A 57,111-nucleotide genomic window follows, 5' to 3' on the forward strand; every position below is an offset into this window, starting at 1 on the left:
GTGCCAGACGAAACGACACTCAAGTGGCAGTCGGTCCTGGAGATCCTGTCGGACTCCACCGAGCTGAGCACCGGCAAGCTCTCCATTATCCGGATGACGCGCGTCATCGACGTCGACGGCACCCTCGTGCTCGTCGCCGGCTCGCCCTTCACCAAGAGCAAGGTCGAGGAGGCGCGCGCCACCATCAGCCGGGCACTCACACAGGTCTGGGGCCGGAAGGTTCCCTTCGAGGTGACCGTCGACACCTCGCTGGACGCCGGGGCGCCCGCACCGACCATGACCGTCACGCGCCCGCAGGCACGGCCCGTCCAGCCCCGCCTGGACCTGTCCTCGACCCTGGCCGAGTCCGACGCGCCCGAGCCCGTCGTGCGCGCCCGTCCGCCCGCCGTCGAGCCCCCCATGGCTCCCGGAGCCGCCGGGACCGCCGGCCGGCACGCCCTGCAGTCCTCGCACTCGACGCGCTCGGGAGCACCGTCCTACGTCACCAACCCCGCCGCCGCCTTCGCCCGGCCCGAGACCCCTCAGGCCTTCGATAAGAGCTCCCACCTCAATCCCCGCTACACCTTCGACAACTACGTCATGGGCGACTCCAACCGTTTCGCCTTCGCGGCCGCGCTCAAGGTGGCCGAGCAGCCCGGAAACCCAGACCCCGACCGCTCCGCCGGCGCCTATAACCCGTTATTCATATACGGCGGCTCGGGCCTGGGTAAAACTCACCTGCTGCACGCCATCGGCAATCACGCCCGCTCCCTGTACCAGGACATGGTCATTAAGTACGTCTCCTCCGAGGAGTTCGTCTCCGACTTCATCTCCTCTGTGGCCGAGGGCACGATGAACGACTTCAAGCGCCGCTACCGAGACGTCGATATCCTCTTGGTCGACGACGTCCAGTTCCTGGGCGGCAAGGAGCAGACCCTGGAGGAGTTCTTCCACACCTTCAACACCCTCTACATGGCCAACAAGCAGGTCGTGCTCACCTCCGACCTGCCCCCCAAGGACCTCAAGGGCTTCGAGAAGCGCCTGCTGTCGCGCTTCGAGTCCGGGCTGACCGTCGACGTCCAGCCCCCGACCCTGGAGACCCGCACCGCGATCCTGCGCAACAAGGCCGGCGCCGAGGGCGTGGACCTGCCCCTGCCCGTCCTGGAGTACATCGCCAGCCGGGTCACCACCAACATCCGCGAGCTCGAGGGGGCGCTCATCCGCGTCACCGCCTTCGCCTCCCTGACCGACCAGCCCATCGACCAGACCCTGGCGGAGATGGTGCTCAAGGACATTATCGCCAGCTCCGGCGGCGGCGAGATCACCGCCGCCTTGGTCATGACGCAGACGGCCGACTACTTCGGCCTGACCATCGAGGACCTGCGCTCCAAGGACCGCGCCCAGACCATGGTGCACGCCCGCCACATCGCCATGTACCTGTGCCGCGAGCTCATCGAGATGTCCACGACCAAGATCGGCAAGGAGTTCGGCGGCAAGGACCACACGACCGTCATGAGCGCGAGCCGCAAGATCAGCACGCAGATGGCCGAGCGGCGCGACACCTACAACCAGGTCCAGGAGATCACCGCCCGCATCAAGCAGGCCGCCCAGGCCCCCCGCTGAGCGCCGAGGGCGACCCGCGTGGCCCGGCCGGCCCGGAGCCACAGGGCCCCGCCGGGCGCCGGGAGAGACCCCGCGCGCCGGCGCCCAGGCGGGACGGAGGGGGCCAGAGGGGGCCGGCCGCCCAGGCGGCCGGGCCACGCCGAGCGCCGTCGTCGAGGGCCTCTGCCCAGTCCAGGCCCGCGCCGCCGTCCCTCCCCGCACCCCGGTGGAGCGGGGCGTCCGTGTCCCACACCCCGCTCCACCAGCCTGGGGACGAACCTGCGCGCTCCGGTGGACAACCGGCCTCCTGATGTGGACGGCGGCCGCCCGGGATGTGGGCTCCCAGACAGGCGCCGGGGGGAAACCACCGCCGACCGGCCGGCTCCACCGAACCACTCTCTTGTGGTTCCACACCCCGCACCCGCGCCGTTCCGGGCCAGATCGGACTTATCCCCAGAATCCACACCTCCTAATACCCCTACTGAACCTCATCTACACGATCCATCCCCCACAGCCCGTACGAGGGGACCGACCGACCCCGAGCACACCGGTATCCGGCATGTGGACGCGCCCGGCCCTCATACGTCTAAACTCCACCTGGATAGCTCTGCCCCTGACCGGGAGACCGAACCGCATGCTCACACAAGGAGGCGCCCTATGAAGCTGAGGGTCGACCGCGACGTCCTGGCGGAGGCCGTCACCTGGACCGCCCGCTCGGTGCCCGTTCGCCCGCCCGTTCCCGTCCTGGCCGGTGTGCGCCTGGAGGCCACGCCCGCCTCCCTCATCCTGGCCTCCTTCGACTACGAGGTCTCAGCGCGGTGCGAGGTCGCCGCCGACGTCGAGGAGGAGGGTGTCGTCCTGGTCTCGGGCCGTCTGCTGGCCGACATCGCTAAGGCCCTGCCCTCCAAGCCCGTGGACATGGAGGTCGAGGGAACCAAGGTGACCGTCTCCTGCGGCGCCGCGCACTTCTCCCTGGCCGCCATGGCCGCCGACGACTACCCCGCCCTGCCGGCCATGCCCGGGGTGGCCGGCACGGTCGAGGCCCATGACCTGGCCCAGGCGGTCGCCCAGGTCTCCATCGCCGCCTCGCGCGACGAGACCCTCCCCCTGCTCACCAGCGTGCAGATGGACGTCGACGGCGAGTCCCTGACCCTCATGGCCACCGACCGCTACCGCCTGGCGGTGCGCGAGATGACCTGGTCCCCGCAGGACACCGGCCTGACGACGCACGCGCTGCTCAAGGCCCGCACCCTGTCCGACGTCGCCAAGTCGCTGACCTCCACCGGCAAGGTGACGGTGGCGCTGACCGACCCCGACTCGGCGACCTCCAGCCTCATCGGCTTCGAGGCCGGCGGGCGCCGCACCACCAGCCTGCTCACCGACGGCGACTACCCGCCGGTGCTGCGGCTGTTCCCGGAGTCCACAACCATCCACGCCACCGTGGGGCGCGAGGAGCTCATAGGCGCAGTGCGCCGGGTCAGCCTGGTCGCCGACCGCTCCACACCCATCCACATGGCCTTCACCGACGGCAACCTGGCGCTGGACGCCGGTCAGGGCGACGACGCCCAGGCCTCCGAGCAGCTCATGGCCCACCTGGAGGGCGAGGACATCACCACCGCCTTCAACCCCAGCTACCTGGTTGACGGCCTCGGCGCGATCACGCAGCCCTACGTCAAGATCGACTTCACCCACCCGTCCAAGCCCGCGGTCCTGACCGGCATGAGCGCCATCGACGGCGAGGAGGACGCGTCCTTCCGCTACCTGCTCATGCCGATCCGGTTCGGCGCCTGAGCGGGACGGGCGCGACCGTGGACGCCTGTGTACGTCTCAGACCTTGCACTCAGTGACTTCCGCTCCTACGACGAGCTCGTCCTCGCCCTGGAGCCCGGCCCCACGGCCTTCATCGGGCCCAACGGGCAGGGCAAGACCAACCTCGTCGAGGCGGTCGCCTACCTGTCGACCCTCTCCAGCCACCGGGCCGGCGCTGACACCGCCCTGGTGCGCCGTGCCCCGCCGGGCGAGCCGCAGCCCGGCGGAGCGGTCGTGCGGGCCAGGGTCGTCCACGGCGGGCGACCCAGCGTCCTGGAGATAGAGATCATCGCCGGCAGGGCCAACCGCGCCCGGCTCAACCGCGGCGCCGCGCGGCCCCGCGACCTGCTGGGCATCCTGCGCGCCGTCGTCTTCGCCCCAGAGGACCTCGCCCTGGTGCGCGAGGAGCCGGGGGTGCGCCGTCGTTTCCTGGACGACCTGGCCGTGACCCTGCGCCCCGCGCTGGCCGGGGTGCGCGCCGAGCACGACAAGATCCTCTCCCAGCGCGCCAGCCTGCTGAAGGCGGCCCGCGCCGCCCGCCGGTCCGGGGGCGTGCCGGCCTCCATGATCTCCAGCCTGGAGGTGTGGGACGCCCAGCTGGCCGCCGCCGCCGCCCGGCTCATGGCCGCGCGCACCGACGTCGTCGCCCGGCTGCGCCCGTGGGCGGCCGCCTCCTACGAGCGGGTCAGCCAGGGCCAGTCGGCCGCGCGCCTGTCCTACCGCTCCAGCCTGCTGCTCCACGAGGGCCGCCCGGAGCCCGGTCCGCGCGACGAGGCGGCCACGGCTGCAGAGGCCGAGCTGGCCGACGTCGCCACCACCGCCGCGCGCCTGGAGACGGCCATGGCCGGGATGCGCGGCCGCGAGATCGACCGGGGGGCCAACCTGGTCGGCGCGCACCGCGACGACCTGATCCTCCACCTGGGCGACCTGCCCGCCAAGGGCTTCGCCTCCCACGGCGAGCAGTGGTCCCTGGCGCTGGCGCTGCGGCTGGCCTCCTACGAGATGCTGCGCCACGACGTCGATGCCTACGGCGGCGACGGGGAGCCGGTACTCATTCTCGACGACGTCTTCGCCTCCCTGGACGCCGGGCGGCGCGCGGCGCTGGCCGACGTCGTCGCCGGGGCGCAGCAGGCGCTGCTGACCGCGGCCGTGGACGACGACGTGCCCGCCGCGCTGGCCGGCACGCGCTACCGGGTCTCCGCCTCGGGGGTCAGCCGTGGCTGAGGCGGGCGACGCCCTGGCCATGCGGGCGCTGGCCCGGGAGCGGGGCCATGCGTGGAACGCGGGCGAGATCCGCAAGGCCCTGTCGCGCCAGGCGTCGGGTGAGGACGGCGTCGCCGCCTGGGACGCCCGGCGCGCGGCGCGCGGCTCCGGCGAGGGCGACCCGAGCGACCGGGGCCCCGGCCTGCCGCCCGGGCGCGACCGGCCCGGGCCGACGCGCTTCGACCCGCGCACCGGCAAGAGCGACCTGCGGCGCTACGCCGAGAGACACGGCTGGGCCGGGCACCTGGCCGTGGCCTCGGTGTCGGTGCGGTGGCAGGAGATCGTCGGGGCACGGATCGCCGAGCACGCCGTCGTCGAGAGCTTCGAGCCGGGACGACTGACGCTGCGCGCCTCCTCCAGCGCCTGGGCGCAGCAGCTGCGCCTGCTCCTGCCCACCATTGAGCGGCGGGTGGCCGAGGCCCTGGGGCGCGGCGGCGGCGCGGTCGACATCCGGATCATGGGCCCGGGCGGACCGACCTGGCGCAGCGGCCGCTTCGGCGCCGCCCGGGGCGGCCGCGGGCCCCGGGACACCTACGGGTAGACGGCGCGGGGCGGCTCAGGCGGGGGCGAGTGGGCGCATCTGAACGACGCTGTCGGCGCAGGCGTCCAGCAGCTCCTCGTCGTGGGTGACGACGACGACCACCTTGCCGGACCCGGCGAGGTCGCGGATGGTGCGGGCCGTGGAGCGCAGGTGGCGGTAGTCCAGGCCCGAGGAGGGCTCGTCGAAGACGTAGACCTCCTTGTCGACCATCTGCGCGGCGGCGATCACCAGGCGCTGCTTCTGACCGCCCGACAGCGACATGGGGTGGCGCCCGGCCACCTCGGCCAGGCCGTGGTCGGCCAGGATACGCTCAATGCGGTCCTCGTCGAGCTTGTCGGCGGGCACGCCCAGGGCGAGCTCCTCGCGCACCTCGGCGGCGAAGAGCTGGCGGTGGACGTCCTGCATGACGACGTAGCCGAGCCTTGTGCGCTCCTTGGCGCGCAGCACCCGGCCGTCCAGGCGGATCGCCCCTTTGGCCCGCTCCAGGCCGACCAGCACGCGCGTGAGGGTCGACTTGCCGGCCCCGTTGGGGCCGACCAGCGCGGTCACCCGGCCGCGCGGCAGCCTGAGGCGCGGGATGTCGAGAACCCGGTGGGAGCCGTAGGAGAAGCGCAGGTTCTCCAGCTCGAGCCCGCCCTGGGACGACAGCGCGCTGGCGGGCTCGTCCGACGTGCTCGTCCCCGGCCCCTCCTCGCCCCCGCCGGTGCCGGCGTCGTGCAGGACGACGGAGGGGCGCATGGGCGTCACCGGGCGGAGCGAGCGCAGCCCCAGGCCGGTGCGCTCCTGCTCGCTCATCGCCCACAGGCGCTCGGCGGGCATCTCGCGCACGATCCCGCCGCCGTCGAGCAGGATCACGCGGTCCACGATGCCGCGCAGGTAGGACAGGCGGTGCTCAGCGATGACCATGGTCGCGCCTGAGGCGTGCAGGTCGGAGAGCACGCTGCGCAGAAGGTCCACCGACTCCGTGGACAGGTTCGAGGTGGGCTCGTCGAACAGGTGCACCCGAGGCTCGACGACCATGGCGCAGGCGCAGGCCACAAGCTGCTTCTGGCCGCCCGAGAGGCGGAAGAGGCCGGCGTCCAGGAGGTCGTCGATTCCCGTGCGCCTGGCCGAGACGGCCAGGCGGGCACGGATCGTGTCCGGGGCCATTCCGAAGTTCTCCGGGCCGAAGGCGAGCTCGCTGCGCACCTCGGAGGTGAAGAACTGGGTGCGGGGGTTCTGGAAGACCGTGGCGACCCGCCGGCCGGTCACGTCCAGCGGCGAGGCGGGGGCGTTGATCCCCGCGACCATCACGTCACCGGTGAGGGCGCCGGGGTGGAAGTTGGGCACCAGGCCGTTGATGAGGCGCAGCAGCGTCGACTTTCCGCAGCCGCTCGGGCCGCACAGCAGAACGCACTCGCCCGGTGAGACGCGCAGGCTCACGTCCTCCAGCCCGAGCACCATGCTCCTGAGACTCTCGGCGGCGTCCTCAGAGCCGTAGGAGAAGGACACGTGGTCAATGCCGATCATGTCTGTCGGGGCATCGGTCGTATCAGGCGCGTCGGTCATGACATCATCCCCCTGACGAAGACGAGCATAATGAGGAAGGACATGGCCAGGCCCACGACGTCGGATGTGCGGAAGCGCAGGTCGGTGATGGTGGTGCGCGAGCGCGTCCCGCCCAGGCCCCGGGTGAGCGCTGAGGCGGCCAGCTCGTCGCCGATCCGGGTCGCCGAGACGAGGAAGGGCACCATAATGTGCTCCACCGTCGTCAGCGGCTCGCGCAGGAACCCCCACTGGCTCGTGTGAAGACGGCGCAGGCTGACCGCCTGGACGACGGCGGTGAGCTCCTCGGCCAGGGTCGGGAAGAACCTCAGCATGACGGCCAGGGGGATGACGACGGCGTCGGGCGCTCGCAGCCGGCGCAGACCCTCGATGAGCTCGGACGGGGTCGTGGACCGCACCAGGTAGACGCCCATGGTCAGGACCGTGACGAAGTTGCCCATGAAGAAGCCGACCGCCCCCACGGTGTGCCACACCGGCCCGCCCAGGACCTGCGTTCCCAGGAGCTGGGTGCCGCGGCAGACCATGAAGATCAGGGCCTGGATTCCCAGGGCGCGCCATGACCCGATGGTGGCCAGCAGGAGGGCCGCGCAGACGAAGGCCACCAGGGAGGCCGTCTGATCGACCCGCGTCAGGGCCGCGATGTTGACCACCATGACGAGCAGGAGCTTGGTGCGGGGGTCGAGGCGGAGCCGCCCCCTGTGCGCGGAGGCCGCGAGGATCTGCATGTCAGGCGATGCCGGCGCGCACGAAGTGCTTGCGCAGCATCTTCTGACCCAGCAGCCCGCCCAGGCAGGAGGCCAGGAAGACGAGGACGAGCAGCCCGGCCATGAAGGTCGGGGAGAACAGGGTGTCCCAGGCCCGGGCGTAGTCCTCGCCCATCTGCTTGCTGATGTTGGCGATGTAGGCGTTGTGCTGGAAGTACAGGGGCAGCATCGGGCCGGCGACCCACAGGGAGAACACGCCGTAGGCGATCACCGAGGCGCGGGCGGAGCGGTAGCGTCCGCCGGCCAGGACGAGCTCGGCCAGCGCGGAGAAGAGGGCCGCCGTGATCAGCGTGGTCCAGGCGTGGCCGGTCAGCACCATGAGCAGGGAGGACACGATGGCGGTGAGGAAGACCATTCCGGGCTTGCGGATGCGGGTGACGTAGAGGGCGAAGACGATGCCGTTGGCGAGGCTGCCGAGCACAATGCCGACGGCGTGAACGGCGGGCCCGAAAAAGCCGAGCATGCCGAAGCCGAAGAAGACGACGAAGTACAGGGCGGTGAAGATGCCGACGGTAATGAGGTCCTTCGGCTTGAGCGAGCGGCCGGCCGAGGACCCCGACGGCCCAGATGGCCCAGTACCCGTGGCTGCGGGCGTCGATGTCACGGAGGCAGTGGGAGTCGCGGGAGTCTTGGGATCTGCGGACATGGGAGATGGCCACCCTTCTTCTAGATCGAGATTAGGCGAACCTAATGGTATGAGAATCACTATCCCGTCTCCGAGTGCCTGTCAAGGCGCGGGTTGCGGGGCGAGCGCACGGGATGGGGCGCTGGTGACTGCGCTGGTGACGTTGCACACGCCCGACAGGCGTCGCCTGACGAGGGTTTCCACGCCGATTCACGCTAGAATCGACCCAGAAACGCCCATGGTGCGCCCTGGGCCATTCGCAGGTACCCACCTACACGCCGCGGGACCGAGCCCGCCAGCTGGCGTCCAGAGGGATCGGGGCCGCCCGGCGCACAGAAAGAGGAGCAGCTGACACGTGTCTGACCAGGACCAGCCTGTGACCGCCGCCGAGTCCCACATCGGTCAAGGATCGGCCGAATACGGTGCCTCCGACATCACCGTCCTTGAGGGGCTCGAGGCTGTGCGCAAGCGGCCCGGCATGTACATCGGCTCCACCGGCGAGCGCGGGCTGCACCACCTGGTGTACGAGGTCGTGGACAACGCCGTCGACGAGGCCCTGGCTGGCTACTGCGACCACATCGAGGTCACCATCCAGGCCGACGGCGGCCTCAGGGTCGTCGACAACGGCCGCGGCATCCCCGTGGACGAGCACCCCACCGAGCACCGGCCCACCGTCGAGGTCGTCATGACCATCCTCCACGCCGGCGGCAAGTTCGGCGGCGGCGGCTACGCCGTCTCCGGCGGCCTGCACGGCGTCGGCGTGTCCGTCGTCAACGCCCTGTCCACCCGCGTCGACACCGAGGTGCGCCGCCAGGGGCACGTGTGGCGCATGAGCTTTGGCGATGGCGGGAAGCCGACCACTCCCCTGGTCAAGGGCGAGGAGACCACCGCCACCGGCACCACCCAGACCTTCTACCCCGATCCCGCCATCTTCGAGACCGTCGTCTTCGACTACGAGACGCTGCGACGCCGCTTCCAGCAGATGGCCTTCCTCAACAAGGGGCTGCGCATCACCCTGACCGACGAGCGCGCCGGCGTGACCGACGTCGGCGACGAGATCACCGGCGACGAGACCGGGTCGGCCGACGAGCCGGTGGTGGGGCACCGCTCGGACACCTACCTGTACGTCCGCGGCCTGCGCGACTACGTCGCCTTCCTCAACAAGTCGAAGAAGGTCGAGCTCGTCCACCCCGAGATCATCGACTTCGAGGCCGAGCAGACCCTGGGCGACGCCCACGGCATCAGCCTGGAGATCGCCATGCAGTGGACGTCCGCCTACTCCGAGTCGGTCCACACCTACGCCAACACCATCAACACCACCGAGGGCGGCACCCACGAGGAGGGCTTCCGCACGGCGCTGACCACCCTGGTCAACAAGTACGCCCGGGAGAGGGGTCTGCTCAAGGACAAGGACGACAACCTCACCGGCGACGACATCCGCGAGGGGCTGACCGCCGTCATCTCCGTCAAGCTCACCGAGCCGCAGTTCGAGGGCCAGACCAAGACCAAGCTCGGCAACACTGAGGCCCGCACCTTCGTCCAGCAGACCGTCTACTCCCGGCTCGGCGACTGGTTCGACTCCCACCCCGTCGAAGCCCGGGCCGTCATCGCCAAGGCGACCCAGGCGGCCGCCGCCCGCCTGGCGGCCCGCAAGGCCCGCGAGGCCACGCGCCGCAAGGGCGTCCTGGAGTCCGCCTCCATGCCCGGCAAGCTGCGCGACTGCTCCTCCCGCAACGCCGCCGAGTGCGAGATCTTCATTGTCGAGGGCGACTCGGCCGGCGGCTCCGCCGTCGGCGGGCGCGACCCCGAGCACCAGGCCATCATGCCCATCCGCGGCAAGATCCTGAACGTGGAGAAGGCGCGCCTGGACCGGGCCCTGTCCTCCGACACCATCCGCAGCCTCATCACCGCCTTCGGCACCGGCATCGGCGAGGAGTTCGACATCTCCAAGCTGCGCTACGGCAAGATCGTCATCATGGCCGACGCCGACGTTGACGGCCAGCACATCGCCACCCTGCTGCTGACCCTCCTGTTCCGCTACATGCGCCCGCTCATTGAGAACGGCCACACCTACATCGCCATGCCCCCGCTGTACCGGCTCAAATGGGTGGGTGCCGAGCACGAGTTCGCCTACTCCGACGTCGAGCGCGACGACAAGCTCAAGGTCGGGGTCGAGGCCGGGCGCCGCCTGCCCAGGGAGGGCGGCATCCAGCGCTACAAGGGCCTGGGCGAGATGAACGACCACGAGCTGTGGGAGACCACCATGGACCCGACCACCCGGATCCTCAAGCAGGTCACCCTCGACGAGGCCGCCGACGCCGACGAGACCTTCTCCATCCTCATGGGCGACGACGTCGAGCAGCGCCGCTCCTTCATCCAGCGCAACGCCGCGGACGTGCGCTTCCTCGACATCTGAGGACCCGGCCTGCCGGGCCCGGGCGGCCCGGCAGGCCCCCGCCGTCGGGCGCACGCACCGATCGACTCCCTGACTTCACGACACCAAAGGACACACGTTGAGCGACGAGACCACTACCGAGCTCGAGCAGCCCGCCCGCGACCGCATCCAGCCGGTCGACCTCCAGATGGAGATGCAGCGCTCCTACCTCGACTACGCCATGAGCGTCATCGTGGGGCGCGCCCTGCCGGACGTGCGCGACGGCCTCAAACCGGTCCACCGCCGCGTCCTGTACGCCATGTACGACGGCGGCTACCGCCCCAGCGCCTCCTTCTCCAAGTCCTCGCGCGTCGTGGGCGAGGTCATGGGGAACTACCACCCGCACGGCGACGCCGCCATCTACGACGCCCTGGCGCGCCTGGTGCAGTGGTGGTCGCTGCGCTACCCGCTGGTGGCCGGGCAGGGCAACTTCGGCACGCCGGGAAACCTGGGGCCCGCCGCCCCCCGGTACACCGAGTGCAAGATGGCGCCGCTGGCCATGGAGATGGTCCGCGACATCGACGAGGAGAGCGTCGACTTCCAGGACAACTACGACGGGCGCAACCAGGAGCCGGTCATCCTGCCCGCGCGCTTCCCCAACCTCCTGGTCAACGGCTCCGAGGGCATTGCGGTGGGCATGGCCACGCGCATCCCCCCGCACAACCTGCGCGAGATCGCCGCCGGCGTCCAGTGGTTCCTGGAGCACCCCGACGCCTCCCGCGAGGAGCTGCTGGAGGCCCTCATCGAGCGCATCCCCGGCCCCGACTTCCCCACCGGCGCCACCATCCTGGGCCGCCGGGGCATCGAGGACGCCTACCGCACCGGGCGCGGCTCCATCACCCAGCGGGCCGTGGTGAGCGTCGAGGAGATCCAGGGCCGCCAGTGCCTGGTGGTCACCGAGCTGCCCTACCAGGTCAACCCCGACAACCTGGCCGACAAGATCGCCCAGCTCGTGCGCGACGGGCAGGTCGGCGGCATCGCCGACATCCGCGACGAGACCTCCGGGCGGACCGGCCAGAGGCTCGTCATCGTCCTCAAGCGCGACGCCGTCGCCAAGGTCGTCCTCAACAACCTGTACAAGCGCACCCAGCTTCAGGACAACTTCCCCGCCAACATGCTGGCCCTGGTCGACGGGGTGCCGCGCACCCTGAGCCTGGACGGCTTCGTGCGCCACTGGGTCGCCCACCAGATCGATGTCATCGTGCGCCGCTCGCGCTACCGCCTGCGCAAGGCCGAGGAGCGCCTCCACATTCTGGAGGGCCTGCTCAAGGCCATCGACGCTCTGGACGCCGTCATCGCCCTCATCCGCCGCTCGCCCACCACCGAGGAGGCGCGGGTCGGCCTCATGGGCCTGCTCGGCGTCGACGAGGCCCAGGCCGAGGCCATCCTCTCCCTCCAGCTGCGCCGCCTGGCCGCCCTGGAGCGCCTCAAGATCCAGCAGGAGAGCGAGGACCTGCGGGCCAGGGTCATCGACCTGCGCGACATTATCGCCTCCCCGCAGCGCCAGCGCGCCATCGTCTCCGAGGAGCTGGCCGAGATCGTGAGCAGGTACGGCGACGAGCGCCGCACCCGCATCGTGCCCTTCGACGGGGAGATGAGCATGGAGGACCTCATCCCCGAGGAGGACGTGGTGGTCACCATCACCCGCTCCGGCTACGCCAAGCGCACCCGCACCGACGCCTACCGCTCCCAGCACCGCGGCGGCAAGGGCATCCGGGGCGCCGCGCTGCGCCAGGACGACGTCGTCGATCACTTCTTCGTCACCACCACCCACCGCTGGCTGCTGTTCTTCACCAACCTGGGCCGCGTCTACCGCGCCAAGGCCTACGAGCTGCCCGAGGGCGGGCGCGACGCCAAGGGCCAGCACGTGGCCAACCTGCTGGCCTTCCAGCCCGGCGAGGAGATCGCCCAGGTCATGGAGCTGGGCGACTACGGCCAGGCCGACTACCTGGTCCTGGCCACCCGCCGCGGCCTGGTGAAGAAGACCCGCCTGGGCGAGTACGACTCCAACCGCTCCGGCGGCGTCATCGCCATCAACCTGCGCGCGAACGGGGACGGGGTCAGCGACGAGCTCGTCTCCGCCTCCCTGCTGTGCGCCGGCCAGGACCTCCTGCTCGTCTCCCGCCACGGCCAGTCGCTGCGCTTCCACGCCGACGACGAGACCCTGCGGCCCACCGGCCGGGCGACCTCCGGCGTCACCGGTATGCGCTTCCGGGAGGGCGACTCACTGCTGGCCATGGGCGTGATCGACCCGCAGTGGGCCGAGGCCGACCTGTTCGTCGTCACCGAGGGCGGCTACGCCAAGCGCACCGCCGTCGCCGACTACCCCACCAAGGGGCGCGGCGGACTGGGGGTCAAGGTCGCCAACCTCGTCGAGGCACGCGGCGACCTGGTCGGGGCGCTGGTGACCGCGCCCCGCGACGAGGTCCTGTGCATTATGGCCTCGGGCAAGGTGGTGCGCTCGGCTGTGGCCGAGGTCTCTCGCACCGGGCGCGCCACGCAGGGCGTGACCTTCGCCAAGCCCGACGACGGCGACCGGATCATCGCTGTGGCCCGCAGTACCGAGCGCGAGCTCGAGGGCGACGGACCCGCGGCCGGGGACGGGGCTGTGGGTGGGGAGCCCGCGGCCGGGGAGCCCGCCGGAGAGGACTCGGCTATGACAGTTGCCAACACCGCTGCGCCGGGTGAGGCTGAGGCGGTAGGCTCGGGCGACGACGAGAGTGAGGTCCAGGCATGAGCCAGTCGGAGTCCTTCCCGCCCATGGGGGGAGACAGCGCTTCCCAGAGCACCGGGAAGTCCGGTAGTAAGTCAGCCAAGACGATCGCCGGTCCGCGACGCGTCCGGCTGTCCCTGACCCGTGTCGATCCCTGGTCGATCATGAAGGTCTCCTTCATGCTGAGCGTGGCGGCGGGCATTATGTTCGTGGTCGCCGCCATCTTCGTGTGGTACATGCTCGACGCCCTGCACGTGTTCTCCACCATCAAGGAGCTCGCCAGCACGATCATGCAGACCGACAACAACGCCTACACGACGCTCCTGCAGTACCTGGCCCTCAAGCAGACGGTCTCAATGGCCACCATTATCGGTGTGGTGAACGTGGCTCTGACCACCGCCCTGTCCACGGTGACGGCGTTCCTCTACAACCTGACCGCGACACTCGTCGGTGGGATTCATCTCACACTGGCGGACGACTGACTCGATTTGGAGGCGGTCGACGCGGTGGGATACCCTCTTCCGCGTCACCGGGCCTATAGCTCAGTTGGTTAGAGCGCATCCCTGATAAGGATGAGGTCGCTGGTTCGAGTCCAGCTAGGCCCACCCCCGCGGTGGACGATGAGGAGGGTTCATGAGGAACCGGTTGCTCGTGTCAGCCGCGGTTTTCTCATTCCTCGGAATCGTGTCCTACGCGGTGTGGCTGAGGATCGAGGCGGCGCGCGCCGAGCGCGCCGCATGGGCCGAGGTCACTGACCCGGTCGAGTAGATGACTCGCCGTCGGCATCACTGCCGACCTCTCCAGGGGCTATGGCGCAATTGGTAGCGCACCTGCTTTGCAAGCAGGGGGTTACGGGTTCGAGTCCCGTTAGCTCCACAATTGAGACGTAGTAGAGCACCCGGCATCCTCTGGGGACGCGGGGGTGAGGGCGCGAGCGGCTCGGCGAGTCGGCTCGCCGCCTTCTCGTTTTCGGTGATCTCGATGCGCTGGCAGAGCGCCTGGCCAGCGGACTGCCGGGCGCGTCTCGGGTGGCCTTAAGAGCTGTGTTTCAGGATGCCTGTCCTGTTCCTCGGTGCTCCTGGTCGGCCTCGCCGGGTGTCCTGTGACCCAGGGCGGAGTGGAGACGTTTCTGATTGTATTCCGGCTCGATCCAGAGGCAGTATCCCGGATGGCCTTGTTTCTTGCGGTGTTTCTTGCGGTGGCGGACCATCTGGTGGACTCTCTCGTTCTTCAGTGTCGCATTGAAGGACTCCGCCCAGGCGTCCGCCCAGCGCACCCCGGTTCTTCCCACCGAGGGGCGAGTGCCGTATCCCTCCAGGTACCGGGCGGAGGTGTACTGGCTGCCGCGGCCCGGGGGCGGTGGCGCCGGGTCCTTGCGGCGGGGCTGCGCGGACTGGCGGGCCCTGGGAGCGCACGGGCGGTGCGCACCGCCTCCGGGCTCACCTCTGCCTCAGCGGACTCCGGGTGATCCTTCCTTATCAGATTCCACCCTCATCGCCCAAGAACAGTGCTCTTTCCACCACTGTCTGAGAAGCACCAAGCACCTCAGGCCTGGTCCGGATGTTTTCCTGATCTGGCTTGCGCTGGTGGTGGGCGCGGCCGACGGGGTCGGGGCGCAGGGAGGTGAGGGCGGGGTCGAGCAGGGCTCGTTTGAGTCTCTTGCTGCCGGCGTGGAGACGTGCTCGCCCCGTATGCTCGCCCGTATGGAGGTTCCCGATCCTCTGGTGACGGGTGACGGGCCGGGTGCGGGAGGTCGGGTGGGCGGTGGTGGAGGTCCTGCCCGGTGTCTCGGCCAGGAGGACGGCGGTGGTCGGGGCCCTGGTGCCGGGCGCGGGTGGTGGGGGCCGGGAGAGGGCGGATGCGCCCGCCAGGGCGCCGGGCCCGGTCGCGGCGCTCGGCCCGCTGGGCGTGCAGGAAGGCGAGCCGGGTGGGCCGGACGGCGCCGGCGGCGTCGGTGCCGGTGAGGGCTGCGGTCTGCTTCTCCGGGGCGTCGCAGGCCTGCTGGGCCCAGGCGCTGTGGCGGCGGCCGTGCTCCTTGAGCCCGGCGGCGGTCCCGGTCGGTCCGGCAGTGCTCAGGTTGGCGGGCGCGGCGCCGGGTGGCGATGACCTCCGGGACCGCGTCGCGCCCCCGGGTGCGGCCCTCGGGGCCTTCTCCAGGGCCCGGGGCGAGGCCCGCGTGCGCCCGGGCCCCGGATGCGGTGAGTATGCTCGGCGCCGCGGTGTCCTCCTCCGAGTTGGTGACGGCTCTCAGGGCGTGGGGCGCGGTCCTGGCGGCCTGGGCGGTCACTGCCGCGTCACGTGCGCCGGTCCCGGCGCCCCCGGAGCGTCAGGTCGGCGACGCGGCGCACTGACGCACCCCGCCAGGCAGCCCACCGTCAGCCCCGTGTTCCAGGTCACTGTCACGCCCCAGGGGCCCCGATGGCGGCGGGCCGGCCCACGGGCCACCAGCAGACGTCCCCTGCGGCTCGGGCGCACGCAGAGGTCGCAGCCGGGACCCGTTGCCGGGCAGGACCCTGCCACGGATCCTCCCGCCCGCCCCGGCCCAAGGCCCAGTGCCCGCCCGCCCACGTCAATACCGATGAAGACACCGACGCCGCCGACCGATACCCTCACCACGAGCCCCCTCCGCCTACCAGGCTCAGGGCCAGCCGTCCGGCAGCCCACCCCGCACCCATGCCCGCGTCAGACCACACCGCGACAGCAGGCCGCTCCCCCAGTCAGCGCATCCCCTCACCCGTTGTCGTGGGCGACTCCCGCCCCCCGGGACCATGACACACAGGGACCAAGACATCATGCCGGCCCAGACCGACCCGGCCCCGGGCCGGTCCCACGGACCACCAACAAGGTAACGGGTAGTTGGGGGCAAACGCCCAGGAAATCACAAGGTTCATCTGCTTCTACGCACAGCGGTGGACAACCGAGCACACCGGGCGGTGTTCACAACGGTGGAGAGACGCGCGGCCTCAGCGCTGGGTTTTCCCCACCTGTGGGTGGGCCTGTGGAAAATAACGCCGTTGTGTTTCCACAGGTGTGCGCACAGCTGTGGATGAATCACAGCGGTGTGCTTCCCCAGATTCACAGCCTCGAACAAACCTGTGGATAACTGTTCGAGGCTCGCGCTGCGAGTGGTCCGTACCAGTCACGTCAGCCCCGCCCGCAGGAGGACCAGGCCCACCAGTCCGATGGCAATGCCCGCCGTCCCCCACACCCCGTAGACGGTGCGCTTGTCCCGCGGGGCCCACGCGTACAGCGTCGACACGAGCGCCCCGGTCGCGAGCCCTCCCAGGTGCCCCTGCCAGGAGATGTTCGCCCCCAGGAAGGAGATGACCAGGTTGAGGGCGAGCAGGCCCACGATCATCGTCGTGTCCCTGCCGAAGCGCCGCTGGATAATGAACAGTGCCGCAAACAGGCCGAAGACCGCCCCGGAGGCGCCCACCGTCAGACCCACCCAGGCCGACGGCGTCGTCGGCCAGGCCAGCCAGTAGATCATGGCCGATCCGCCTACGGCGCTCAGCATGTACAGAGCGGTGAAGCGCCACCGTCCCAGCACCGGCTCCAGGGCGCTGCCCAGCACCCACAGGGCCCACATGTTGAAGGCCAGGTGCATGGGCGAGGCGTGCAGGAAGGCGGTCGTGATAAAGCGCCACGGCTGGTCGGCCGCCAGCGCCGGCACGAAGGCGAGCTGGACGCCGAGCTCGGGCACGGCCCTCTGCACCAGGTAGATCAGCACGCAGGCGACGATCAGTCCCTTGGTGACCAGGGTGTCGGTCACCACCCGCCCGCCCAGGAGGGAGCGCACGCCTCGACGGGATGCGGCGCTCCTGCGGGCGCAGTCCACGCAGTGCACGCCGACGGCGCTCGGCACCTGGCACTGGGGGCAGGTGGGGCGGTTGCAGCGCTGGCAGCGCACATAGGCGACCCGGTCCGGGTGTCTCGGGCACACCGGGGCACTATCCGGCGGATTGGTGCGGGGCTGAGTCATGGGTGCTCCTGTCGGGCTGTGCGGGTTGGAGGGGGCGCGAGTGCGGCGACGCCGTCGGTCCGTAGCAGGCCGACGGCGTCGAGGTGCAGCGCGTGGTGGGGGCGCGGGTCACTTGGTCACGGTGACGGAACTGATGACGACGTCCTCGACGGGGCGGTCACGGGGGTCGGTGGACACTGCTGAGATCCTGTCGACGACCTCGCGGGAGGCGTCGTCGGCGACCTCCCCGAAGATCGTGTGCTTGCCCTGCAGCCACTCGGTGGGCGCCGTGGTGATGAAGAACTGGGAGCCGTTGGTGCCCTTGCCCAGGCGGCGCCCGGCGTTGGCCATGGCCAGGACGTAGGGCTGCGTGAAGGTCAGCGACGGGTCGATCTCATCATCGAAGGTGTAGCCGGGTCCTCCGGTGCCGGTGCCCAGAGGATCGCCGCCCTGGATCATGAACCCCGGGATGACGCGGTGGAAGATCACGCCGGAGTACAGGGGCGCGTTGGACTGCTCCTTCGTGCGAGGGTCTGTCCAGGTCTTCTCCCCGGTCGCCAGGCCCACGAAGTTCGAGACCGTTTCAGGGGCCTGGTCAGCGAAGAGATCGAGGCGGATATCGCCGAGGTTGGTGTGCAGTGTCGCTTCCATGACCGCAATCGTCGCACGCGTACCACCGGCGACGCTGAGACGCTCGGTTGTGGATTGACCTGTTCACCCCAGGCAAAACGCCTGTCCGGATTGCGGGTGCGAACGGCCTGTGAGTGGAACGATGGGCCCCAAGCGACCTCATCGTTCCGAGCAGGGAGACCATCATGGCTTGCAAGACCTTCGACAAGAAGATCGACACGGACCAGCTCCGGCAGGAGGCGGCCTCCCTCGCCGAGAACATTGCGGCTCGAGCCGAGCGCGCCGCCGTCTGGGCGGCTCCTCGCGTGAGCAAGGCCCGCACCGAGGTCGTCAAGGCCGCCAAGGAGGCCCAGCTGCGCGCACAGCCCGTCGTCGAGGAGGCCCGTACCCGGGTGGTCGAGGACTACGCCCCGGCCGCTCACAGGGCCGCCGTCGCCGCTCAGGCCGCGGCCGGCACAGAGGGTACGCTCACCGAGCGTGCTCAGCGCATCGCCGTCGCCGCGAAGAACGCGGCGCTCGAGATTCCGGAGGTTCCCGTGAAGAAGAAGCACCCCGTCCTTAAGACGCTCGGCTGGCTCGTGCTGGCCGGTGCCGCAGCGGGCGCCGCATACGTCGTGTGGCGGCGCAGCCAGCCCGTGGAGGACCCGTGGGCCGAGGAGTACTGGGCCGACTCCGCCGAGGACGAGGACGGCGGGTCCGCGGCCCAGGCTGAGTAGGGCAGTCAGGAGGGCCGTCCCGGAGTACGCTCGGCGGCGTCCCGCACGACCTGTGCGGGACGCCGCCGAGCCTGGGGCGCCCTGCGCAGATCCTGGACAATAGGCTTATAGAGCATGAACACCGTCGTTCCCACGCCCCCGGCCTCCCTGATTCGGGGGACCAACGAGTCCGCTCCCCTGCAGATGCCGCAGCTGGGTCTGGGCACCTACAAGGTCGGCGTCGAGCAGGTCGAACGCGTGGTCCGCGACGCCCTCGACGTCGGCTACCGGCATATCGACACCGCCCAGATGTACCGCAACGAGGCCGGCGTCGGAGCCGCCATCGCGGGCTCGGGAGTGCCCCGCGACCAGCTGTGGGTGACCTCCAAGCTCAACAACCCCAACCATCGGCGCGACGACGCCCTGCGCAGCCTCGAGGCCACCATGCGCGATCTGCGCCTGGATGTGCTCGACCTGTTCCTCATTCACTGGCCGATGGCCGACTCCCCCGGTCTCGACCTGGTCGATACCTGGCGCACCATGATCGAGATCCTGGAGTCGGGCCGTGTGCGCGCCATCGGCGTGTCCAACTTCCAGGCCGATCACCTGCGCACGATCATCGAGGCCACCGGGGTGACGCCGGCGGTCAACCAGATTGAGCTCCACCCCTATCTCTCCCAGGAGCCGCTGCGGGCGCTGCACAGCAGCCTCGGCGTTGTCACCGAGTCCTGGTCGCCCCTGGGGCGTGGTCGGCTGCTGGACGACCCGGTCGTGGTTCGCATGGCCGCCGCGCTCGGCGTCACGCCCGCCCAGATCGTCATCCGGTGGCACCTGCAGCACGACCTGGTGGTCATTCCGAAGACGACGCACCGTGAGCGCATGGTCACCAACGCCGACGTGTTCTCGTTCGCGCTGTCGGACGGGCAGATGGCTGCGCTGGACGCCCTCGACCGGGGCCTGCGCACCGGCTCGCACCCCGACCGGGTGCAGGAGGTCTAGGCGCCGCGCATGCCGCTCTCGCTACTCACTTCCAGCGCAGGAGCCCCAGGAAGCCGAGCATCATAATGAGGAATCCCACGTAGAGGTTGCCGTTGGCCAGCCAGTCGTGCTCGTGGTGGGACCGGAAGTACGGCAGCGGATACTTGCCCTGGAAGAGGTAGGTCGCCACGACCCACAGCAGCCCGATGACCATGAGGGTCACCATGGTGGGCGCGTACCAGTTGGGGCTGCCGGTGCGCTTGACCTTGACCGGGACCCGGGAGACCCGGTTCGCGGCGGCCCGCGACTCCTGCCTCTCCTTCTTCGACGCGGCCGCCTTGGCGGGGTTTCCCGAGCGCTTGGGATTCTTAGGGCTCTCGGACTTCTTCTTGGAGCTCTTGGGGCTCTCGGAGTCGGACTTCTTCGACTGGGCCACGCGGGCCTCCTCACTGGCGGGACGACGGGGAGCCGGACTCGTTGCCGGGCCTGCTGACTAGCCTAGATGATTGAGTCCGGGTGTTCGTCTCTGTCCGGTCGGCGCGGTCGTACCTCAGCCCCGTGGGCGTACCTCGGGGGCGTGGGCGTACGTTTTACGACCACGACGGGGGCGACGAGGGCCGGACAGGTCTTCGGCCTCGGCCGGCCGGGCGTGTTGCGGGCCGCGTGCCCGCCCCTGGAAGGGGGTGAGAGCCCCGGATCCGTGCGGACCGGCGCCTCGAACCGATCTCGACGCGGAGACCTGCCGATCTAGGCGAAGGGGGAGCCGTGAGCCAGGCTCACGTCCTATTGGAATCGATCATTTGGATGATAAGGCGACATCTGCCGTGCGGGAGTCGTGATCGGGGTGCGCAAACCCCTAGACTGGCCGACAGCACATGACGTCTAGGCCACCAGGAGGGCTGATGGCAGCTCATCGCCACAGGGCGGCTCCGCCGCCCCGTCGTCGTCGTTCTGCACTCGATCGGGTCCTGTCGGGGTTCGGGGAGCTCCTCATCACCGTCGGGATCGTTGTGGCGCTCTTTCTGGTCTGGCAGCTGTGGTGGACCGGGATCGCCGCGAACCAGAAGGCCGAGGCCAGTACCCTGGCCTTCCACGAGACGCAGGTGGAGTCTCCCAAGAAGGAGGGCACCAAGCACACCGATCCTCCCCCGGAGTTCGAGGCCGTCAACTACGGCGAGACTATCGGCATGCTCATCGTCCCCAAGTGGTACGGCGTGACGAACAACAATATGCCGGTCATTGAGGGGACCGGCCCCGACGTCCTGGACCAGGCGGCGGCCGGCCACTACCCGGACACCCAGCAGGTCGGTGAGGTCGGCAACTTCGCGATCGCCGGCCACCGGCGCACGAACGGCAACTCCTTCCTGCGCATCGACACCCTTGAAGAGGGCGATGAGATCATTGTCGCCACCAAGGACACCTGGTACGTCTACACGGTCACCTCTCACGACATTGTCGAGCCGACGCAGGTCGATGTCATCGCTCCGGTGCCGGGCGACCCGGAGGCCCAGCCCGTGGATCGCTACATCACGCTGACGACCTGCCACTCCCTGACCACCGGGGAGTGGGGCAACGACCACCGGTGGGTCGTCCACGGGAAGTTCTCCTACTGGATGCCCCGGTCCGAGGGGCGCCCCGCCTCGGTCCTCAACGACCCGGAGGTCAACTGATGTACGGATGGATCTGGCGCCACCTGCCCGGCCCGGCCTGGTTCAAGGCCATCGAGGCCCTGGCCCTGACGGTGATCGTGGTGCTCTTCCTCTTCGAGGTCGTCTTCCCCTGGGCCAACACCACCTGGAACATCTCCGGGGAGGCTACGGTCTAGATGAGTGGGACCGGGGCGGGGCGTGCTGCTGGTTGAGAGAGTGATTATCCCGCACGGCCGTGAGTCGGTCGATGCCCTCGGGTACGAGGGGCCGCATTTCCGTGGAACCATGGAGTCACGCCGTTTCTCCACGGGTTCAGCGTCACTGGCCGTTTTAGATGTGCGTGGGGTGGTCGCTTTGTCGAGTCCTGGGGTCTGTCGTCGTGACCGACTCCGGGGCGGCCGGGGATGACCGGCAGGCCCCGCGATCTCGGTGCGGAGATCTGCCGATCTCGGCGAGGGTGGCGAGCGGGCGCGTCGCCCTTCACCCGGTCGTAGGTGAGGGCTGCACGGGTAGGGGCCGGTCTGCCGAGACGAGCCGGGTCGGGTGACGATGCGCCGGGCATGTCGGGGTGCGCGGATGTCCGTCAGAATGACATTGGCCGCCCGGATCGTTGAGGTGCTGGCGGAGAACCGCGTCATTGCAAGGGTGTCGTCGAGGGGGACGGCGCCCGGGGGCTCTAATGTCATTCTGATGGACACCCGGGCCGCGCACCGCCACAGCCTGCGACCTGCACTTACAGGGCGGGGTGAGGAGGGCGTAGAGGGCCGCCGCTCGACCGCGATCGGCCGTAGCGCGCCGAGACGACCTGTACCCGGCGACGCGCGCCGTGTTCAAAGGGGCTCATGGGGCGCCTGATGCTCAGAACCGATCTCGGTGCGGAATACGACCGATCTCGACGAAAGGAAGGTAACGGGCGGGCCCGGTCGGGCTCGCTGGTGCGGAGCCGGCCGGTCACGCATCGGGCGTGACCGGCCGGCCCCACGAAGACGACCCTGTCGGACTATCCGTGGTTGTTGTTCTTGTCCTTGCCTTTCTCTTTGTCGTCGTCGGGGGGTATTGTGCCGCCGGTGGGAGTGGGAGCCGGGGTCGGGCTCGGGCTCGCTGTTGCCTCGTAGATGTAGTGCGTCACCGTGAGGGTGACGGAGGACTGCAGATTGACGCTCTGGCCCGCCTGGGGGTCGATCGCGGTCACGATGTACTGGTCGTTCTTCGATGAATCGGTGGTCTTCGTGTCGTTCGTCGTCGTGTTGTAGGTCAGGCCCGCGGCCTCAATGGCGGCCTGGGCCTCGTCCTGGCTCTTCCCGACGACGTCGGGCACGGTCGTGCGTCCCGAGGAGACGACGATCGATACCGTCTCCCCGCGCGACATCGAGGTGCCCGCGGCCGGGTTGGTGCGCACGACATTGCCCTCCTGCGTGCTCGGGGAGTCCTCGGTGGTGACGTCGCCCCAGGCCAGGCCCGCTTCCTCGATCTTCTTGCGGGCCTCGGACTGGCTCATGCCGGCGACGTTGGGGACCTCGGCCGTGGCCGCGCCCGAGGAGAAGCTCACGGTGATCTCGGTGCCGAGAACGGCCGAGGTGCCGGCTCCCGGGTCGGAGGAGACGGCCAGGCCCTCCTTGACCGTGTCCGAGGGGACGTCCTGGCCCCTGTTGTAGGTCAGGCCGACGCCCTCGATGGCGCCCTTGGCATCCTCCTCCGTCATGCCGGACACGTCCGGCACGGTCGCAGCGGTCGCCGTCGGTGTGGGCGTGGGGCTGGGCTTGCCCCCTATGAGGCCAGAGGCGGCCAGGCCGATGAGACTGCCCACCAGGATGAGGAGGATGAGCAGCAGCACCCATACCCACCAGCGACGGCGGGGCTGCTTGTTCTCGGTGCTCCGATCGGGGCTGACCGGAGGCTGGGCGGGGCTCGGCGGCCCCGGGGCGGGAGCGGGCGAGAGCGCCGTCGTCGAGGGCGAGGACAGGGCGGCGGGGGCCTGCCAGGTGTCGGTGGCGGGCGCGCTCACGGCCATGCCCCGCGCCGCCGCCAGGAGCTCGTTGCGCATGTGGGCGGCGTCCTGGTAGCGGTCGTCGCGGGCCTTGGCCAGGGCCTTCAGGACGACCCGGTCGAGGGACTCGGGCACGTCCGCTGCCAGGGCCGACGGCGGCTTGGGGATCTCGCGCACGTGCTGGTAGGCGATCGCGACCGCGGAGTCCCCTGTGAAGGGCGGCTGTCCGGTCAGCAGCTCGTAGAGCAGGCAGCCGGTGGAGTACAGGTCGGAGCGGGCGTCGACGACCTCGCCGCGCGCCTGCTCCGGGGAGAGGTACTGGGCGGTGCCGACGACGGCGTGCGTCTGGGTGACCGTCGCCGAGGAGTCCTCCATGGCGCGCGCAATGCCGAAGTCCATGACCTTCACCGCGCCGGTGGAGGTCAGCATGATGTTACCGGGCTTGATGTCCCGGTGCACGATGCCCGCGCGGTGGGAGTACTCCAGGGCGTCCAGCACGCCCGTCGTGATCTCGACCGCCTCCGGGATGGGGACGGCGTCCCCGTCGCCGAGGAGCTCGCGGACCGTGTGGCCCTCGACGTACTCCATGACGATGTAGGGCACCGAGCGGGTCGCCCCGTTGGGCGCAGTGATCTCCTCCTCGCCGGAGTCGTAGACGGCGACGATGGTCGGGTGGTTCAGGGCCGCGGCCGACTGGGCCTCGCGGCGGAAGCGCGCCTGAAAGGTGGGGTCGCCGGCGATGTCGGAGCGCAGCAGCTTGATTGCGATAATGCGTGACAGGCGCTTGTCGTAGCCGAGGTGCACCTCGGCCATGCCGCCGCGTCCGATGAGGTCTCGGATCTCGTAGCGGCCTGCGAGGACCTGGGGGAACTGACCGGTCACAGTGCCTCCTGTGGTGGGATGACGGACCCGACGGCCTGCCCGCGGGGAGTGTCCGACTGTGCTGACGTAAGGGTACCCGCGGTAATGGCAATGGCGAGAAGAGTCAGTACAGCGACCGCGACAATGATGATCAGCCGGACGTGGACCAGGGGCAGACCGAACAGGCCGCGCCCGGAGGCGTGGCGCGTTGGGCAGGGGTCGATCTCGAGGGCGCTGGTCGCCGCTGTGCGCGTGCGCTCGGCGGCGGGGATGGCGCGGGTCGAGGTTCCGGGGGCGCCCGAGGCGCCCGCGCGCGGGGCTCCCGCGCCCGGGGACGCCGGGGTGCTCGAGGCGACCCGTCTGCCGGTGCGGCGGGCGGGCTCGCCGTGCTCGTCGCCGGCGTGGCGGGCGCGACGCCGGTGCCTCGGCGCAGAAGCGGACCGGGTGCCCGAGTCGGGTGCGCCCGCGGCGCGGCGGGTCGGCGTGGCGCTCTCGGGGCGGGAGCGGTCGACGCGGCGCCCCGTGGAGGCCCAGGTCGGGGTCTGCCGCGGGTCCCATGAGTCCGCGGGCAGGTTGACGACAATGCGGTCCAGGCGCCGCGCGACCTCGCGGGCCGTGCGGGGGCGGTCCGCGGGCCTCTTGGCGAGCAGGTCCATGACGACGTCGCTGACCTCGGCCGGGATCGAGGCGGGCAGGGGCGGGACTGGCTCGTTGACGTGGGCGAAGGCGATGTCCACCTGGGTGGTGCCCGTGAAGGGCCGGTGGCCGACCAGGGCCTCGTAGGCGATGATCCCCAGCGCGTACAGGTCCCCGGCCGCGGTGGCCATATTGCCCATGGCCTGCTCGGGGGCCAGGTACTGGGCCGTGCCCATGACCATGCCGGTGGCCGTCAGCGGGCGCTGGTTGACGCCGGTGGAGATGCCGAAGTCGGTGAGCTTGGCCAGCCCCTCCCGGTTGATGAGGATGTTGGAGGGCTTGACGTCGCGGTGGATGACGCCGGAGTCGTGCACGACCTGGAGGGCCCGGGCTACCTGGGCGAGGATCGGCAGGATCTGGGCGGGCGGCAGGGTGCCCTTCTCGGCGATGATGTCGGACAGCGCCCGCCCCTGGACGAGCTCCATAATGATCCAGCCCGAGCCGTCGCGCTCGCCGGCGTCCAGGACGACGGCGAGGTTGGGGTGGCGCAGCCCGCGGGAGTTCGTCGCCTCGGCCCGCAGGCGCGTCAGGAAGATCTCGTCGCCCGCCAGCTCGGGGCGCAGGATCTTGGCGGCGACCGCCCGCCCGCTGCGCAGGTCGGTGGCGCGCCAGACCTCCCCCATGCCTCCCAGGGCGATCCGTTCGACCAGCTGGTAGCGTCCCTGGAGCTCCAGCCCGACGGCGGGCTTCACTGGTCCACCGCCGCATCGATGACGCTGGCCGCGATCGGCCCGGCGACCGAGCCGCCGGTGCCGTTGGCCGCCGTCTGCTCCCCGCCGTCGAGAACGACGGCCAGGGCGATCGAGGGCTTGTTCAGGTCCGTCCCGGCGAAGCCGACGAACCAGGTGACGGGACCGCCCTCGTCCGAGCCGGTCTCGGCCGTGCCGGTCTTGCCCGCGACGGACACCCCGGCGACCTGGGCGCTGGAGCCCGTGCCGTCGCTGACGGCCTGCTGCATGAGGGAGGACAGGGTCTGCGCGGTCTGCGAGGAGATCGGGGCGCGGGCCTCCTTCGGGCTGGTGGTGCTCACCACGTTGAGGTCCGGGTCGAGCGTCTGTGACACGAGGTAGGGCCTCATCTGCTTGCCGCCGTTGGCAATGGTCTCGGCGACCTGGGCCATCATGAGCGGCGTGGTCCGGACCGAGGCCTGCCCGATCCCGGCCATGGCCGTCTCGGCGTCGGAGGAGGTGGCGGGGTAGGTCGAGGGCGTCACGTCCAGGGGGATGGACTCGGACTCCCCGAATCCCCAGGCCGTGGCCTCATCGGACAGGGCCTTGTCGCCCACGTCCATGGCCAGCTGCGCGAAGGGCGTGTTGCAGGACTCGGCGAAGGCGTAGGACAGGGTGACCTTCCCATTGCCGCAGGACTCGCCGGCGTAGTTCGACAGGGCGTGGGTCGTGCCCGGCAGGGTGAGGGTGTCGGGGGCCTCCACCTCGGTGTTCGCGTCAGCCTTCCCGCTGCGCAGGGCGGCGGCCACGGTGAGGATCTTGAAGGTCGATCCCGGCGGGTACCGGTCGCCGCCGATGGCGCGGTTGACCAGGGGCTTGCCCGCGTCGTTGTTCAGGGTGTCCCACGCGGCCTGGGCGGTGCCGCCGTCGTGGGAGGCGATCTGGGTGGGGTCGTAGGAGGGGGAGGAGACCATGGCGAGGATGGCGCCGGTGGACGGGTTGAGCGCGACGACGCTCCCCCGGCGGCCCCCCAGGGCATCCCAGGCGGCCTGCTGCACCGTGGGGTCGATGGTCAGCTCGATGGCGCCGCCCTGCTGGGACTCCCCGGTGATGACGGCCTTGACGCGGCTGGAGAACAGGGAGGGGTCCTGGCCGTTGAGCACCGAGTTCTCGGCGCGTTCGAGTCCTGTCATGGAGGCGAAGACGGTGGAGAAGTAGCCGGTCAGGGGGCCGTAGAGCTCCCCGCCGGGATAGGTGCGCTGGTAGGAGTAGGCGTCGTCCGACTTCACCGAGTCGGCCACGGCGGTCCCCCCGACCATGATCTGGCCGCGGTCGGTGCCGAACTCCGCGTAGACCGTGCGGGAGTTGCGAGAGTCGGTCACCAGCGTGCCCTGGGCGCTGGAGGACTCCCACAGGGCCGGGCGCGCCAGCCCCTGCACGCTCGTCAAGGAGGCTGACAGCGCCAGGAACATGATGACGACCAGGACGGTGACCTGGTGGATCTGTCGGTTCACGGCTGCTCCTCCTCGGTGTCGATGAAGGTGGTGGCGTAGGGGTCGTCCGGTGGGGGCCCGGGGCGGCGGGGGCGCTCGAAGGAGCCGGTACGGCCCGGCGCGGCGCTCCGGGGCGGGTCGGGGTAGCCGGGCCCGGCCGCGTGAGGCGGCGAGGGCGCGGCCGAGGGGCTGGCGGGTGCGGCGGGGCCGACAGGGCCGGCGAAGCCGCCGGGAGTGCTCTGGGCGCTGCGGGCGCTGTGGCGGCCGGAGGCGTTCGGTCGGGCGAAGCCCCCCGGGCCTCCGGGCCGGGCCGGGCGGCCGGAGCCGGACGGGCCGTTGCCCGGGGCGCTGGAGCCGGCGAAGCCGCCGTCGCCGGGAGCGCCGCTGGGGCCGCCGTCGCCGGGAGCGCCGCTGGGGCGCACGGGCGCGGCGGGCCTGACGGGGGTCGCGGGCTTGACGGGCGTGGGCGGGCCGGCGGGCCGGCCGTCGTCGTCGAAACCCTCGAAGCCGGCGGGCTCGGCGGGGCCGTCGAAGTCGGCGGGGCTGATGACGCCGGTGGGGTCGGCCGAGCCCGCGAAACGGCCAGGTCCGCCCTCCGGGGCGGTGCCCGGCGAGTCCGAGTCGGCTCCGGCGTCGAGCACGTGCTTGCGGATGCCGGTGGGCAGCTCGGCGGTGTCGACGAAGCGAGGCGCCGTCGTCGCCGGGCGCCTGGCGGCGTCCGACAGCCGCACCAGCAGGGCCAGGATCATCCAGTTCGCCACCAGGGAGGACCCGCCGTAGGCGAGGAAGGGCGTGGTCAGGCCCGTCAGTGGGATGAGGCGGGTGACGCCCCCGACGACGACGAAGACCTGGATCGCGATCGTGAAGGACAGCCCGACGGCGAGCAGCTTGCCGAAGCCGTCGCGCAGGCTCATCGCCGTGCGCAGTCCGCGCTCGATGAGCAGCAGGTAGAGCATGAGGATGGCGAGGGTCCCCGTCAGCCCCAGCTCCTCGCCGATGGAGGCGACGATGAAGTCGGAGTTAGCGAAGGTGACCAGGTTCGGGTAGCCGGCTCCCCAGCCCGAGCCGAGCACCCCTCCCGAGGCCATGCCGAACAGGCCCATCACCAGCTGCCATGAGCCGCCGGGCGCGTTGTAGACGTCGGGATCCATGGCGTTCATCCACGCCGTGATGCGCTGCTGGACGTGGTTGAGGTGGGTGGCGGCGAACCAGGCGGCGGGCACGAACAGCAGGCCGCCCAGGATCAGCCAGCTCGGCCGGTCGGTGGCGACGTAGAGCGTGACGACGAACAGGCCGAACAGCAGGACCGAGGAGCCCAGGTCGCGCTGGGCGACGAGCACCAGGATGCTCACGCCCCACACGACCATGAGGGGTCCGAGGTGGCGCGCGCGCGGCAGGTTGAGGAAGAGGATGCGCCGCCCGGCCAGGGCCAGGTTGTCGCGGTTGGAGACCAGGTAGGAGGCGAAGAAGACCGCCAGCGCCACCTTGGTCAGCTCGGCGGGCTGGAAGGACATGGGGCCCAGGCGGATCCAGATCTGGGCGCCGTTGATGTTCTGGCCCAGGCCGGGGATGAAGGGCAGGATGAGGAAGGCCAGGCCCAGCCACATGGCCCAGCGGTCCCAGCGGCGCAGCAGGCGGTAGTCGCGCACGACGAGCACGGCGCAGAACAGCGCGACGCCGATGCCGGTCCACATGGCCTGCTTGGGGGCGTAGTCGTGGGCCTGGCCCAGGCGCGCGTAGGACAGGTCCAGCCGCTGGATCATGGCCAGCCCGAGCCCGTTGAGGGCGACGGCGGTGGGCAGGAGAACCGGGTCGGCCCACGGCGCCGTGCGCCGCACCCACAGGTGGACGACGACGGCGACGGCCACGAGGGCCCCGCCGAGCTGGAGGATCTGCGCCGGGGAGGAGCCGGTGCGGTTCAGCGCGGTCAGCACGAAGCCGCCCAGCCCGATGACCAGGGCGACGACGAGAAGACCCACCTCGGCCCAGCGCCCGGTGGCGCGGCCGCTGGGGCGGGGCGCGATCGAGGATGCTGCCGCGGGATGCGCTGCCGAGCGCGTGCTGCTCATGGTGCGCCCGTCACTGGTCCGAGTCGATCGGGGGCGCCTGCTCCTCGGGGGAGGGGGGCGCCGACGGCGGAGCGGTCGGGGTCGGTGCAGCAGTCGGGGTCGGTGTGGGGGCCGGTGCAGGCGCGGGGGTGCTGACGTGCGCGGCGACGGTCACATCCACGTACTCGCGGGCCGCCTCCAACGAGGGCCGGCTGACCGTCTCGGTCAGGCGCTCGCGCATGAGGTCGTCCAGGTCGTCGGGGGCGGGCTTGTCGTAGGTGTCCACCAGGTGGCTGAAGGTGAGCGGTCCGAGCTGCTGGGGGATGCCCTGGTAGATGGCGACCTTCCCGTCGGCGATGGTGACGTAGTACTGCGTCTGCGTCCAGCGGTAGCCCATGAAGGCGGCTCCGCCCAGCGCCAGCACCAGGATCGCCGAGGCGATCAGGGACTGGAGCCGGCGCCGCTTGTGCCGGGACTTCTGGGCGACCACCTCCTCGGCGATGGCCTCCTCCTGGCTGGGCGACGCCGAGCCGTCCTCGGAGTCCTCCAGGCTGGCCACGAGCGCTGCGGCCTTGGCCGCCGGGGTCGAGGCGACCATGGTGTCCTCCGCGGAGGCCGGTGAGGTCGGGGAGTCTCCGGAGGCGGCCTGCTTCAGGTGCGCGCGGCGGTTGGCGGCGGAGCCGACCATCTGCGGGTCGGTCTGCGGCTGGTGCTCGTCCTCGACGACGTCGACGATGACGGCGGTGACGTTGTCGGGCCCGCCGGCCCGCAGCGCCAGGTCGATGAGCTGGTCGGCGGCCTGGCCCGGGTCCTCCACGCTGGAGAGGACCTCCGCGATGGTCTCGCCGGTGACCGGCCCGCTCAGGCCGTCCGAGCACAGCAGCCACCGGTCGCCGGGGATCGCCTCGCGTATGGACTCGTCGAGCTGGACGTCGCCCTCGGCGTCGCCGAGCACGCGCAGCAGGACGGAGCGCTGGGGGTGGCGGCGGGCCTGCTCGCGGGTCAGCCGCCCGGTCTCGACCAGGTACTCCACGAAGGTGTGGTCGGTCGTCACCTGCGTCAGTTCGTCGTTGCGCAGGAGGTAGGCCCGCGAGTCGCCCACGTGCACCATGGCGAGCTTGTTGCCGCTGCGCATGAGCGCGATGCAGGTGGTGCCCAGCCCCGACAGGTCGGGGTTGCCGGCCGACAGCGTGACCAGCTCGGTGTGCGCCTCCTGCACGGCCTCGCGCAGCAGTCCGAGGAGCTCGCCGGCCTGGTGGGAGTCGGCGTCCAGCGGGACGAGGTGCTCAATGGCGACGGCCGAGGCGATGTCCCCGCCGGCCGGCCCGCCCATGCCGTCGCACAGGACGACGAGGTGGGGGCCGGCGTACCCGGAGTCCTGGTTGGAGGCTCGCACCAGGCCGACGTCGCTACGCGCCGCGTATCGCAGTGAGATTGTCATGGACGCAGCTCCAAAGTGGTCTGGCCGATTCGGACTGGTACACCGACTGGCAACTCGACGGCGCCGTGGACCGCACGGCCTGCCAGCGTCGTTCCGTTGGTGGAGTTGAGGTCCTCCAGCCACCAGGAGCCGTCCTTGGGGAAGACGCGCGCGTGGTGGGAGGAGGCGTAGGAGTCGTTGAGGACGAGCGTGCAGTTCTGGTCCCGGCCGATGGTGATCGACGTCGGCGTCAGGGGGACCATGGAGCCTGCGAGCGGGCCCTCGGTGATGATGAGGCGAGTGGCGCCGCGGCGACGTCCGTGGGACGCGGACGAGCCGCTCTCGCGGTTGGCGCGGCGGCGGGGTGCGGGCGCCGAGACCTCGGCGGTGTCGCGGCGCAGAGTGCGGACGACGAAGAGGACGAAGATCCACAGCAGGACCAGGAAGCCCAGTCGTGCGATGGTGAAGGCGAGCTCGCTCACACGCCTGCCTCGGCGCTCTGAGAGCCGTCCCAGAACATGATCCGGGTGCGGCCGACCGTGAGCGTGTTGCCGTCCAGGAGAGTGGCGGCGTCCACGCGGTGCCCCTCGACGAAGGTGCCGTTGGTCGAGCCCAGGTCGGTGGCGATGGCGTGACCCTGTGTGAGACGAATCTCAAGGTGCCGGCGGGAGACGCCGGAGTCGTCAACGATGATGTCGGCCTCCGAGCCTCGGCCGATCACGGTGACGGGGCCCGTCAGCAGGTATCTCTGCCCGTCGATGTCGAGGATCGGGTGGCTCGGCGTCGCGCTGGCGGACGCCGCCGGGGCGGCGCCTCCCCGGCGTGTCGAGGACTCGATCTCAATGGCGGGGGCCGTCAGGGCGCCGTCGGGGGTGAAGGTGACCTTGACCGGGCCGACGAAGGAGTAGCCCTGCTCGGAGGCGTGGCTGGTGGCCACCTCCTCCATCTGGCGGATCATCTCGTCCATCCCCCAGCCCTCGATGCGGGAGACGTCGCTGGGCGCCAGGTGAATGCGGAAGACATTGGGAACCACGGATCGGTCGCGGGCGAAGGAAGCGGCGCGCTTGTCCATTGTCTCGCGCAGCTTCGAGGCGATCTCGATGGGCTCGACATCGTCCGAGAAACGAGACATGGCGCGACTGGTGACGTTCTCGACGCCCTTCTCGAACTTGTCCAGGATGCCCATGGACTACCTCCCCGTGTGCTCGGCGCGGTCCGAGGTGACCGCGGTGGCCGTGATGCCGGGCGGTACGGTGGCGCCAGGCGAGCCACGCCCATCGTAACGGCTGTGGCCCCTAGGGCGGGTAGTGCCGGCCGCGGCTGTGTTGTAACCATAGGAAATGTCCCAGGCGGGCGCCATATCGGGAGCCGACGACGGGCGAGGGTGAGCGGTCTCACCCGATGATCGGTGACACGAAGTGGACGTCGGGACCTCCGGGCGGCTATCGTCGTCCTCGCTTCTCGCGCGAGTGGCGGAATTGGTAGACGCGCACGGTTCAGGTCCGTGTGATCTCACGATCATGGGGGTTCGAGTCCCCCCCCGCGCACGAAGAGCGAAGGGCCCGGAGCCCGCCGACGACGATTCGGCGACCCGGGCCCTTCGCCGTGCTGCGCGGGTGCGCTGCGGCCTGCCGCTCCGTGCCGCGTGGCGCGGGCCCGCTGCGCGGGCGGGCGCGCCGCGGGTGCGCGCCCGACGCCGAGATCGGTTGAGTTCCGCGCCGAGATCGGTCCGCTTCCGGCTCGAGATCGGTCCGCTGCCCGTCCGGGCCGCGCAGCCCCGCCGCCGTCGGGTACGCGCCCGCCGACCAACCGCTGCCCGCCTGAGCTACGCGGCGCCGCACTCGGGGCGCTCCGGGCGCGATCCGCGGATGAGCCCGGTCCGCCCGCCCAGCCCCGGACGCGGGCGGGTGCTCTGCGTCCCGACCGGTGGACGGCGTCGGAGGCACCACAGGGCGTGGGCGGCGAGGGCGCCGGTCCAGGCGCCGACGGCGTTCTCGGCGACATTGGCCCAGGCCGGTCGCCTGGTCAGGAAGGGCAGCGCCCACTGGGCGAGCTCGGCGCCGACGCCGACGGCGCAGCCGGCCAGGGCCCACTGCCACCAGGCGACGCGCGGCCAGCCCAGGTGGGCGAGGAAGGTCAGGGGCGCGAGCATGACCAGGTTGAGGACGATGTCCTTGCCGACGGCGTCGAGGAACCACGGACCCAGCGACTCCTTGAGCATGGCGATCTGGGCGCCGGAGTCCCATAGCACGGCGAACAGGACGACCACGAGGTAGAACCCCGCGGCGACGCGGCAGGTGGTGCGGAAGCGGGTCATGTTCGGGAGGCTAGCCGGACGAGTACTGCTATTGGTCAACATGCGGACGTGGCGGGACACACAACCGCCGTCGGGTCCAGTAGGCGGACAATTGTCGGGTGAGCCAGAAGCGATTCGTCAGCAGACGCCGTGTCTACAGTGCGGTGGGCATTCTTCTCCTGGTGCTGTGCGCGTGGAGCGTGGGCGTCCAGGGCGATGCCCTGAGCAGTGGGGGTTCGCGGGGTTCGGGCATCGTCTCCGTCCTGCTTCAGGACCACACGTCCGTGACCGATCCCATGGCGGCCCAGGAGGCGATCGCTCAGAGCGTGGTCGTGACCGGCAACGGCGTGGACACGGGCTCCGTGGCGGCCGTGGCGGTCGATGGCGATGCAGATCTGGGGACGGCGGACTCCATGACGTTCGTCTACACGCCGCCCACCTACGACTCCCAGTCCTCGACCCGCTATCCGGTCGTCTACCTGCTCCACGGCACCCCCGGGCAGTCATCGGACTGGTTCGTCGGGGCCTCCCTGGCCGACCGCCTCGACCAGCTGATCAACGACGGCACGATCCCGCCGGTCATCGCCGTCTCCCCGGAGATCTCGACCCCCGAGGTGTCCGACACGCGCTGCCTGGACTCCACCACTGGCGGCCCACTCATCGACACCTATCTCACAAAGCACGTCGTCCCCTGGGTCGATGAGACGTATCGCACATACGCGGACGCCGACCACCGTGTTCTCATGGGCTTCTCCATGGGGGCGTTCTGCGCCACCAACCTTCTCTTCCAGCACCAGGACATGTTCTCCTCCGCCGCGGCCATGGCCGACTACGGCGAGCCGGGCCCGGACGCCGCGCCCCTGCTCGCCGACGACGACGAGTACGCGCAGCAGTCGCCCGCCGACTACCTGGCCGATCCGTACTTCGAGGTCAGGAAGGGGCTGCGCTTCTACCTCACGGTCGGCGGGCAGTCCCCGGACGTCGACGTCGAGGACACGCCGCTTCTCGCCGGCCTGGCGGCCGAGCGCGGAGTCACCGTCGTCTATGAGCCCGACGACGAGGCCGACCACGACTGGCAGATGGTCTCCGACCACGTGGGCAACGCCCTGGAGATGCTCCTGGACCGACGCGCTCGGTAGACGCTCGATTCCGGGGCGCCGGGCGTCCGCGGCCCCCCTCGTCGAGATCGGTCGAGCTCCGTGTCAAGATCGCTTCGGTTTCACTGGCGTCACACCCGGGCCTGCGGGCTCGGCGGCGGCCGGTGCACCCGCCGGGCCCGGGAGCCTGACGGCGTCGTCCTTGTCCGCCGCGCGGCGCCGCTCGGCCACGCAATTCCGTCCAGGTGCCGCCTCGCGGCCGTGGGCCCGTGGTCGGGGTCGGCCGGGAGGGCGCTCGGGCGGGGACGCACGCGGAAGGCTCGCGCTCGCCCCGGGCGGGCTCCCCCTCCCCCGCCCCCACGTGCGGCCCCCTTCTTTCAGCCAGGCCACCGCACACGCCACCGGCGACGACCCCGGCCCCCGGCCCCGACGACCTCCACGACAGGGCCCAGCCGCCCCGGTGCCGGTCGCCCCGACGACCGGCCCCAGGGCACCACAAGCGATCACCCCACACACATTCCGAGACGCCAGACGGCACCGAGCCCGTAGAGAACGGCATGACTCCACGGCCCACCACGCCACGGGCCGGACAGCGCAGCACGCCCAGGACGCGCCAGACCACCAGCTGGCCAACACATCGAACCGATCTCGAGCCGGAATACGACCGATCTCGACGCGGAAGTGAACCGATCTCGGCGAAAGGGGGCGCGGGAGAGGACGGGCGGGACGCCGAGGGCGGGAGCGCGTCGCTCAGCAGCAGCCCGTGGAGACGCTGCGCTCGTCGTGCTCCGCCCGCGCCTGCCACCACTGGCGCTCGCTCATTGGCTCGTGGTCGGGGTGGTTGCGCCGGTGCCGCTCGACATAGCGGTCGTAGGCCGACTCGCCGGTGAAGTCGCGCCACAGGCAGCGGGCGCGGGCCAGGCCGGCGCGCAGGCGCGCGAACCCGGTGGACAGGCCGGCGCCGCTGAGGGCGCCCGCCGTCGAGCCGGGCTGCGCGAAGGCCGGGCCGGGCTGTGCGGCCCCGGGCGCCGGGCCGGGAGCGCCCCGGCCCGGCGCCGCACTCGCCGTCGTCGATCGGCGCGGCCGATCTTCCAGCGGGTTGCCCACGCGGCCCTCAGCTGCTCGCACTGTCCGCGGGGGCGTGCGAGCGGCCCGGGATGAGGTCGGGGTCGCCGACCTTCTCGTACTCCGCGACGAGCTTCTTCTGGAGCTTGGAGGCGATCATGGTCTCCGGGGCGTAGAAGTTCGACTCCTGGTACGGGTCCTCCGAGGTCGTCGTGTCGCCGGAGCGGATCGTCCGGATGACGCGCACCAGGGCGCAGACCATGACGAAGGCGACCAGGACGAGGAAGATGATCGACAGCGTCCCCTGGATCATGGTGTTGCGGACGATCGCCCGCTGGACGTCGATGGCCGCCGGGTCGGAGAGCGTGTCCAGCTTGGCCAGGGCATTGCGGTGCTGCTGGAAGTAGCCCACCTGCGAGTCGTGGGAGAAGATCTTCTGCCAGGAGGCCACGAAGGTCACCGCCGTGTCGAAGGCCAGTGGGATCAAGGGGATCCACGCCCACTTCGTATAGCCCTTGCGCACCACCATGACGGTGACCACCAGCAGGGCCACTGCGGCGATGAGCTGATTGGCGATGCCGAACAGCGGATAGAGGGTCTTGATCCCGCCGCGCGGGTCGGTCACGCCCATGAGCAGCAGAGAGCCCCAGGCGGCCACGACGACGGCGGTAGTGACCCAGGCGCCCACGTGCCAGGAGGGGTCCTTGAAGCGCGGGAAGGCGTTGCCGAGCGCGTCGGAGAGCTGGAAGCGGGCCACGCGGGTGACGGCGTCGACGGCGGAGAGGATGAACAGGGCCTCGAACATGATGGCGAAGTGGTACCAGAAGCCCATCATGGTGCGGCCGCCGCCGATCTGGTGGAGGATGTGGGCCATGCCCACCGACAGGGTGGGGGCGCCGCCGGTGCGGGCGACCACGTTGGGCTCGCCGACGTCGCTGGCGAGTCGCTTGAGGGCCTCGGCGCCGGTGTAGGTCTTCGGGTTGCCGTCCTCGTCCCAGGAGTCCCACCGGGGGTTCATCCTGTTGCCGTGGGCGTCGGTGACGCCCAGGTTCTCCACGGCCGCCGCGGCCAGGTCCTCGCAGTGATACTCGGGGTCATTGGAGGGGTCGCAGGGCGTGGAGGCCACGACATCGGGGCCGGCTAGGTTGCTCAGCGTGTCCACGGGGGTGTTCATGGAGAAGTAGATGCCGGGGCTCAGGGAGACGGCGGCGGCCAGGGCCATAATGGCCACGAAGGACTCCATGAGCATGCCGCCGTAGCCGATCATGCGGGCCTGGGTCTCCTTCTGGATCATCTTGGGGCTCGTGCCCGAGGAGACCATGGCGTGCATGCCGGACAGGGCGCCGCAGGCGATGGTGATGAACAGGAAGGGGAAGAGCTTCCCGGCGAAGACCGGGCCGTCGGTGTTGGCGGCGAACTCGGTGACGGCGGCCATCTCGACGACGGGGCGCACGATCAGGATGCCGGCGGCCAGGACGACGATGGTGCCGACCTTCATGAAGGTGGACAGGTAGTCGCGCGGGGTCAGCAGCACCCACACGGGCAGGACGGCGGCGAGGAAGCCGTAGATGATCATGGCCCACACCAGCGTGGTGGGCGACAGGTGCAGGTAGTGGCCGAAGGAGGACTGGGCCACCCAGCGGCCGCCGATAATGACGCCGATGAGAATGGTGAAGCCGACGATCGAGACCTGGGTGATCCTGCCGGGCTGGACGAAGCGCAGCCACAGGCCCATGCACACGGCGATCGGGATGGTGCAGCCCACGGAGAACACCCCCCAGGGGGAGGCGGCCAGGGCGTTGACGCAGACCATGGCCAGGACGGCCAGGACGATCATGAGCATGACGAAGACGACGACGGTGGCGACGATACCGCCGACCTTGCCGATCTCGTCGGTGGCCATCTGGCCGAGCGAGCGGCCGCCGCGGCGCATGGAGAAGAACAGGACGAGCATGTCCTGGACGGCTCCGGCCACGACCACGCCGATAATGATCCACAGGGTGCCGGGCAGGTAGCCCATCTGGGCGGCGAGCACGGGGCCCACGAGCGGACCCGCGCCGGCGATGGCCGCGAAGTGGTGGCCGTAGAGGACCACGCGGTGGGTGGGATCGAAGTCGCGGCCGTTGTTGATGCGCTCGGCCGGGGTGGCGTTGGAGTCGTCGGGCCGCATGATCGTGCGCTGGATGTAGAGCCCGTAGAAGCGGTAGCCGATGGCGTAGGTGCAGATCGCGGTGACGACGAACCATATGGTGTTGACGCTCTCGCCGCGGACGACCGCCAGCATCCACCAGCCCAGCACGCCCAGGGCCGTGACGACGGCCCAGACGGCGATGCTCTTGGGCGTCCACTTGTGGTGGGGCCTGATGCCGACGGGAACGCCGTTCTTGTTGCGAATAATGAGGCGCTCCTCCTCAGGTGTGTACGAGGGGAGCTCTGTCTGTTCTTGGGTGTCCATAGAAGGGTCGCTTCTCGTCGCTGAGTGTGGGGATGCACGACGTGATCCGCCGTGCTGCCTTCCAGGGTAGAGCGTCGGTGTGGTACAAAGCCAGACTCAAGGGCCCTGGACAAGGGGGACGAGGAGGCCGGCGTCGGCGCGCGGCCCCAGTCCCGCTGAGACGCGGGGACGGCTTCAGGCGGGGGCGTCGTCGTCGGGGCGCCTCCCCTCCGAGGCGGGGGTGATGACCGGCAGCACCGACCAGGGGAAGTTGATCCACCGGTCGGTCACTCGCCAGCAGTAGTCCGGCTCGAACACGGAGCGCGGCTTGCGGTAGACGACGGCACTGCGCGCATCGACGCTCACGGTCCGCCCGCCCAGGTCCAGCCCCTGGTGGCTGAGCATCTCCATGACCATGCGGAGGGTCTTGCCGGAGTCGGCGACGTCGTCGATGACGAGGACCTTCTTGCCGGGCAGCCCGGAGGCGTCCATGAGCGGGGGCAGGATAATGGGCTCGTCGAGGGTCCGGCCGACGTCGGTGTAGAACTCGACGTTAATGGCGCCCATGGCCTTGACCCCGATGGCGTACCCGATGGCGCCGGCGGGGATGAGGCCGCCTCGGGCGATGGCGATAATGAGGTCGGGGATCCAGCCGGAGGCGACGATCTGGGCGGACAGCTCGCGCTCGGCGGCGCCGAAGAGGTCCCAGGTGAGGTTCTCCCGGTCCGGGTCGGCGGCCCCGGCTGCGCCGTCGTCGAAAACGGGGCGGGCGAGGGCGCCGGGGGTGCTGTGCGCGTCATTCACCAGCCCATTGTAGTGGGGCTTGTAGCGGGCTACGGAACGCGGGGCTTCGTCGAGATCGGTTGCTAACCGATCTCGACGCGGAACTCGACCGATCTCGAGCCGGAAGTGAACCGATCTCGGCGTCGTCTAGCCTGGGGGCGTGCCCGACCTCCTGCGCCCCGTCGTCGACATCCTCGCCGCCGCCCCGCTGCTCACCGTCTTCCTCGTCATCGGGCTGGGGACCGCCGTCGGGCAGATCCCCTTCGGCCCCATCCGCTTCGGGGCCGCCGGCGCGCTCTTCGTCGGGCTCGCCGTCGGGGCGCTCGACCCGCGGCTGGGGGCCGACCTGACCCTGCTGCGCAGCCTGGGGCTCGGCCTGTTCTGCTACACGGTCGGCATTGGCGCGGGCAGCACCTTCTTCCGCGACCTGCGCCGCCAGCTGCCGCTCATGAGCCTGTGCGCGGCCGCGCTCGTGGCGGCCGGCGGCGCCGGGGCCCTCTACTCCCGCCTGACGGGGATCTCCCCCGCCATGGACGCCGGCGCTTACGCCGGGGCGCTCACCTCCCCCGTACTCGACGCCGCCATTGAGGCGGCCGGCACCCAGGAGCCCGCTGTCGGCTACGCGCTGGCCTATCCGGTCGGCGTCGCCGTCGCCATCCTCATCGTCGCCGCCGTCATCAACCGGGACTGGCCGGGGCGGCGCGACCCCCGCCCAGCGTCGGCCGACGGCATCACCGCCACCAGCGCCCACATCCTGCGCCGCGTCGCCCTGGGCGAGATGGAGGCCTTTAGGGCCGGCCGCATCCGCATCTCCTACCTGGAGCGCGACGGCCTTACCCGGGTGGTCCACCCCCGTGAGGAGCTGCTGCCCGGGGACAAGGTCGTCATCGTGGGCGCGCCGGCCGCCGTCGAGGCCGCCGTGGACGAGCTGGGCACGGGCCTGGAGCGGTGCCTGGCCAAGGACCGCACCGCCGTGGACTACCGGCGCCTGACCGTCTCCAGCACGCGCGTGGCCGGGCGCACCATCGCCGAGCTCGACATGCCCGGCCGCTTCCGGGGTGTCATCACCCGGGTGCGGCGCGGCGACCTGGACCTGCTCGCCCGCGAGGACCTCGTCCTGGAGCTGGGCGACCGGGTGCTGGCGGTCGTGCCCAGTGACGAGCTGGAGCGGGCTGCCGACTACTTCGGGGACTCTGAGCGATCCATCGCCCAGATCGACGCCTTCTCCGTGGGGCTGGGCATGGCGCTGGGCGTGCTGGTGGGGCTCGTCGCCATTCCGCTGCCCGGCGGCGTCACCCTCAGGCTCGGGGTGGCCGCCGGGCCGCTCGTGGTGGGCATGGTGCTCGGGCGCGTCGGCCGCACCGGCCCCTTCATCTGGGGGCTGCCGCACGCCGCCAACGCCACCATCCGCCAGCTCGGGCTGCTGTTCTTCCTGGCGGCCATCGGGCTGGCCGGTGGCCCGGACTTCGCGGCCGCCGCCTTCTCCCGCACCGGGCTGGCCGTGGGCGGGCTCGCCGCGCTCATTGTGGCGGTCAGTGCCGCCGTGCTCCTGGCGGGGGCGCGGTGGGCCGGGGTGAGCGCGCCGCGGGCGGCCGGGGGTCTCGCGGGCCTCGTGGGACAGCCGGCGATCCTCGCCTTCGCCCTGTCCAGGCACGACGACGAGCGGGTCGAGGCCGGGTACGCCACGCTCTTCGCGCTGGCGATCGTGGTCAAGATCGTCATGGTGCAGGTGCTGGTGGCGGCGTGAGGCGTGGGGCGTGAGCTTTCCCGGCGGGGCGGGACCCGGGGCCTCCCCGCCGCCGGGGCGGGGGCCGGGGATCGGGGTGGACGAGCCCTCCGGGACCCAGAACCTCCCCGCCGCCGGGGCGGGGGCCGGGGCCTTCCGGCGGAGCGGGCGCCTCTGCCCGGACTCGTCGCCGGGCGAATGGTCGGCCGGGGGTCAGTTCGACAGATAGCTGAGGAGGAACTTCACGGACTCGGGGTCGGTGTGGTCGATGAACAGGCTCTTGCCCTCGTCCAGGGCCGCGATGGCCGCCAGGTCGGCGTCGTCGAGCTGGAAGTCGAGGATGTCCAGGTTGGCGACCATGCGCTCGCGGTGCACGGACTTGGGGATGATGATGACGTCGCGCTGCAGCAGGTAGCGCAGGGCCACCTGGGCGGCGGTCCTGCCGTGCTTGTCCCCAATGGCGCAGAGCACGGGGTGGGTGAAGATGTTGTTCCTGCCCTGGGCGAGCGGGCCCCAGGCCTCCAGCGCCGTACCGTACCTGGCGTACCAGGTGCGGCTGTTCGCCTGCTGGTTGAAGACGTGGGTCTCCATCTGGTTGACGGCCGGCGCGACCTCGACGTTCTCGGCCAGGTCCACGAAGCGGTCGGGGTGGAAGTTGGATACGCCGATGGCGCGGGTCCTTCCGACCTCCAGGGCCTTCTCCATGGCGCGGTAGGTGCCGTAGTAGTCGCCGAAGGGCTGGTGGACCAGGAGGAGGTCGATGTAGTCGGTGCCCAGGCGGCGCAGGGAGTCGTCGATGGAGCGGGCCGCGCGCTCCTCCCCGGAGCTGGTGATCCAGATCTTGGTGGTCAGGAAGACCTCCTCGCGCGGCAGGCCGGAGGCGGCGACGGCGGCACCCACCCCCTCCTCGTTGCGGTAGGCCTGCGCGGTGTCGATGTGGCGATAGCCGACCTCGAGGGCCTCGCGCACCGCGCGCTCTGTCTCTTGGGGCGGGGTCTGGAAGACCCCGTAGCCGATCTGCGGGATCGCGACGCCGTTGCTGAGGGTGATGGTGGGAATGGTGGGAGTGGTGGGAATTGACCTGCTGGCCATGAGCTCTCCTTCGTCATCGGTGTCCCGTCAACCTACCGCCGCGGGCTGTGACGCAGACAGGGTCTGTCAGGGCCGGGCTGGCCGGCGGCGTCGCCGGGGCGCGCCTCCTTCTTCGTGCCGAGATCGGCCGAGTTCCGCGTCGAGATCGGTCCGAGGCGCCTGTCGGATGCCGCTGCGGCCCGGAAAGTGATCATCCTACGCACTTTTAACGTCCCGCATCGCCTGACCCGCACTGCGGAACCGCGGAACCGCGGAACCATGCCGATTCCCGTCGGGCCCGAGGCGCCGATCGTCTTAAAGGTGCATGGGGTGATCACTTTCTGCAGCGGCAGGGACGGGCGGCCTGCCGCGCTGCCGGCCGACCTTCCCCATGATGCCCCGCCTCCGAGCGCCGCCCCTGAGCGCTGCCCTTGGGCGCCGCCCCGCTTCCACGCGCCCCACAGCCCTACCTGCTCATTGTGGATCAAGCAGGTATGGCCGGAATTAAACAAAATGGCATTCTGGGGCAGCTGCTGCGGGATTCCTGGTTGGCGTCTGCGGAGCACCTCGTATGAGATAATCTCATGCAGATCGACATGACGGACGAGGAACGGGACATCCTCATCAGGTGGAAGAAGCGCTCGGACACCTACAGGCTGGTGAGAATGAAGGCGGAGGCGATTGTGTACGCTGCCCGCGGCGTCGGCCTGGATATTATCGCGGAGATGGTCGAGCGGGCCGAGGGGACGGTACGTGAGTGGCTGTCGGAATGGCGGAGATACAGGATGGGCTCCGTGGTAACCGGTCACGCCGGCAACGAGAACGCGGCAAAGCTCAAGCGGGCGCAGAAGGAGGAGCTGGAGGAGATTCTCAGTAGACCGCCCTCGGAGGCAGGCGTCAAAGCCGGTTTCTGGGACGTCCCGGCCCTTAAGGACGTCGTGCAGATCAAGTTCGGAGTCGAGTACAGGTCCGAGTCCTCCTATCGGCTGCTCATGCGCTTTCTGGGCATGACCTTCAAGCTCCCCGACCCGTTCGACAAGCGCCGCGACGAGAAGGCCATCGCCAGGCGGATGGCCGAGATCCGGCGCCAGGTCAACGATCTGCTGGAAGAAGGCTGGGAGGTCTACACCGTCGACGAGGTCCGCGTCGAGCACGAGGCCGAGACCCGGCGCATGTGGCTTCCCAAGGGAAAGAGAACAAGGCTGTACGTGGACCGCAAGAAGGCGAGCCAGTCGTTCTTCGGGGCACTGAGCCTGACGACCAAGAAAATGAGAATCTACCCCATCGAGGGAAACCAGAACGCCGAGCAGATCACCCTCATGATGGATCGCCTGGCGCGCGAGACCGATGAGGGGAAGAAGATCGCGGTCGTCCTGGACAACGCCAGGTTCCACCACGCCAAGGCCCTGACCGACCTCTACGCCCCCGGCCAGGCTCTGGAGCGCATCACACCCATCTACATGCCCCCCTACGCCCCAGACCACAATCCCACAGAACACGTGTGGAACGCCGCCAAAGCCAACATCGCCAACCTCCAGCGCGACACCCCGGAGAACACCTTCGCGGCCTTCACCGCCTACATCACCAACCGCACCTTCGACTACGACTTCGAGCACCTCCCAATCACACCATCACACACCGATCTTGTTTAATTCCAGCCATAATTGGCGCCTCTTCGCCGAGATCACCCGCAACCACAACCCCAAGCCCTTCAAGCAGATCAAGACCGATCAGAAGACCTTCAAAGCCGCTACCAGACAATCGGAGCGAGTTAAAGACGCGGGACACTAGTAGGACGCGCCGGCAGCCCGGCGGGCGCCCGTCCGAGGCGTCGCAGCCCCGGCCCTGACCACAAGGAGCCGGCTCCTGCGCCCCTTGCGATCACCGGCCGCCAGCACCCGGCCCGCCGGCTCGTGGCAGCCGGACCCCTGGGCACTTCCGCTCCCGCTGGCACACCAGCACGGGCCGGGCAGCCGCGCTCCTGACGGCCAACGATCTTCCACCTTTCGAGCCACTTAAGAACCAGCTGGACGGGCGCGGGCGAGAACGTCGGCCCCGGCGGACCTGCGCAGGGGGGGCAGGCCTGCCCGGTACCGCCGCCTTCGACCCCGGCGGGCCGGTGGCGAGGATCCTCCTCAGGAGCGGGTGCTCTTCTGCGCCTGGATGATGGTGGTGGGAAGCATCCCCCACTGCATCTGCCAGCCGGCGGACGTGGTGGTGAACGGCACCCCGGCGTTCCTGAGCACCTCGATGTACTCCTTCGTCCTGCCCAGGTCCACGATGACGAGCCGGCCGCCCGAGCGCAGGACGCGCAGCGCCTCGGACACCGCGCGCCTCCGGCCCTCGGCGTTGGGGATGTTGTGGATGGAGATGCTGGCGGTGACCAGGTCGAATGAGGCGTCCTCGTAGGGGAGCCGGGTCATGTCGCCGGTCTCCAGCGTGATGCGGTCGGCTACGCCGTTGAGCTCGGTGTTCTTGCGGGTCGCCGCGGCCGAGTTGCCCGACTGGTCCCGGCTGCGCCACAGGTCGATGCCTGTGACGTGGCCGCGCGGCACCCGCAGTGCGGTGGCGATCAGGACGGCCCCGCGGCCGCAACCCAGGTCCAGGCAGTCCTCATCGCCCTTCAGGTGCAGGGAGTCCAGGAGCCTGGCCCACACGAGGAACTTCCCGTGCAGGGTGGCGTACCAGAAGGTGATCGCGGAGTACCCCAGCGATGGTCCAGATCCCCATCATCAGAGAGATCCAGGCGGGCGCGGACTGGGCGATGTTGACGATGGTGCCGGACAGCAGCGCCAGGGCGCTCAGGCTGAGCATGATGGCGACGACGAGCGCGTCCACGCCGTAGCCGCCAGCGGGCTTGTCGGGGATCCGGTTCGACATGCTGGGTCTCCTGCTGCTTTTCTCGGGTTCTTCGGTCCTCTGGCAGGTCGCGTCCGAACCCTGATTCCTGCGGGACCCGGCAGATCGTATGACGGGGACAAATCGTCGGCAAAACGGGTCGAGCTGTCTGGCGGGCCCGCGCGCCTCATGCGGGTGCATGGGCGTCACGCGGTCGCGGGCCGGGGTGATGGGGATGCGGGCCCGTCCGGAGCGTGCTGGGAAGAGGGGTCCAGCTTCTTAGCGCGGGACGGTCAGCCGGCACGGTCGGGTGGCGCGGTCGGGTGGCGCGGTCGGGTGGCACGGTCAGCCGGCGTCGTCGTGCTCGGCGAAGACCTCCTGGGCCGCGAAGATCGCGTTGAGAGAGCGGGGGAAGCCCGCGTACACGCAGGAGTGGAGGATCGCCTCGGTGATCTCCTCGCGGGTGAGCCCCACGTTGAGAGCCGCCCCGACGTGGACCCTCAGCTGCGGCTCGCAGCCGCCGAGCGCCGTGAGGACGCCGATGGTGACGAGCTGGCGGCTGCGCGCGTCCAGGCCGGGGCGGTCGTAGACGTCCCCGAAGGCGAAGGCCGCAATGTGGTGGGACAGGGCGGGGCTGACGTCGGCCAGCGAGTCGATGACAGAGCGGCCCGCATCGCCGTCGATCGAGGCCAGGACGGCCAGGCCGCGCTCGCGACGGGCGAGGTTCTCCGGGCTGTCGATGTCGTGCTGGGGGCGGACGGGAGTGGTGACTGCGCCGGTGGTGGTAGCGGTGTTGTCGGTCATGGGCGGGTCTCCTTCGTGCTGGTGTCGTCTGCGCGCTCGGCCTCGTGGTCGCGCATGCTGGTGGTGTAGACGCCGATCTTGTACTCGGTGGCGGCCAGGGCGAGCCGAAGCTCGGCGATCCGGGCGCGCAGGGCCTCCCGGTGCCCGGTGAGCATGGCCAGGCGCTCGGGCACCGTGTCCCGGCCGGCCTCGACCAGCTCCACGTAGCGGCGCAGGTCGCGGATCGGCATACCGGATGTCCGCATCCGGGTCAGGAACACCAGGCGGCGCACGGCAGCGGCGTCGTAGCGGCGGTGCCCGGAGCCTCCACGGCCCACCCGCACGAACCCGATCCGCTCGTAGTAGCGCAGGGTGTGCGTGCTGACGCCGAGGTGGCGGGCCGTCGTGGTGATGTCCCAGTCGGCGCCCTCGTCGGCCGGGCCGCCGTCGGGAGCGGTCGCATGCGGGGAGCCTGCGGCGCCGGGCGGGTCCGACGGGCCGACGGCGCCCGGCGGGGTGAGCCGCAGCGCCGCGCGGAGGCGGGCGTCGTCGACGTCGTCGGCATAGCTCATGGGGCTCATGGGGCGACCGTAGGGCTTCGAGCGCGCTCGAAGGCAAGAGCGGTGCCGACGTCGTCGGGCGGGGCGGGCCGCAGCGCCGCGCGCAGGCGAACCGCGTTAGCCTGGCCGCATGCTTGTTGCCTTCTCCGTGTCCCCCGCCACGACCGACGACCCCGACGGCTCGGTCTCCGAGGCGGTGGCGCGCGCCGTGCGTGTTGTGCGCAGCTCCGGCCTGCCCAATGAGACCACCTCGATGTTCACCACCCTCGAGGGCGAGTGGGACGAGTGCATGGCGGTGGTCAAGGCCGCCTGCGAGGCGGTGGCGCAGGTGAGCCCGCGCGTGGCACTCGTCCTCAAGGCCGACATCCGGCCCGGCCGGACGGGCCAGATGACGGCCAAGGTCGAGCGGGTCGAGGCCCGGCTGCGGCAGGGTGAGGACGGGGGCGCCGACGGCGGTGCCCGCTGAGGCCCGGCGGGGGCGGCATCAGCCCGTATGGTGCTGCCGTGGCTCGTCGCGCACCCGAGCGGGCCCGGTGCGCGGTGCCGCTGTGCGGGGTCGTCCGCGTCGTTGGGTTGCAGGCAGACAACCGCATGGTTGCAAGGGTCGCTCCGAGGTGTGTGACAGGCGAGAGATCTCATGTCATTCTGACGGACACCCGCCCTCAGGCTCCTCCTTGCACATGACCATGGTCCCGCGGCCCGCACGTGATCGGAGCTGATTGTGCGGGCGCGGGAGCACCCTTTTTCTGAAGGTCGTTGGAGTATCGCAGCCTCCTGCGCAGGCGTCGCCGTCGTCCCGCGCGACTGCGCCCGCCTAGCCTCAGACCGACATGTCTGCGAGCCACCGCTCGACCGGATGCGGGCTGAGCCCCAGGAGCCGCTGGGCGCTGGTGCCCCGGTCAATGACGCACCCGGCCTGCGCTCCGAGGACCCGATAGAACTCCACCACCGACGCGGCCGCCGCACCGAAGAGCGGTGCGATGAGCTCGCCGAACTCCTCGGGTGCAATAGCCTCGAAGCGGACGTCGCATCCCAGGCGGGTGGAGAAGGCAGCGGCGAGATCCGGGCCCGTCAGTCCCGGCAGGTGCCCGACCGAGACCGTGTCGGCAGTGCCGGTTGTACCGGCCGCACCCGCGCCGCCGATGGCGGAGGCCTCGGTGAGCAGGCGGACAACGACGTCGGCGACGTCCAGATGTGAGCTCCATGAGACCGGGAAGGAGGCGGGCAGCGGATAGCGCAGAACACCCTCCTCACGTGCGGGGCCGACGACGACGGGCAGGAGCAGGTTCTCCAGGTACAGGCGCGGGGCGACGACGGCGGTGGGGACGCCGCTGTCCGCAAGCCCGCGGATGAGCATCATAATGGGGCTGTCCGCAGCCGCCATCAGAGACGAGTCCGGCTGGTCGACGACCTGCCCGCTGGCGGAGACCGCCACGCGACCGGGGCGGGCCCGGGTGACCGCCTCGACGACGGCCCGCGCCTGGGCGCCCGCAGCCTCGGGCGGCCCCATGGGCAGGTGGACGAACACGCCGTCGGCACCCTCATAGGCCGGGACGAGGGAGTCCGCGGAAGCCAGGTCGACCGCCAGCGCGGGGACGCCGTCGGGAACGGCATCGGGATTGCGGACCGCCGCCACGACCGGTGCGCCCGCGGCGGCCAGTGCGGACAGGACGGGAGAGCCTTGGGCGCCTGTTGCGCCGTGAACGATGTACGCCATGACTCCATTAGTGCATAAATAGCATCAGTTACGTCAACTGCACTAATGGGGTAGGATCCTGATTGTGAGTGACACCGATCTTCCGGAGTGCGGGGTGGCCCGGTTCCTGCTGCTGTTCGACGGGCCGTGGGCGACGCTAATCGTGCGCGAGCTCCTGCACGGGCCGCAGCGCTTCGGAGAGCTGCGCGACGCCCTGCCGGGAATCAGCGCCCACACACTGACCAACCGGCTCCGGCTGTTCGAGTCCCGCGGCATTGTGACCCGAATGGCCTACCCCGAGGTTCCGCCGCGCGTCGTCTACGAGCTCACCGATCTCGGACGGCAGCTGCAGCCGGTCCTCGACGCGATGTGCCGGTGGGGTGAGAGCGCCCCGGTCTCGACCTTCGTGCCTCAAAGTGTCCAAGGATGACAGGGGCTGATGAGTACCGGTCTCATGTCCGGCTGGCCGTTGACCCGCTTTTCTCGGACGACAAGATCGGGCTGGCGCTCATAGACGCCCACGAAGAAGCGCGCTACGACGTCAGTGCCGGATATGGGATCGAGGGCCGCGGAGACGAGACCGCCCCCATCGGTGATCGCGGTGACCCCGGGGTCGAGCAACCCGATGAGCGCAGTGCGCTCACGGCTCGCCTCCCCGGGCGCGGGTGGTTCGACATGGCCGCTGCGACGATGGTCGGTCATCAGTTCCTCATCCTCTCCGCCTTCTGCCGACCGGGCTCGTGCGGGCCGGCCTAGGGCGGGCGCCTGCCGGGCGCATGCCCCCGAGAGTAGGACGAGGCGAACCGGGGGAGTGTCAGGCCGCCGTCGGTTATTAGCGGTGAGCGGTGGTGACCGACCCGGATGACAACTCGCCGGGCTGCGTCGTCTTCTTCTTCGCGGGGCCGGGCGATGGCCCGCTCATGGGGTCGGATGCCCATGCGGCGCCCGGCCCCGGCCTCTACACCATTGTCTCCGAACTCGGCGACTGATCCTGGGTGGTCCGGCGGACGGGGCCGCGAGAAGGAGCCGATTGACACCGATTGGTTCCGTCAGGCCAGGAGGTCCTCCCACCAGGCCGCGAAGACGGGACAGCACTCGAGGATCGCGGAGAGACCGGCGTCGGCGATGAGGCCAGGCCCCGTCATCACCTTGTCGTAGTGACGACTTGCCCGTGCGAGGCGTTTGGACGGGCTGGTGCTCGGCCCGTTGTTGACCTTCTCGGGGCCTCCCGCCCGGGTGATGGCGCGCTGATGCTCCCCGTGGTTCCGGCACTCGGCATCCCGGCCGGGTGCGCCCTTGGAGTACTGGTAGTAATCGATGAGAAGACCCACGCGGTGCAAGTGGCTGCCGCGCAGAAGTGCCCGGAGCTGCTTGTTGTAGTGCCTCCAGTGCCCGCCTCCGCGACGTGCGCCCGCGGGCGTCGCGGAGGTGATGACGATGACCGGGACAAGACAAATCGCTCGCCTCAAAGCGGCGGGCACCAGTACGTCTCTGACAATCGCCTCTTCCGTCGGCCCCTCCACGAGCACGGCGACCTGCCTCATGAGCCTGCTCCCTCGCGTGCCGGGCGCCCGCCCAGGAGATTCATCTCCCACAGGGTGCCGGTGGAGTAGTCGTCCAGGAAGGCCTCGAGCTCCTTCGCGTCAGGGCGGCTCGCCACCGTGGCCCCGTCCACCCGGTCCAGGACCACGATCTCGCTCAGGTCGAAGTGGGACACCAGCGGCACGGACTGGGTTGCCAGAATCACCTTGTGCCCGTTCCTCCCGGCGATATGAACCATTTCCGCGAGCAGGCCGATCGCCGCCGGGTGGAGCCCGAGTTCCGGCTCGTCCAGGACCACGGTCGCCGGAAGATCGGGCCCCAGCAGCAGGGTGGCCAGGCACATGAAGCGCAGGGTTCCATCGCTGGCCTCGTGAGCCAGGAACGTCCGGTCCAGCCCGCGCTGCTTCCAGCGCAGCCGGATCCGCTCCGAGGCATCCGGCACCAGCACGAAATCGTCGAAGAACGGGGTGACATGACGTATGGCTGAGACAATGCGCCGATAGTGCTCGGGGTGCTCCTCGCGGACGCGCAGCAGGTAGGCGGCGATATTCTCCGCGTCCGATCGCAGGGTGATGTCGTCGCCCACGGTTGAGCGTCCCTTGACCGGGGCATTGCTCGAGACGTCGTCGAAGTGGAAGACGCGGCAGCCCTCCAGGATGGGGCGCACGTAGGCGGCGAATTTATGAAGTTTCCCCGGTTCGTCCGCCTGCACGATCCGGGGAACGCGGCTGTGGGAGCCGAAACCAAGATCCTTGTCATAAGGCCTGTCCCGGTTCCGACCGGCCTGGAACAGAAGCCACTCGTGGAGCTCGGCTTGCCCCGACTCGTTCCAGTCATCCGGGTGCAGGTTCACGCGGTAGCCGTTGCGGTGGTCCTTCTCGTTGAACTCCGACATCATCTCGACCAGGACGTGCTCGGCGGCCCCCTCGTCGTCCTCGAAGAGAAGGTTGTCCACCCCGCCGCGATGGCGCAGGTACTCCTGGAAGGAGTCGTCCCAGATGCGCGAGACCAGCTCCAGGGCGCTGACGAGGTTCGACTTGCCCGACCCGTTGGCGCCGATGAGCACCGTGACGTCGGTGGTCAGGTCCAGCTCGACGCGGCGGATCGACCTGAAACCCTCCACAACGAGGCGTCCGAGCTCAGCAGCCATGGCGCCATCCTAGCCGGGGGTGTGCTGCCGGCCGGGAGAGTGATCATCCCGCGCGGCCTTGAGACGGTCGACGCCCTTGGGCGCGGGGGGCCGCGCGGAGCGGAACGTGAACGTACCTTCCCAACGTGAACGTACCTTTCTCCCATTCTTCTGGTGATAGACCTCAGAAGAATGGGAGAAAGGTACGTTCATGCGACGAAGCTCCGTTGACGTTGGCCGCGCTGCCCGCCCGCCCCGGCCCGGCCCGCCTCAGCCCAGGAGCGCCAGCACGACGGCGGCGCTGCGGGCGGCGGCCTCGTCGGCGCCGATGTGGAAGTCCTGCCCCGCCTCGGGCCCGCACAGATCGGACACGCCGCGCACGGAGACGAATGGGACGCCGGCGCCCGCAGCCACCTGCGCCAGCGCGGTGGACTCCATGTCCGTGCTCACGGCCTCGGGGAAGAGGTCGCGCGTGCGCCCCACGTTGGCGGCCGTGACGAAGGAGTTCCCCGCGAGCATCTGCCCGGTGCGCAGGCGCGCCGAGCCTGACGACGGCGTCGCCCCCGCCAGGGCCGCCGGGCCGACCTCGACCGCGCGGGCGAGCAGTCCCGCGTCCCCCTCGAAGAAGGCGGGCTGACCGGGCGTCTGGCCGTAGGCGTAGCCGAAGGCGGTGGCGTCGGCGTCGGTGTAGGCCAGGGCGGCCGAGACGCACACGTCCCCGACCTCGACATCCCGCCCCAGCCCCCCGGTGGTGCCCGCGGAGACCACGGCGTCGGGCTCCACCCGGGCCAGGACCGTGGCGAGCGCGCCGGCCGCCGCGACCAGCCCGATGCCGCTGCGCACCAGGACCAGCTCGCGCCCGCCATCGCCCGGCAGCCGCAGGAACCAGGCCCGGGCGCCCCCGAGCAGCGCGACGGGCTCGGCGTCGGCCCGCTCGGGCAGGGCGTCCAGGAAGGGCCGGGCCTCCTCGGCCATGGCGCAGGAGACGACGGCGGCGACGCGGCGGGCGGGACTCGCAGAGCTCATGCCGGCGAGCCTACGCCGGGGGGAGCCTCGACCGGCTCGCTCAGTCCGAGCAGAACCGCCTCGATGACCTCGTAGGTGGAGGTGCCGGCGCCCGACGGCGGCGCCTGCGCGGGCGGGGCGGCTGCCGAGCCGGCCGACCTGGCCGGCTGGTTCACGACGGAGTCCAGGTAGAGCAGGCAGATGACATCGGCCAGGCTCGTCGTGGAGACCGCGGGGCGCCGCCCCATGCGCGCGAGCACCTTCGCGATGATCTCGGAGAACCGGGCGATCAGCTCCTCGCGGCCCGCCGCCATCTGGGGGCTGTCGGGGTGGCGCAGCCGGTAGAGCGTGTACTCGCTGGTCAGCAGGTGGATGGCGCGGGCCTCGGGGCGTATGGAGTCGAGCATCTCCATGAGCGACTCCATGGTCGGGGCCTCCATCGCCTCCACGGCGGCCGTGACCCGCTCCATCAGCGCGTTGGCGCGGGCGACGATCGCCTCGGTGAGCACCTCCTGCAGTGAGGAGTAGTTGGAGTAGAAGGCCCCCCGGGTGAAGCCCGCCTCGCCGACGACGTCGTCGATGCGGGTGGCGGCGATGCCCTTGGTCGCTATGACGTCCGCGGCAGCCTCGACCAGGCGCGCACGCGTGTTCTCCCGCTTGCGCGGGCGCTTGCCCGCGGCGCGGGCGGGCTTCTTCGGGGTGGTGCGGGAGCTCATGCTGCGCATCACCGTACCTCAGGGGTGCTGCGGCGCGCTGGCATCGGGGTGCCGGGAATCACAGGACGCCAAGTTTCGATACAGAAATGTACCGAGTACATTCCTGTATCGAACTTGCCGACCACCAACCCTGAAAGGACCGCCGTGTCCGCCTATCTGCACTCCCTGGGCCGCTGGTGCGCCCGGCGCGCCCCGCGCGTCCTGGCAGCCTGGCTCCTCCTCATCGCCATCCTCGGCGGCGCCGTCAGCGCCGTCGGCATGCGCCTGACCGACACCTTCACCATCTCCGGGACCGAGTCCATGAAGGGCCTGGAGGTCCTCGACGAGCGCCTCCCGCAGGCGGCCGGAACCAGCGAGCAGGTCCTCTTCACCGCCTCCGACGGCGATATCGGCGGCCACGCCGACGCCGTCAACACCTTCGCGAGCAGGGCCGCCGACATCGACGGCGTCGCCATGGTCTCTGCCCCCTTCGGGGACGCGCAGACAGGCACGTCCTCCACCGTGTCGGCCGACGGCGCCCACGCCCTGGTCCAGGTCCAGGCCGACACCTCCGTGGGCTCGGTGCTGACCGGCAACACCCCCAGGGCCGCCGAGGTCGCCCGGGACCTGGAGGACCTGGCCGATCAGGCCCACGCCGACGACCCCGCCGTCGACGTCCAGCTCGGCGGCAACATCGGCCAGAAGGTGGGCATCGGCATCTCCGGCACCGAGCTGGTCGGCGTCGTCATCGCCGCCGTCGTCCTGCTGGTGACCTTCGGCTCCGTCCTGGCCGCCGGCGCCCCGCTCGTGGCGGCCTCCCTGGGGGTCGGCACCGGCATGCTCGGCATCCTCCTGGCCGCGGCCGCCACCGACATCAACTCCACCACCCCGGTGCTGGCCGTCATGATCGGGCTGGCCGTGGGCATCGATTACGCCCTGTTCATCATCTCCCGGGCCCGGGAGTACCTCGCCGACGGCGTCGCCCCCGCCGAGGCCGCAGGGCGCGCCGTGGCCACGGCCGGGAGCGCCGTCGTCTTCGCCGGCACCACCGTCGTCGTCGCCCTGTGCGGCCTGAGCGTGGCCGGGATCGGGTTCCTGACCACCATGGGGGTCGCCTCCGCGGCGGTCGTCGCCGTAGCCGTGCTGGTGGCCCTGACCGCCGTGCCCGCCCTCATCGGCCTCATCGGGAAGCGGCTGGCGCCCCGCGGCTCCAGCCGCCGGGGCCGCCGGGCCTCCAGGGCCGACGCCGCAGGCTCCGGGAGCGCCGGGGCCGCAGCGGGCTCCGGCAGCGCCGCGCACGCGGTCGAGGGGGCCGGGGAGGCCGCATCGGCCGGGACGGCGAAGCCGGGTACGCCGGTGAAGGCCGGTCCGGCCACCCGCTGGGTGCGCGCCCTCACCCGCCGGCCCTGGCTCACCATCGGCGCCGTCGTCCTCCTCCTGGGGATCACCGCCATCCCTATCAGCGGGCTGCACCTGGCCCTGACCGACAACGGCTTCGCCGTCAAGGGCACCCAGCAGCGCCAGACCTACGACGCCATCGCCGAGGCCTACGGCGAGGGCTACAACTCGCCCATTATCGTCATCGCCGACATCGCCAACACCACCGACCCGGTCGGCACCGTGAACCGGCTCTCCCAGGACATCGCCGACCTCGACGGGGTCTCCGCTGTCGCCCTGGCCACGCCCAACCAGGACGGCACCCTCGCCTTCATCCAGATCCGCCCAGAGAGGTCCCAGGCCGACCCGGCCACCATGGACCTGGTGCGCGACATCCGCGCTCGCGCCGACGGCTACGAGCACGACTACGGCATCAGCGACGTCATGGTCACCGGGCAGGCGGCCGTCGCCATCGACGTCGCCGAGTCCCTCAACGCCTCCCTGCTGCCCTTCGGGATCGTGGTGGTGGGCCTGTCCCTCATCCTGCTCACGGTGGTCTTCCGCTCCGTGGCGGTGCCGCTGACCGCCACCCTGGGATACCTGCTCTCGCTCGCGGCGGGCATGGGCGCCGTCGGAGCCGTCTTCGGCTGGGGCTGGGCCGCCGACCTGCTCCAGGTCTCCAAGGTCGGGGCCGTCATCTCCTTCCTGCCCGTCATCGTCATGGGCGTCCTGTTCGGGCTCGCCATGGACTACGAGGTCTTCCTCGTCTCGCGCATGCGCGAGGAGTGGATCCGGCGCCGCCCCGCCGGCGGGCCGGCGGGCTCAGCCGATACCCCGACTGACCCCGCCATGCGCCGCAGGGCCGCCGTTGAGGCCGTCGAGGCCGGGTTCGCGGGCAGCGCCAAGGTGGTGGGCGCCGCCGCCGTCATTATGGCCGGCGTCTTCGCGGCCTTCATCCACACCGAGAACGTCTACATCAAGCCCATCGCCGTGGGGCTGACCGTCGGCATCCTCGCCGACGCCTTCGTCGTGCGCATGACCCTCGTCCCCGCCCTCATGGCGGCCCTGGGGGAGCGGGCCTGGTGGCTGCCCCCGTTCCTGGAGCGCCAGCTGCCCGTCATCGACGTCGAGGGCGAGGGCCTGGAGCGCACCCTGGAGCACGAGGCCTGGACCGCCGCGCACGGCCCCGCCGTCCTGCGCGCCCAGGACCTCGTGCTCGCTGACGACGAGGGCGACGCCCTGCGCGGCCTCACCCTCGCCCTGGGCGGCGGGCAGGTCGCCCTCGTGCGCGCCGCCGAGCCCCTGACGCGGCGCGCCCTGGCCGCCGCCATCGGCGGGCGGCTGCAGCCGGCCGGCGGCATCCTCGCCGTGGCCGACCACGTCCTGCCCGACGGCACGGCCGCCATCCAGTCCGTCACCACCGCCATCCATGCCTACGACGACCCGGTGCCCTCCCACGTGAGGATCGTCGTCGTCGACGACCCCGGGCACAGGCGGTGGAAGCGCGTGGCCGAGCTGGCCTCCCGGGGCGTGGCCGTCGTCGTGACCGCCGACGCCGCCACCGCTGAGGAGCGCCCCGAGGTCGCTGTCGACGCCGTCATCGACATCGACGCCGACGGCGCCGCGCACGTCCGGCGCGCCCCCATCCGGCGCGGCCGCGGCCCCGCTCCCGCCTCCGGCCAGCGCGGCCCCGAGGGCCCCGACGGTCCGGGCTCCCCGGGCACCTCCAGCACCTCCGACACCTCCGACAAGACGAGCGAGGCCATCGCATGACACGCCGTTCCCTCATCCTGACCGTCCTCATCGCCCTCGTGCCCGCGCTCGCAGGCCTGGTGGTGGTGCGCGCCGCGACCACCCCGGCGGCCTCGGCCGCGACCATCCCCGCCGCCGTCGTCAATCTCGACACCCCGGCCACCGCGCCCGACGGGAGCACGCTGCCCGCGGGCCGCCTCCTGGTGGGCCGCCTCACCGACCCCGGCACCGCCCTGACCGCCAAGTCCGCCACCGGCGCCACCACCGAGCGCCTGGACTACTCCGTGGTCACCCAGGACACGGCGGCCGAGGGCCTGACCGACGGGACCTACGAGGCGGTCATCACCATCCCGGCCGGCTTCTCCCAGGCCATCGCCAGCACGCTCGGCGGCACCCCGGAGCAGGCCGCCGTCGAGGTGGAGACCTCCCAGTCGTCTGCCTCCGCCGCGGGCGCGGTCAGCCAGGAGGCGGTCTCCGCGGCCGTCGACTCGCTGGGAACCACCATCTCCACCTCCTACCTCAACGGCTCCCTGTCCTCGCTGAGCACCCTGTCCGATCGGCTCGGGCAGGCCTCCACCGCGGCCGAGACCCTCTCCTCGGGCGCCGAGCAGCTCGCCGCCGGGATCGGCTCCAGCGGGGACACGGCGGCCGGCGGCACCCTGAACGGCGCCGTCAACAGCTACACGGGCGCGGTCGACCAGCTGGCGGCCAACTGCGAGGCCATGGGGGGATCGGCGCAGCTGTGCGCCTCCCTGCGGCAGGTCTCGGCCGGCTCCGGGGCCCTGACCGGCGCGGCCTCCTCCGCGGCCACTGGGGCCTCCCGGGTGTCCAGCGGCGCCAGCGCCCTCAACGACGGGCTGAGCACCGCGTCCGGGGCCGTGCCGTCCTACAGCGATCAGGAGGCCGAGGAGCTCGCCGACTCGCTGGCCCAGCCCGTGTCCGTGAGCGCGCGCGCGGACTCCGACGCCGCGGCGGCCACGCGCATGAGTCCGCAGGCGCTGAGCCTGGCCCTGTGGATCGGGGCGCTGGTCGTCGTCTCGGGGCTGGGGATCATGGGCCGGCGCCATGTGGAGGCGGCCATGACGCCGGCCCGACTGGCCATCACCTCGCTGAGGCCCGCCCTCGGGCTGGCCGTGGTGCAGGCGACGCTGCTGACCGGGGCGCTGGCGCTCGCGGGTGCCCGGTTCGGCAACGTGTGGGCCGTGGGCGGGCTGGTCCTGCTGGGAGCGGTGGCGATGACAGTGCTTCACGCCGCCCTCATGGCCGCGTTCGGCGCGCGCGGGACCAGCGCCGTCTCGCTCCTGGCCCTGGTGGCTCAGGCGGCGTGGGTCCTGTCGGTGAACGCTCCCGGTGGGATGGCGGGCGCTCTGCCGGTCACGGTGCTCGACTCGGCCCTGGGCGGCATCATGCTGGGGACGGCGGGGGGCGGCGGATGGTCCGCGGCCGTCGTCCTGTGCCTGTGGGCGGCGGCGAGCACCCTGGTTATGACGCTGGCGGTGCGCCGGCGCCGGGCCACGTCCCTGGCCGTGCTGCGGCGCGAGCTTGCCGCCGCGTGAGGGGTGGTGCATCCACAAGGTGTTTCCACCATTAGCCCGCCCGCGAGCTCGCCGCCGTGTGAGGGGCGGTGAGCGCTGCGGGCGGTGGGAGCCCGGGCAGCGGGACGTCGGGCGGGACGCCCGGGACGTGTCCGGGACGCCCGGGGCGCCGGTCACGCGCGGTGGGAGCCCGGGCGGCGGGCCGCCGGGCGGGCGGCGCGGAGGGTCATCCACGGGTCGACGACCGCGTGGAACTGCTCGGGGACGGTCCGTCGCACGCTGTGGGGCGCGCCCTCGATGACCGCCGTCGACACGTGAGGGTTCGCGCGGCGGGTCAGGGCGAAGTAGTAGTCCCCGCGCAGAACCACGTTGTCGGTGCCGGTGACGATGAGGGTCGGAACGGCCAGCGAGTCCACGACCCTCCGCCAGGGGGCGGGCGGCCCCACGCAGCCCAAGGCGATGAAGCGCAGATCGACCGCGCAGGAGGCCTCGACGCAGGCGCGCACCTCCCGGCGCGACCAGGCGGGGTGGTCGGCTGCCTCCTGGGCGAGGCGCGCCTGGGGGTCGGCGGCGACGCTCCTCATCTCCTGGACCTTGCCGGAGGCCCTCAGGGCCAGGATCCGGCGCCAGACCGGGGTGACGAAGGCGGGGTCCTCGGCGACGACGGCATCGACCAGGTCGGGTCGGCGGGCGGCGACGTCCAGGGCGGTCACCCCGCCCATGGAGTGCCCGACGACAATGAGCGGGGCGGTCAGGGGCCCGGCGTCGGCGGCCCCGGCCGGCGGCCTCAGGCCGCGGGCGCGCAGGTCGGCCAGGGCGGCCTCCAGGTCGGCGGCCAGGCGGGCACCGGCGGTCGCCTGGGAGGCGAGGTCGGCGTCGTCCCAGCGCGGGGAATCGCCGTGACCGCGGGCGTCGAGCGCCACGACGCGGTAGCCGGCCGCCGTCCAGCGCTCGACGGCCTCGACCCAGCAGGCCGCCGAGTCGCCGATGCCGTGGCACAGGACCAGGACCGGGGCGGCGCCGTCGACCAGGGGGCCGGCCAGGCGGCGGGCGAGAGGAGCAGGGGCGGAGGCGGACGCGGAAGAGTCGGTCGGCTCGGTCACGCCCGGAGTTTACCGGGGCCGGCGGGAGCGGCCGCCCGGCGGGCGGGCGCACCCGGCGAGACCGGGGGCGGCCGCCCGGCCCTCGCCAGGGGTCCGGCGGGCGCGACGTGACCGGGGTTTCTCCTACCCGCCGAAAGGCCGGTCTGTCCGAATGCGACGCATGCTGCTCCGGGGCCTCGGAGCGCACTCATGGACACTTCTGCTTATATATTCAGTTCTCTGTCAGCCGCGGCGCCTACCGTTATGACGTCAGTACGCAGTAA

At 70.9% G+C, this 57,111-nt stretch carries 50 protein-coding genes and 3 tRNA genes; 23 read left to right on the forward strand and 30 right to left on the reverse strand.

Going from position 1 to position 57,111, the window contains the following annotated elements; genetic code table 11:
• From dnaA to AIF0345_RS00020, 4 genes are all read left to right on the forward strand, one after another.
• Positions 1-1,602, forward strand: a complete 1,602-nt coding sequence (gene dnaA / locus AIF0345_RS00005) for a chromosomal replication initiator protein DnaA (RefSeq protein ID WP_268917682.1) — start codon at positions 1-3, stop codon at positions 1,600-1,602.
• Positions 1,603-2,238: 636 nt separating this feature from the next.
• Positions 2,239-3,372, forward strand: a complete 1,134-nt coding sequence (gene dnaN, locus AIF0345_RS00010) for a DNA polymerase III subunit beta (protein ID WP_285296769.1) — start codon at positions 2,239-2,241, stop codon at positions 3,370-3,372.
• Between the two features lie 27 nt (positions 3,373-3,399).
• Entirely contained in the window at positions 3,400-4,614 is a 1,215-nt protein-coding gene (recF, locus tag AIF0345_RS00015; RefSeq protein WP_273166187.1) for a DNA replication/repair protein RecF, read from the forward strand.
• Positions 4,607-5,194, forward strand: coding sequence for a DUF721 domain-containing protein (locus AIF0345_RS00020; protein ID WP_268917680.1), 588 nt, complete (start codon positions 4,607-4,609; stop codon positions 5,192-5,194). The genes recF and AIF0345_RS00020 overlap by 8 nt, the downstream gene beginning before the upstream one ends.
• 15 nt (positions 5,195-5,209) lie before the next feature.
• Here AIF0345_RS00020 and AIF0345_RS00025 read toward each other — a convergent pair whose 3' ends face one another.
• The 3 genes from AIF0345_RS00025 to AIF0345_RS00035 are packed head-to-tail and all read right to left on the reverse strand — an operon-like array spanning position 5,210 to position 8,107.
• Positions 5,210-6,742 carry an ABC transporter ATP-binding protein gene (locus AIF0345_RS00025; protein WP_285296770.1) on the reverse strand — a complete coding sequence of 511 codons (1,533 nt, stop codon included), beginning with the start codon at positions 6,740-6,742 and terminating at the stop codon, positions 5,210-5,212.
• A complete protein-coding gene (locus tag AIF0345_RS00030; RefSeq protein ID WP_285296771.1) occupies positions 6,739-7,464 on the reverse strand; it encodes an energy-coupling factor transporter transmembrane component T family protein in 726 nt (241 codons plus the stop codon). The genes AIF0345_RS00025 and AIF0345_RS00030 overlap by 4 nt, the downstream gene beginning before the upstream one ends.
• Position 7,465: 1 nt before the next feature.
• Positions 7,466-8,107, reverse strand: coding sequence for an MptD family putative ECF transporter S component (locus AIF0345_RS00035; RefSeq protein WP_268917677.1), 642 nt, complete (start codon positions 8,105-8,107; stop codon positions 7,466-7,468).
• Between the two features lie 376 nt (positions 8,108-8,483).
• Here AIF0345_RS00035 and gyrB point away from each other — a divergent pair, with 376 nt between their 5' ends.
• From gyrB to AIF0345_RS00065, 6 genes are all read left to right on the forward strand, one after another.
• A complete protein-coding gene (gene gyrB / locus AIF0345_RS00040; protein WP_404975956.1) occupies positions 8,484-10,544 on the forward strand; it encodes a DNA topoisomerase (ATP-hydrolyzing) subunit B in 2,061 nt (686 codons plus the stop codon).
• A 97-nt stretch (positions 10,545-10,641) separates the two neighbouring features.
• Positions 10,642-13,299 (forward strand): DNA gyrase subunit A, encoded by a 2,658-nt coding sequence (gyrA, locus tag AIF0345_RS00045; RefSeq protein WP_273166180.1) that lies wholly within the window; start codon positions 10,642-10,644, stop codon positions 13,297-13,299.
• Complete coding sequence (locus AIF0345_RS00050; RefSeq protein WP_043560139.1) at positions 13,296-13,757, forward strand: DUF3566 domain-containing protein; 462 nt, start codon at positions 13,296-13,298, stop codon at positions 13,755-13,757. The genes gyrA and AIF0345_RS00050 overlap by 4 nt, the downstream gene beginning before the upstream one ends.
• 49 nt (positions 13,758-13,806) lie before the next feature.
• A tRNA-Ile gene (locus AIF0345_RS00055) sits at positions 13,807-13,880 on the forward strand.
• 46 nt (positions 13,881-13,926) lie between these two features.
• Positions 13,927-14,043: a DLW-39 family protein gene (locus tag AIF0345_RS00060; protein ID WP_285296772.1), complete on the forward strand. Its 117-nt coding sequence runs from the start codon at positions 13,927-13,929 to the stop codon at positions 14,041-14,043.
• 35 nt (positions 14,044-14,078) lie between these two features.
• Positions 14,079-14,151 (forward strand) — tRNA-Ala (locus AIF0345_RS00065).
• Between the two features lie 172 nt (positions 14,152-14,323).
• Here AIF0345_RS00065 and AIF0345_RS16565 read toward each other — a convergent pair.
• From AIF0345_RS16565 to AIF0345_RS00075, 3 genes are all read right to left on the reverse strand, one after another.
• Complete coding sequence (locus tag AIF0345_RS16565; RefSeq protein WP_353962074.1) at positions 14,324-14,593, reverse strand: integrase core domain-containing protein; 270 nt, start codon at positions 14,591-14,593, stop codon at positions 14,324-14,326.
• A 1,821-nt stretch (positions 14,594-16,414) separates the two neighbouring features.
• A complete protein-coding gene (locus tag AIF0345_RS00070) occupies positions 16,415-17,257 on the reverse strand; it encodes a rhomboid family intramembrane serine protease (RefSeq protein ID WP_285296773.1) in 843 nt (280 codons plus the stop codon).
• A 108-nt stretch (positions 17,258-17,365) separates the two neighbouring features.
• Positions 17,366-17,887, reverse strand: coding sequence for a peptidylprolyl isomerase (locus AIF0345_RS00075; protein WP_043560132.1), 522 nt, complete (start codon positions 17,885-17,887; stop codon positions 17,366-17,368).
• Positions 17,888-18,051: 164 nt separating this feature from the next.
• Here AIF0345_RS00075 and AIF0345_RS00080 point away from each other — a divergent pair, with 164 nt between their 5' ends.
• Both AIF0345_RS00080 and AIF0345_RS00085 read left to right on the forward strand, forming a co-directional pair.
• A complete protein-coding gene (locus tag AIF0345_RS00080) occupies positions 18,052-18,582 on the forward strand; it encodes a hypothetical protein (protein ID WP_268917674.1) in 531 nt (176 codons plus the stop codon).
• A gap of 114 nt (positions 18,583-18,696) precedes the next feature.
• Positions 18,697-19,560: an aldo/keto reductase gene (locus AIF0345_RS00085; protein ID WP_285296774.1), complete on the forward strand. Its 864-nt coding sequence runs from the start codon at positions 18,697-18,699 to the stop codon at positions 19,558-19,560.
• Between the two features lie 25 nt (positions 19,561-19,585).
• Here AIF0345_RS00085 and AIF0345_RS00090 read toward each other — a convergent pair whose 3' ends face one another.
• On the reverse strand, positions 19,586-19,975 hold the full coding sequence (locus AIF0345_RS00090) for a cell division protein CrgA (RefSeq protein WP_268917672.1): 390 nt from the start codon (positions 19,973-19,975) through the stop codon (positions 19,586-19,588).
• A gap of 466 nt (positions 19,976-20,441) precedes the next feature.
• On the opposite strand from AIF0345_RS00090, the gene AIF0345_RS00095 reads away from it, so the two are divergent.
• Positions 20,442-21,209, forward strand: coding sequence for a class E sortase (locus AIF0345_RS00095; protein ID WP_285296775.1), 768 nt, complete (start codon positions 20,442-20,444; stop codon positions 21,207-21,209).
• Positions 21,209-21,364: a hypothetical protein gene (locus AIF0345_RS00100; RefSeq protein WP_043560122.1), complete on the forward strand. Its 156-nt coding sequence runs from the start codon at positions 21,209-21,211 to the stop codon at positions 21,362-21,364. Before AIF0345_RS00095 ends, AIF0345_RS00100 begins: the two co-directional genes overlap by 1 nt.
• Before the next feature lie 824 nt (positions 21,365-22,188).
• Here AIF0345_RS00100 and pknB read toward each other — a convergent pair.
• Genes pknB through AIF0345_RS00135 form a run of 7 tightly spaced genes read right to left on the reverse strand, consistent with a single transcriptional unit; the run spans position 22,189 to position 31,547 of the window.
• On the reverse strand, positions 22,189-24,057 hold the full coding sequence (pknB, locus tag AIF0345_RS00105; protein ID WP_268917671.1) for a Stk1 family PASTA domain-containing Ser/Thr kinase: 1,869 nt from the start codon (positions 24,055-24,057) through the stop codon (positions 22,189-22,191).
• The gene (locus AIF0345_RS00110; protein ID WP_268917670.1) at positions 24,054-25,424 is read right to left on the reverse strand and encodes a serine/threonine-protein kinase; all 1,371 of its coding nucleotides are present in this window, start codon (positions 25,422-25,424) and stop codon (positions 24,054-24,056) included. The genes pknB and AIF0345_RS00110 overlap by 4 nt, the downstream gene beginning before the upstream one ends.
• Positions 25,421-26,914, reverse strand: a complete 1,494-nt coding sequence (locus AIF0345_RS00115) for a peptidoglycan D,D-transpeptidase FtsI family protein (protein WP_268917669.1) — start codon at positions 26,912-26,914, stop codon at positions 25,421-25,423. The genes AIF0345_RS00110 and AIF0345_RS00115 overlap by 4 nt, the downstream gene beginning before the upstream one ends.
• Positions 26,911-28,962, reverse strand: a complete 2,052-nt coding sequence (locus tag AIF0345_RS00120) for an FtsW/RodA/SpoVE family cell cycle protein (protein ID WP_311136095.1) — start codon at positions 28,960-28,962, stop codon at positions 26,911-26,913. Before AIF0345_RS00120 ends, AIF0345_RS00115 begins: the two co-directional genes overlap by 4 nt.
• A 10-nt stretch (positions 28,963-28,972) precedes the next feature.
• Positions 28,973-30,382 (reverse strand): PP2C family protein-serine/threonine phosphatase, encoded by a 1,410-nt coding sequence (locus AIF0345_RS00125; protein WP_268918684.1) that lies wholly within the window; start codon positions 30,380-30,382, stop codon positions 28,973-28,975.
• Entirely contained in the window at positions 30,379-30,843 is a 465-nt protein-coding gene (locus AIF0345_RS00130; RefSeq protein ID WP_285296776.1) for an FHA domain-containing protein FhaB/FipA, read from the reverse strand. Before AIF0345_RS00130 ends, AIF0345_RS00125 begins: the two co-directional genes overlap by 4 nt.
• Positions 30,840-31,547, reverse strand: a complete 708-nt coding sequence (locus tag AIF0345_RS00135; RefSeq protein WP_043560102.1) for an FhaA domain-containing protein — start codon at positions 31,545-31,547, stop codon at positions 30,840-30,842. The genes AIF0345_RS00130 and AIF0345_RS00135 overlap by 4 nt, the downstream gene beginning before the upstream one ends.
• A gap of 277 nt (positions 31,548-31,824) precedes the next feature.
• Between AIF0345_RS00135 and AIF0345_RS00140 the strand changes: the two genes are divergently transcribed.
• Positions 31,825-31,908 (forward strand) — tRNA-Leu (locus AIF0345_RS00140).
• A 278-nt stretch (positions 31,909-32,186) separates the two neighbouring features.
• Here the strand turns inward: AIF0345_RS00140 and AIF0345_RS00145 are convergent.
• A complete protein-coding gene (locus AIF0345_RS00145; protein ID WP_268918686.1) occupies positions 32,187-32,678 on the reverse strand; it encodes a VanZ family protein in 492 nt (163 codons plus the stop codon).
• 98 nt (positions 32,679-32,776) lie between these two features.
• Here AIF0345_RS00145 and AIF0345_RS00150 point away from each other — a divergent pair, with 98 nt between their 5' ends.
• Positions 32,777-33,796 (forward strand): alpha/beta hydrolase, encoded by a 1,020-nt coding sequence (locus AIF0345_RS00150; RefSeq protein WP_268918687.1) that lies wholly within the window; start codon positions 32,777-32,779, stop codon positions 33,794-33,796.
• A 708-nt stretch (positions 33,797-34,504) separates the two neighbouring features.
• Here AIF0345_RS00150 and AIF0345_RS00155 read toward each other — a convergent pair.
• The 3 genes from AIF0345_RS00155 to AIF0345_RS00165 form a co-directional block, all read right to left on the reverse strand.
• Entirely contained in the window at positions 34,505-34,861 is a 357-nt protein-coding gene (locus AIF0345_RS00155) for a YbdD/YjiX family protein (RefSeq protein WP_268918688.1), read from the reverse strand.
• A 7-nt stretch (positions 34,862-34,868) separates the two neighbouring features.
• Positions 34,869-37,274, reverse strand: coding sequence for a carbon starvation CstA family protein (locus AIF0345_RS00160; RefSeq protein ID WP_268918689.1), 2,406 nt, complete (start codon positions 37,272-37,274; stop codon positions 34,869-34,871).
• A gap of 174 nt (positions 37,275-37,448) precedes the next feature.
• On the reverse strand, positions 37,449-38,057 hold the full coding sequence (locus tag AIF0345_RS00165) for a phosphoribosyltransferase (protein ID WP_285296777.1): 609 nt from the start codon (positions 38,055-38,057) through the stop codon (positions 37,449-37,451).
• Between the two features lie 139 nt (positions 38,058-38,196).
• On the opposite strand from AIF0345_RS00165, the gene AIF0345_RS00170 reads away from it, so the two are divergent.
• Positions 38,197-39,783, forward strand: coding sequence for an aspartate:alanine exchanger family transporter (locus AIF0345_RS00170; RefSeq protein WP_285296778.1), 1,587 nt, complete (start codon positions 38,197-38,199; stop codon positions 39,781-39,783).
• A gap of 192 nt (positions 39,784-39,975) precedes the next feature.
• Here the strand turns inward: AIF0345_RS00170 and AIF0345_RS00175 are convergent, their stop codons facing one another.
• On the reverse strand, positions 39,976-40,854 hold the full coding sequence (locus AIF0345_RS00175) for an aldo/keto reductase (protein ID WP_285296779.1): 879 nt from the start codon (positions 40,852-40,854) through the stop codon (positions 39,976-39,978).
• 563 nt (positions 40,855-41,417) lie between these two features.
• On the opposite strand from AIF0345_RS00175, the gene AIF0345_RS00180 reads away from it, so the two are divergent.
• Complete coding sequence (locus tag AIF0345_RS00180; RefSeq protein ID WP_285296780.1) at positions 41,418-42,485, forward strand: IS630 family transposase; 1,068 nt, start codon at positions 41,418-41,420, stop codon at positions 42,483-42,485.
• Positions 42,486-42,968: 483 nt separating this feature from the next.
• On the opposite strand, the gene AIF0345_RS00185 is transcribed toward AIF0345_RS00180, so the two are convergent.
• The 4 genes from AIF0345_RS00185 to AIF0345_RS00200 form a co-directional block, all read right to left on the reverse strand.
• A complete protein-coding gene (locus tag AIF0345_RS00185; RefSeq protein ID WP_285296781.1) occupies positions 42,969-43,490 on the reverse strand; it encodes a class I SAM-dependent methyltransferase in 522 nt (173 codons plus the stop codon).
• Positions 43,447-43,713 carry a hypothetical protein gene (locus AIF0345_RS00190; protein WP_285296782.1) on the reverse strand — a complete coding sequence of 89 codons (267 nt, stop codon included), beginning with the start codon at positions 43,711-43,713 and terminating at the stop codon, positions 43,447-43,449. Before AIF0345_RS00190 ends, AIF0345_RS00185 begins: the two co-directional genes overlap by 44 nt.
• A 303-nt stretch (positions 43,714-44,016) precedes the next feature.
• Positions 44,017-44,475 (reverse strand): carboxymuconolactone decarboxylase family protein, encoded by a 459-nt coding sequence (locus AIF0345_RS00195; protein ID WP_273168565.1) that lies wholly within the window; start codon positions 44,473-44,475, stop codon positions 44,017-44,019.
• A complete protein-coding gene (locus tag AIF0345_RS00200; RefSeq protein ID WP_285296783.1) occupies positions 44,472-45,035 on the reverse strand; it encodes a MerR family transcriptional regulator in 564 nt (187 codons plus the stop codon). The genes AIF0345_RS00195 and AIF0345_RS00200 overlap by 4 nt, the downstream gene beginning before the upstream one ends.
• A 109-nt stretch (positions 45,036-45,144) precedes the next feature.
• Here AIF0345_RS00200 and AIF0345_RS00205 point away from each other — a divergent pair, with 109 nt between their 5' ends.
• Positions 45,145-45,480, forward strand: a complete 336-nt coding sequence (locus tag AIF0345_RS00205; protein ID WP_268918106.1) for a thiamine-binding protein — start codon at positions 45,145-45,147, stop codon at positions 45,478-45,480.
• Between the two features lie 354 nt (positions 45,481-45,834).
• On the opposite strand, the gene AIF0345_RS00210 is transcribed toward AIF0345_RS00205, so the two are convergent.
• On the reverse strand, positions 45,835-46,731 hold the full coding sequence (locus AIF0345_RS00210) for an SDR family oxidoreductase (protein WP_285296784.1): 897 nt from the start codon (positions 46,729-46,731) through the stop codon (positions 45,835-45,837).
• A 64-nt stretch (positions 46,732-46,795) separates the two neighbouring features.
• On the opposite strand from AIF0345_RS00210, the gene AIF0345_RS00215 reads away from it, so the two are divergent.
• Positions 46,796-47,140 carry a winged helix-turn-helix transcriptional regulator gene (locus tag AIF0345_RS00215; RefSeq protein ID WP_285296785.1) on the forward strand — a complete coding sequence of 115 codons (345 nt, stop codon included), beginning with the start codon at positions 46,796-46,798 and terminating at the stop codon, positions 47,138-47,140.
• Here the strand turns inward: AIF0345_RS00215 and AIF0345_RS00220 are convergent.
• Positions 47,122-47,412, reverse strand: a complete 291-nt coding sequence (locus AIF0345_RS00220; protein ID WP_285296786.1) for a sigma-70 family RNA polymerase sigma factor family protein — start codon at positions 47,410-47,412, stop codon at positions 47,122-47,124. The two genes, AIF0345_RS00215 and AIF0345_RS00220, sit on opposite strands and share 19 nt — an antisense overlap.
• A gap of 143 nt (positions 47,413-47,555) precedes the next feature.
• On the opposite strand from AIF0345_RS00220, the gene AIF0345_RS00225 reads away from it, so the two are divergent.
• Positions 47,556-47,699: a hypothetical protein gene (locus AIF0345_RS00225; RefSeq protein ID WP_268918103.1), complete on the forward strand. Its 144-nt coding sequence runs from the start codon at positions 47,556-47,558 to the stop codon at positions 47,697-47,699.
• A 60-nt stretch (positions 47,700-47,759) separates the two neighbouring features.
• Here AIF0345_RS00225 and AIF0345_RS00230 read toward each other — a convergent pair whose 3' ends face one another.
• The 4 genes from AIF0345_RS00230 to AIF0345_RS00245 all read right to left on the reverse strand — a co-directional run bounded on the left by AIF0345_RS00230 (position 47,760) and on the right by AIF0345_RS00245 (position 51,102).
• Positions 47,760-48,254: a DUF4276 family protein gene (locus AIF0345_RS00230; RefSeq protein WP_285296787.1), complete on the reverse strand. Its 495-nt coding sequence runs from the start codon at positions 48,252-48,254 to the stop codon at positions 47,760-47,762.
• Positions 48,251-49,402, reverse strand: a complete 1,152-nt coding sequence (locus AIF0345_RS00235) for an AAA family ATPase (protein ID WP_285296788.1) — start codon at positions 49,400-49,402, stop codon at positions 48,251-48,253. The genes AIF0345_RS00230 and AIF0345_RS00235 overlap by 4 nt, the downstream gene beginning before the upstream one ends.
• A gap of 249 nt (positions 49,403-49,651) precedes the next feature.
• Positions 49,652-50,407 carry a 5'-methylthioadenosine/S-adenosylhomocysteine nucleosidase gene (gene mtnN, locus AIF0345_RS00240; protein ID WP_285296789.1) on the reverse strand — a complete coding sequence of 252 codons (756 nt, stop codon included), beginning with the start codon at positions 50,405-50,407 and terminating at the stop codon, positions 49,652-49,654.
• A complete protein-coding gene (locus AIF0345_RS00245) occupies positions 50,404-51,102 on the reverse strand; it encodes a TetR/AcrR family transcriptional regulator (protein ID WP_285296790.1) in 699 nt (232 codons plus the stop codon). The genes mtnN and AIF0345_RS00245 overlap by 4 nt, the downstream gene beginning before the upstream one ends.
• Positions 51,103-51,246: 144 nt before the next feature.
• On the opposite strand from AIF0345_RS00245, the gene AIF0345_RS00250 reads away from it, so the two are divergent.
• A complete protein-coding gene (locus AIF0345_RS00250) occupies positions 51,247-54,231 on the forward strand; it encodes an MMPL family transporter (RefSeq protein ID WP_285296791.1) in 2,985 nt (994 codons plus the stop codon).
• The gene (locus AIF0345_RS00255) at positions 54,228-55,766 is read left to right on the forward strand and encodes a YhgE/Pip domain-containing protein (protein WP_285296792.1); all 1,539 of its coding nucleotides are present in this window, start codon (positions 54,228-54,230) and stop codon (positions 55,764-55,766) included. The genes AIF0345_RS00250 and AIF0345_RS00255 overlap by 4 nt, the downstream gene beginning before the upstream one ends.
• Positions 55,767-55,918: 152 nt before the next feature.
• Here the strand turns inward: AIF0345_RS00255 and AIF0345_RS00260 are convergent, their stop codons facing one another.
• Positions 55,919-56,848, reverse strand: coding sequence for an alpha/beta fold hydrolase (locus tag AIF0345_RS00260; protein WP_285296793.1), 930 nt, complete (start codon positions 56,846-56,848; stop codon positions 55,919-55,921).
• Between the last annotated feature and the right edge of the window lie 263 nt (positions 56,849-57,111).

Source organism: Actinomyces israelii (assembly GCF_030253495.1).
Lineage (GTDB): Bacteria > Actinomycetota > Actinomycetes > Actinomycetales > Actinomycetaceae > Actinomyces > Actinomyces israelii.

Bases quoted from the DNA above. Each gene is read 5' to 3' on its own strand.
- AIF0345_RS00190 (WP_285296782.1), bottom strand. From the start codon at position 43,713: ATGTCGAACCGGATCCCCGACAAGCCCGCTGGCGGCTACGGCGTGGAC.
- AIF0345_RS00195 (WP_273168565.1), bottom strand. From the start codon at position 44,475: ATGACCGACAACACCGCTACCACCACCGGCGCAGTCACCACTCCCGTC.
- AIF0345_RS00210 (WP_285296784.1), bottom strand. From the start codon at position 46,731: ATGGCGTACATCGTTCACGGCGCAACAGGCGCCCAAGGCTCTCCCGTC.
- AIF0345_RS00255 (WP_285296792.1), top strand. From the start codon at position 54,228: ATGACACGCCGTTCCCTCATCCTGACCGTCCTCATCGCCCTCGTGCCC.
- dnaN (WP_285296769.1), top strand. From the start codon at position 2,239: ATGAAGCTGAGGGTCGACCGCGACGTCCTGGCGGAGGCCGTCACCTGG.
- AIF0345_RS00160 (WP_268918689.1), bottom strand. From the start codon at position 37,274: ATGGACACCCAAGAACAGACAGAGCTCCCCTCGTACACACCTGAGGAG.
- AIF0345_RS00220 (WP_285296786.1), bottom strand. From the start codon at position 47,412: ATGACCGACCATCGTCGCAGCGGCCATGTCGAACCACCCGCGCCCGGG.
- AIF0345_RS00070 (WP_285296773.1), bottom strand. From the start codon at position 17,257: ATGACTCAGCCCCGCACCAATCCGCCGGATAGTGCCCCGGTGTGCCCG.
- AIF0345_RS00025 (WP_285296770.1), bottom strand. From the start codon at position 6,742: ATGACCGACGCGCCTGATACGACCGATGCCCCGACAGACATGATCGGC.
- AIF0345_RS00245 (WP_285296790.1), bottom strand. From the start codon at position 51,102: ATGAGCTCCCGCACCACCCCGAAGAAGCCCGCCCGCGCCGCGGGCAAG.
- AIF0345_RS00125 (WP_268918684.1), bottom strand. From the start codon at position 30,382: ATGACAATCTCACTGCGATACGCGGCGCGTAGCGACGTCGGCCTGGTG.
- AIF0345_RS00205 (WP_268918106.1), top strand. From the start codon at position 45,145: ATGCTTGTTGCCTTCTCCGTGTCCCCCGCCACGACCGACGACCCCGAC.
- AIF0345_RS00085 (WP_285296774.1), top strand. From the start codon at position 18,697: ATGAACACCGTCGTTCCCACGCCCCCGGCCTCCCTGATTCGGGGGACC.
- mtnN (WP_285296789.1), bottom strand. From the start codon at position 50,407: ATGAGCTCTGCGAGTCCCGCCCGCCGCGTCGCCGCCGTCGTCTCCTGC.
- AIF0345_RS00050 (WP_043560139.1), top strand. From the start codon at position 13,296: ATGAGCCAGTCGGAGTCCTTCCCGCCCATGGGGGGAGACAGCGCTTCC.
- AIF0345_RS00235 (WP_285296788.1), bottom strand. From the start codon at position 49,402: ATGGCTGCTGAGCTCGGACGCCTCGTTGTGGAGGGTTTCAGGTCGATC.
- AIF0345_RS00075 (WP_043560132.1), bottom strand. From the start codon at position 17,887: ATGGAAGCGACACTGCACACCAACCTCGGCGATATCCGCCTCGATCTC.
- AIF0345_RS00135 (WP_043560102.1), bottom strand. From the start codon at position 31,547: ATGGGCATCCTGGACAAGTTCGAGAAGGGCGTCGAGAACGTCACCAGT.
- AIF0345_RS00080 (WP_268917674.1), top strand. From the start codon at position 18,052: ATGGCTTGCAAGACCTTCGACAAGAAGATCGACACGGACCAGCTCCGG.
- AIF0345_RS00120 (WP_311136095.1), bottom strand. From the start codon at position 28,962: ATGAGCAGCACGCGCTCGGCAGCGCATCCCGCGGCAGCATCCTCGATC.
- AIF0345_RS00175 (WP_285296779.1), bottom strand. From the start codon at position 40,854: ATGGCCAGCAGGTCAATTCCCACCACTCCCACCATTCCCACCATCACC.
- AIF0345_RS00230 (WP_285296787.1), bottom strand. From the start codon at position 48,254: ATGAGGCAGGTCGCCGTGCTCGTGGAGGGGCCGACGGAAGAGGCGATT.
- AIF0345_RS00180 (WP_285296780.1), top strand. From the start codon at position 41,418: ATGCAGATCGACATGACGGACGAGGAACGGGACATCCTCATCAGGTGG.
- AIF0345_RS00095 (WP_285296775.1), top strand. From the start codon at position 20,442: ATGGCAGCTCATCGCCACAGGGCGGCTCCGCCGCCCCGTCGTCGTCGT.
- AIF0345_RS00200 (WP_285296783.1), bottom strand. From the start codon at position 45,035: ATGAGCCCCATGAGCTATGCCGACGACGTCGACGACGCCCGCCTCCGC.
- AIF0345_RS00030 (WP_285296771.1), bottom strand. From the start codon at position 7,464: ATGCAGATCCTCGCGGCCTCCGCGCACAGGGGGCGGCTCCGCCTCGAC.
- AIF0345_RS00100 (WP_043560122.1), top strand. From the start codon at position 21,209: ATGTACGGATGGATCTGGCGCCACCTGCCCGGCCCGGCCTGGTTCAAG.
- AIF0345_RS00145 (WP_268918686.1), bottom strand. From the start codon at position 32,678: ATGACCCGCTTCCGCACCACCTGCCGCGTCGCCGCGGGGTTCTACCTC.